48 protein-coding genes and 2 tRNA genes are annotated in these 57,671 nt (G+C 72.6%); 35 read left to right on the top strand and 15 right to left on the bottom strand.

Annotated elements, in window-relative coordinates:
- Positions 1–71 precede the first annotated feature (71 nt).
- Positions 72–1,904, bottom strand: a complete 1,833-nt coding sequence (locus tag ABFX46_RS37390) for a glycosyl hydrolase family 18 protein (RefSeq protein ID WP_346048729.1) — start codon at positions 1,902–1,904, stop codon at positions 72–74.
- 206 nt (positions 1,905–2,110) lie between these two features.
- Positions 2,111–2,596: a MarR family winged helix-turn-helix transcriptional regulator gene (locus tag ABFX46_RS37385; protein WP_346048728.1), complete on the bottom strand. Its 486-nt coding sequence runs from the start codon at positions 2,594–2,596 to the stop codon at positions 2,111–2,113.
- Between the two features lie 61 nt (positions 2,597–2,657).
- Between ABFX46_RS37385 and ABFX46_RS37380 the strand changes: the two genes are divergently transcribed.
- On the top strand, positions 2,658–3,074 hold the full coding sequence (locus ABFX46_RS37380) for a cupin domain-containing protein (RefSeq protein ID WP_346048727.1): 417 nt from the start codon (positions 2,658–2,660) through the stop codon (positions 3,072–3,074).
- A gap of 75 nt (positions 3,075–3,149) precedes the next feature.
- Here ABFX46_RS37380 and ABFX46_RS37375 read toward each other — a convergent pair whose 3' ends face one another.
- Positions 3,150–3,794, bottom strand: a complete 645-nt coding sequence (locus ABFX46_RS37375) for a LuxR C-terminal-related transcriptional regulator (RefSeq protein ID WP_131939927.1) — start codon at positions 3,792–3,794, stop codon at positions 3,150–3,152.
- The gene (locus ABFX46_RS37370) at positions 3,746–5,053 is read right to left on the bottom strand and encodes a sensor histidine kinase (protein WP_346048726.1); all 1,308 of its coding nucleotides are present in this window, start codon (positions 5,051–5,053) and stop codon (positions 3,746–3,748) included. The genes ABFX46_RS37375 and ABFX46_RS37370 overlap by 49 nt, the downstream gene beginning before the upstream one ends.
- Before the next feature lie 263 nt (positions 5,054–5,316).
- On the opposite strand from ABFX46_RS37370, the gene ABFX46_RS37365 reads away from it, so the two are divergent.
- A complete protein-coding gene (locus ABFX46_RS37365) occupies positions 5,317–7,869 on the top strand; it encodes a Tex family protein (protein WP_346048725.1) in 2,553 nt (850 codons plus the stop codon).
- Positions 7,870–7,932: 63 nt separating this feature from the next.
- Here the strand turns inward: ABFX46_RS37365 and ABFX46_RS37360 are convergent, their stop codons facing one another.
- Positions 7,933–9,072 (bottom strand): hypothetical protein, encoded by a 1,140-nt coding sequence (locus tag ABFX46_RS37360; protein WP_346048724.1) that lies wholly within the window; start codon positions 9,070–9,072, stop codon positions 7,933–7,935.
- Positions 9,073–9,300: 228 nt separating this feature from the next.
- Here ABFX46_RS37360 and tig point away from each other — a divergent pair, with 228 nt between their 5' ends.
- From tig to clpX, 4 genes are all read left to right on the top strand, one after another.
- The gene (tig, locus tag ABFX46_RS37355) at positions 9,301–10,791 is read left to right on the top strand and encodes a trigger factor (protein ID WP_346048723.1); all 1,491 of its coding nucleotides are present in this window, start codon (positions 9,301–9,303) and stop codon (positions 10,789–10,791) included.
- A 346-nt stretch (positions 10,792–11,137) separates the two neighbouring features.
- Positions 11,138–11,770 carry a ClpP family protease gene (locus ABFX46_RS37350; protein WP_067641026.1) on the top strand — a complete coding sequence of 211 codons (633 nt, stop codon included), beginning with the start codon at positions 11,138–11,140 and terminating at the stop codon, positions 11,768–11,770.
- Positions 11,771–11,797: 27 nt separating this feature from the next.
- Complete coding sequence (locus ABFX46_RS37345; RefSeq protein ID WP_428831355.1) at positions 11,798–12,481, top strand: ATP-dependent Clp protease proteolytic subunit; 684 nt, start codon at positions 11,798–11,800, stop codon at positions 12,479–12,481.
- Positions 12,482–12,655: 174 nt separating this feature from the next.
- Positions 12,656–13,930, top strand: coding sequence for an ATP-dependent Clp protease ATP-binding subunit ClpX (clpX, locus tag ABFX46_RS37340; protein WP_089329243.1), 1,275 nt, complete (start codon positions 12,656–12,658; stop codon positions 13,928–13,930).
- Between the two features lie 196 nt (positions 13,931–14,126).
- On the opposite strand, the gene ABFX46_RS37335 is transcribed toward clpX, so the two are convergent.
- A complete protein-coding gene (locus ABFX46_RS37335; RefSeq protein ID WP_346048722.1) occupies positions 14,127–14,783 on the bottom strand; it encodes a response regulator transcription factor in 657 nt (218 codons plus the stop codon).
- Positions 14,784–15,578 carry a sensor histidine kinase gene (locus tag ABFX46_RS37330; RefSeq protein WP_346048721.1) on the bottom strand — a complete coding sequence of 265 codons (795 nt, stop codon included), beginning with the start codon at positions 15,576–15,578 and terminating at the stop codon, positions 14,784–14,786.
- Positions 15,579–15,791: 213 nt separating this feature from the next.
- Here ABFX46_RS37330 and ABFX46_RS37325 point away from each other — a divergent pair, with 213 nt between their 5' ends.
- Together ABFX46_RS37325 and ABFX46_RS37320 are read left to right on the top strand one after the other, a co-directional pair.
- The gene (locus ABFX46_RS37325; protein WP_346048720.1) at positions 15,792–18,410 is read left to right on the top strand and encodes a valine--tRNA ligase; all 2,619 of its coding nucleotides are present in this window, start codon (positions 15,792–15,794) and stop codon (positions 18,408–18,410) included.
- A gap of 122 nt (positions 18,411–18,532) precedes the next feature.
- The gene (locus ABFX46_RS37320; protein WP_346048719.1) at positions 18,533–19,507 is read left to right on the top strand and encodes a hypothetical protein; all 975 of its coding nucleotides are present in this window, start codon (positions 18,533–18,535) and stop codon (positions 19,505–19,507) included.
- Here ABFX46_RS37320 and ABFX46_RS37315 read toward each other — a convergent pair.
- The gene (locus tag ABFX46_RS37315) at positions 19,479–20,681 is read right to left on the bottom strand and encodes a folylpolyglutamate synthase/dihydrofolate synthase family protein (RefSeq protein ID WP_346048718.1); all 1,203 of its coding nucleotides are present in this window, start codon (positions 20,679–20,681) and stop codon (positions 19,479–19,481) included. The genes ABFX46_RS37320 and ABFX46_RS37315 overlap by 29 nt on opposite strands.
- A gap of 107 nt (positions 20,682–20,788) precedes the next feature.
- Between ABFX46_RS37315 and ABFX46_RS37310 the strand changes: the two genes are divergently transcribed.
- From ABFX46_RS37310 to ABFX46_RS37225, 18 genes are all read left to right on the top strand, one after another.
- Positions 20,789–22,162 (top strand): bifunctional folylpolyglutamate synthase/dihydrofolate synthase, encoded by a 1,374-nt coding sequence (locus ABFX46_RS37310; protein ID WP_346048780.1) that lies wholly within the window; start codon positions 20,789–20,791, stop codon positions 22,160–22,162.
- Positions 22,159–22,503 (top strand): DUF4233 domain-containing protein, encoded by a 345-nt coding sequence (locus ABFX46_RS37305; protein WP_163053483.1) that lies wholly within the window; start codon positions 22,159–22,161, stop codon positions 22,501–22,503. Before ABFX46_RS37310 ends, ABFX46_RS37305 begins: the two co-directional genes overlap by 4 nt.
- A gap of 126 nt (positions 22,504–22,629) precedes the next feature.
- The gene (locus ABFX46_RS37300) at positions 22,630–24,075 is read left to right on the top strand and encodes a hypothetical protein (RefSeq protein WP_346048717.1); all 1,446 of its coding nucleotides are present in this window, start codon (positions 22,630–22,632) and stop codon (positions 24,073–24,075) included.
- Positions 24,076–24,121: 46 nt separating this feature from the next.
- The gene (gene ndk / locus ABFX46_RS37295; protein ID WP_163052833.1) at positions 24,122–24,532 is read left to right on the top strand and encodes a nucleoside-diphosphate kinase; all 411 of its coding nucleotides are present in this window, start codon (positions 24,122–24,124) and stop codon (positions 24,530–24,532) included.
- Between the two features lie 196 nt (positions 24,533–24,728).
- Positions 24,729–25,763, top strand: a complete 1,035-nt coding sequence (locus ABFX46_RS37290) for a rod shape-determining protein (RefSeq protein ID WP_067794123.1) — start codon at positions 24,729–24,731, stop codon at positions 25,761–25,763.
- A 103-nt stretch (positions 25,764–25,866) separates the two neighbouring features.
- Positions 25,867–26,874: a rod shape-determining protein MreC gene (gene mreC / locus ABFX46_RS37285; RefSeq protein WP_346048716.1), complete on the top strand. Its 1,008-nt coding sequence runs from the start codon at positions 25,867–25,869 to the stop codon at positions 26,872–26,874.
- A gap of 1 nt (position 26,875) precedes the next feature.
- On the top strand, positions 26,876–27,475 hold the full coding sequence (gene mreD / locus ABFX46_RS37280) for a rod shape-determining protein MreD (protein WP_163052835.1): 600 nt from the start codon (positions 26,876–26,878) through the stop codon (positions 27,473–27,475).
- Positions 27,472–29,544: a penicillin-binding protein 2 gene (gene mrdA, locus ABFX46_RS37275; protein ID WP_346048715.1), complete on the top strand. Its 2,073-nt coding sequence runs from the start codon at positions 27,472–27,474 to the stop codon at positions 29,542–29,544. The genes mreD and mrdA overlap by 4 nt, the downstream gene beginning before the upstream one ends.
- Entirely contained in the window at positions 29,541–30,725 is a 1,185-nt protein-coding gene (rodA, locus tag ABFX46_RS37270; RefSeq protein WP_428831354.1) for a rod shape-determining protein RodA, read from the top strand. The genes mrdA and rodA overlap by 4 nt, the downstream gene beginning before the upstream one ends.
- A gap of 60 nt (positions 30,726–30,785) precedes the next feature.
- Positions 30,786–32,708 (top strand): TIGR03960 family B12-binding radical SAM protein, encoded by a 1,923-nt coding sequence (locus ABFX46_RS37265; RefSeq protein ID WP_346048714.1) that lies wholly within the window; start codon positions 30,786–30,788, stop codon positions 32,706–32,708.
- Between the two features lie 174 nt (positions 32,709–32,882).
- Positions 32,883–33,740 carry a TIGR03936 family radical SAM-associated protein gene (locus tag ABFX46_RS37260; RefSeq protein WP_346048713.1) on the top strand — a complete coding sequence of 286 codons (858 nt, stop codon included), beginning with the start codon at positions 32,883–32,885 and terminating at the stop codon, positions 33,738–33,740.
- Positions 33,741–33,945: 205 nt separating this feature from the next.
- Positions 33,946–37,017: an Rne/Rng family ribonuclease gene (locus tag ABFX46_RS37255; RefSeq protein ID WP_346048712.1), complete on the top strand. Its 3,072-nt coding sequence runs from the start codon at positions 33,946–33,948 to the stop codon at positions 37,015–37,017.
- 290 nt (positions 37,018–37,307) lie between these two features.
- Positions 37,308–37,622: a 50S ribosomal protein L21 gene (gene rplU / locus ABFX46_RS37250; RefSeq protein WP_131943760.1), complete on the top strand. Its 315-nt coding sequence runs from the start codon at positions 37,308–37,310 to the stop codon at positions 37,620–37,622.
- A 14-nt stretch (positions 37,623–37,636) separates the two neighbouring features.
- The gene (gene rpmA, locus ABFX46_RS37245; RefSeq protein ID WP_067640985.1) at positions 37,637–37,894 is read left to right on the top strand and encodes a 50S ribosomal protein L27; all 258 of its coding nucleotides are present in this window, start codon (positions 37,637–37,639) and stop codon (positions 37,892–37,894) included.
- A gap of 84 nt (positions 37,895–37,978) precedes the next feature.
- Positions 37,979–39,373, top strand: a complete 1,395-nt coding sequence (gene obgE / locus ABFX46_RS37240; RefSeq protein ID WP_346048711.1) for a GTPase ObgE — start codon at positions 37,979–37,981, stop codon at positions 39,371–39,373.
- 15 nt (positions 39,374–39,388) lie between these two features.
- A complete protein-coding gene (gene proB / locus ABFX46_RS37235; protein ID WP_346048710.1) occupies positions 39,389–40,504 on the top strand; it encodes a glutamate 5-kinase in 1,116 nt (371 codons plus the stop codon).
- 73 nt (positions 40,505–40,577) lie between these two features.
- Positions 40,578–41,840 (top strand): glutamate-5-semialdehyde dehydrogenase, encoded by a 1,263-nt coding sequence (locus tag ABFX46_RS37230; protein ID WP_346048709.1) that lies wholly within the window; start codon positions 40,578–40,580, stop codon positions 41,838–41,840.
- A 73-nt stretch (positions 41,841–41,913) separates the two neighbouring features.
- On the top strand, positions 41,914–43,671 hold the full coding sequence (locus tag ABFX46_RS37225; RefSeq protein ID WP_346048708.1) for a TIGR03767 family metallophosphoesterase: 1,758 nt from the start codon (positions 41,914–41,916) through the stop codon (positions 43,669–43,671).
- Positions 43,672–43,740: 69 nt separating this feature from the next.
- Here ABFX46_RS37225 and ABFX46_RS37220 read toward each other — a convergent pair whose 3' ends face one another.
- The gene (locus tag ABFX46_RS37220; RefSeq protein ID WP_346048707.1) at positions 43,741–44,772 is read right to left on the bottom strand and encodes a M48 family metallopeptidase; all 1,032 of its coding nucleotides are present in this window, start codon (positions 44,770–44,772) and stop codon (positions 43,741–43,743) included.
- 89 nt (positions 44,773–44,861) lie between these two features.
- Between ABFX46_RS37220 and ABFX46_RS37215 the strand changes: the two genes are divergently transcribed.
- The 8 genes from ABFX46_RS37215 (at position 44,862) to ABFX46_RS37180 (ending at position 49,413) form a co-directional block, all read left to right on the top strand.
- The gene (locus tag ABFX46_RS37215) at positions 44,862–46,148 is read left to right on the top strand and encodes a phenylacetate--CoA ligase family protein (protein ID WP_346048706.1); all 1,287 of its coding nucleotides are present in this window, start codon (positions 44,862–44,864) and stop codon (positions 46,146–46,148) included.
- Positions 46,149–46,201: 53 nt separating this feature from the next.
- Complete coding sequence (gene nadD, locus ABFX46_RS37210) at positions 46,202–46,789, top strand: nicotinate-nucleotide adenylyltransferase (protein WP_346048705.1); 588 nt, start codon at positions 46,202–46,204, stop codon at positions 46,787–46,789.
- A gap of 181 nt (positions 46,790–46,970) precedes the next feature.
- Positions 46,971–47,384, top strand: coding sequence for a ribosome silencing factor (gene rsfS / locus ABFX46_RS37205; protein ID WP_346048704.1), 414 nt, complete (start codon positions 46,971–46,973; stop codon positions 47,382–47,384).
- The gene (locus tag ABFX46_RS37200; RefSeq protein ID WP_346048703.1) at positions 47,377–48,039 is read left to right on the top strand and encodes a histidine phosphatase family protein; all 663 of its coding nucleotides are present in this window, start codon (positions 47,377–47,379) and stop codon (positions 48,037–48,039) included. The genes rsfS and ABFX46_RS37200 overlap by 8 nt, the downstream gene beginning before the upstream one ends.
- A gap of 78 nt (positions 48,040–48,117) precedes the next feature.
- Positions 48,118–48,190 (top strand) — tRNA-Ala (locus tag ABFX46_RS37195).
- A gap of 348 nt (positions 48,191–48,538) precedes the next feature.
- Positions 48,539–48,730 (top strand): hypothetical protein, encoded by a 192-nt coding sequence (locus ABFX46_RS37190; protein ID WP_346048701.1) that lies wholly within the window; start codon positions 48,539–48,541, stop codon positions 48,728–48,730.
- A 93-nt stretch (positions 48,731–48,823) separates the two neighbouring features.
- The gene (locus ABFX46_RS37185; RefSeq protein WP_346048699.1) at positions 48,824–49,255 is read left to right on the top strand and encodes a hypothetical protein; all 432 of its coding nucleotides are present in this window, start codon (positions 48,824–48,826) and stop codon (positions 49,253–49,255) included.
- An 85-nt stretch (positions 49,256–49,340) separates the two neighbouring features.
- Positions 49,341–49,413 (top strand) — tRNA-Ala (locus ABFX46_RS37180).
- Positions 49,414–49,459: 46 nt separating this feature from the next.
- Here the strand turns inward: ABFX46_RS37180 and ABFX46_RS37175 are convergent.
- From ABFX46_RS37175 to ABFX46_RS37160, 4 genes are all read right to left on the bottom strand, one after another.
- The gene (locus ABFX46_RS37175) at positions 49,460–50,590 is read right to left on the bottom strand and encodes a baeRF2 domain-containing protein (protein WP_346048697.1); all 1,131 of its coding nucleotides are present in this window, start codon (positions 50,588–50,590) and stop codon (positions 49,460–49,462) included.
- 77 nt (positions 50,591–50,667) lie between these two features.
- A complete protein-coding gene (locus ABFX46_RS37170) occupies positions 50,668–51,180 on the bottom strand; it encodes a DUF1360 domain-containing protein (RefSeq protein ID WP_346048696.1) in 513 nt (170 codons plus the stop codon).
- Complete coding sequence (locus tag ABFX46_RS37165) at positions 51,177–51,536, bottom strand: VOC family protein (RefSeq protein WP_346048694.1); 360 nt, start codon at positions 51,534–51,536, stop codon at positions 51,177–51,179. Before ABFX46_RS37165 ends, ABFX46_RS37170 begins: the two co-directional genes overlap by 4 nt.
- A complete protein-coding gene (locus ABFX46_RS37160; RefSeq protein WP_346048693.1) occupies positions 51,537–51,794 on the bottom strand; it encodes a DUF7218 family protein in 258 nt (85 codons plus the stop codon).
- A 66-nt stretch (positions 51,795–51,860) separates the two neighbouring features.
- Between ABFX46_RS37160 and ABFX46_RS37155 the strand changes: the two genes are divergently transcribed.
- Positions 51,861–55,085 carry an ATP-binding protein gene (locus ABFX46_RS37155; RefSeq protein ID WP_346048692.1) on the top strand — a complete coding sequence of 1,075 codons (3,225 nt, stop codon included), beginning with the start codon at positions 51,861–51,863 and terminating at the stop codon, positions 55,083–55,085.
- Positions 55,086–55,196: 111 nt separating this feature from the next.
- Here ABFX46_RS37155 and ABFX46_RS37150 read toward each other — a convergent pair whose 3' ends face one another.
- Positions 55,197–56,018: an ABC transporter permease gene (locus ABFX46_RS37150; protein WP_346048691.1), complete on the bottom strand. Its 822-nt coding sequence runs from the start codon at positions 56,016–56,018 to the stop codon at positions 55,197–55,199.
- Positions 56,015–56,992, bottom strand: coding sequence for an ATP-binding cassette domain-containing protein (locus ABFX46_RS37145; protein WP_346048689.1), 978 nt, complete (start codon positions 56,990–56,992; stop codon positions 56,015–56,017). Before ABFX46_RS37145 ends, ABFX46_RS37150 begins: the two co-directional genes overlap by 4 nt.
- Positions 56,993–57,671: the final 679 nt, after the last annotated feature.

Here is a 57,671-nt window from a genome sequence, read left to right as displayed (position 1 = left end):
GTCTCGGCCGTCTGAGGGGCTGGGAGTACCCCTTCTGCGAACAGCTCGGCCGAGACGGCTCTGCGGTCGGCTCAGCCGAGTCCGCCGCGCATGGCGCTGATCAGCTCGCCGTTCGCGGTGTCACCGGTGAGCTCCCAGAAGAAGGCGCCGCCGAGGCCCTGGTCCTTGGCGAAGGCCATCTTCCCGCGGATGGTGGACGGGGTGTCGTAGCTCCACCACTCGCTGCCGCACTTGGCGTAGGCGGTGCCGGCGACGGTGCCGGTGGCGGGGCACTTGCCCTTGAGGACCTTGTAGTCCTCGATGCCGGCCTCGTAGGTGCCGGGCGCGGGCCCGGTCGCGGTGCCGCCCGGCTCGGACTGGGTGACGCCCGTCCAGCCGCGGCCGTAGAAGCCGATGCCGAGCAGCAGCTTGTTCGCCGGGATCCCCATCCCCTTGAGCTTGGCGATGGTGTCGGTCGAGTTGAACCCGGCGTGCGGGATGCCCGGGTAGGACGTGAGCGGCGAGTGCGGCGCCGTCGGCCCCTGCTTGTCCCAGGCGCCGAAGTAGTCGTACGTCATCGGGTTGTACCAGTCGACGTACTGGGCGGCGCCCGCGTAGTCGGTCACGTCCATCTTGCCGCCGTCGCTGGCGTCGGCGGTGATCGCGGCCGTCACGAGGTTGCCCGACCCGAACTTGGCGCGCAGCGCCGACATCAGCTTCCGGAACGCGTCCGGCCCGCTGCTGTCGCAGGACAGGCCGCAGGCGTTCGGGTACTCCCAGTCGATGTCGATGCCGTCGAACACGTCCGCCCAGCGCGGGTCCTCGACCAGGTTGTAGCAGGACTCGGCGAATGCGGCCGGGTTCTGCGCGGCCTGGCCGAAGCCGCCGGACCAGGTCCAGCCGCCGAACGACCACAGCACCTTCAGGTCCGGGTGCAGCTTCTTCAGCTTGCGCAGCTGGTTGAAGTTGCCGCGCAGCGGCTGGTCCCAGGTGTCGGCGACGCCGTCGACGCTCTGGTCGGCGGTGTAGGCCTTGTCGTAGTCGGCGTAGGCGTCGCCGACCGCGCACTTGCCGCCGGTGACGTTGCCGAACGCGTAGTTGATGTGCGTCAGCTTGTCGGCGGACCCGCTCGTCTCGATGTTCTTGACGTGGTAGTTGCGCTGGTAGACGCCCCAGTCGACGAAGTAGCCGACGACCTTGTCACCGCCGCCGGGGTTGCCGCCGCCGCTCTCGTCGGTGGTGACCGACACGGAGGCCGACGCGGGGGAGGTGTTCCCGGCGGCGTCCTTGGCCTTGACGGTGAAGCTGTAGGCGGTCTGGGGCGACAGCCCGCCGATGCTGGCGCTGGTTCCGGTCGTCGACGCGGCCTTGGTGCCGCCGTTGTAGACGTCGTAGCCGGTGACGCCGACGTTGTCGGTCGACGCGTTCCAGGCCAGCGTCACGCTCGTGGCGGTCTTGCCGGTGGACCGGAGCCCGGACGGGGCCGTGGGAGCCTGCGTGTCGTCGCCGGGGGTGCCCGAGCCGTCGCAGGACGCGCCGTTGATCGTGCAGTTCGTGAACCAGCCGGAGCCGCTTCCGCCGAACCCGAAGCTGGTGCTGGCGCCGGCCGCGATCGTCCCGTTCCAGCCCGCGTTCGTGAAGGTGTAGTGGTTCCCTGAGACGGTCTTCGTCGCGTTCCACACGTTCCCGACGGACGTTCCGGACGGCATGTCCGCCTCGAGCTTCCAGCCGTTGACGGCCGTCCCGGTCCCGTTGGTGATGGTGCAGGTGCCGTCGAAGCCGGTGCCCCAGTCGGAGCCCTTCTTACAGGTCGCGGTGACGGTCCCCGCCGACGACGCCGGGGGCGCCGTGAGCAGGGCGGTGGCCACCGCCAGTGTCGCTGCGCCGGCGAGCGCGATGGCCCGCCGTCCGCCCGGTCTTGACATGATTCTCCGTTCGTTCGGCCCCCGAGCAAACAGGAATCCCCGCTCAATTCTTAGGAAAGTTTCCTAAGAATTGGGAGGATGGTAACCGGGCGGCACGGCGCGTTCAAGGGCCTGCGGCGAGACCGCGGCCGGCGCCTCGGGTGGTCTAAGCGACTGCCTGCACCCGTACGGTCACCGGCCGGGCGAGAAAGTTGCGGGCCGGCGGTTCAGGCCGTCCCGAACCAGCCGGGCATGTCGAGGCGCCAGAGGTCGGCGGGCGTCATGCGGCGCAGGTCGTCCTCCAGGGCCCGGACGCGGTCGGCGCCCAGCGCGCCGACCCAGTCGTCCCGGATCCGGTCGAAGATCTCCGCGGACCGGACGAGCGAGTCCGCCCCGCGCGCGGTCAGCCGGACGATCTTGCGCCGGGCGTCCCGGGGGTCGGCGCCGCGCTCGACGTAGCCGGCCCGCTCCAGCGACTCGACCATCTTGCCCGCGGCCTGCTTGGACACCCCGAGCCGGCGGCCCAGCTCCACGGCCGTCGTGCCGTCCGGGCCGATGGCCTGGAAGACGAACCCGTGCATGGGGCGCAGTTCGGGATGGCCCTCGCGCGCCAGTTCGGCGTGCAGCTCGTCGACGATCACGCGGAAGGCCAGGAACAGGCGCAGCGGGAGTTCGAAGCCGGGCGCGTCCGGGCGTCCGCCGTCACTTGACATGAAAGACAACCTCATTGACTATATGGACAACCACATTGTCCAACTTAGGGGATCGGGGCTCATGACGCTCATCCGCACCGCCGAACGCCGCCGCACCGAGACGCCGAACGGCGCGATGACCACGCTCGCGACGCCCACCCAGGGCGGCACCGAGGGCATCGCCGTCTGGCACGTCGACATGCTGCCCGGCTCGACCGGCCCGCTGCACGCGTTCGACACCGAGCAGGTGTGGACGTTCCTCGACGGCGCCGCGACCATCGACCTGGACGGACGCACGCTGGAGGCGGGCGGCGGCGACACCGTCGTCCTCCCGGCCGACGTGCGGCGCCAGATCACGTCCGGCGGCACCGGGTTCACCGCGGTCGTCGCCGCCCACGCCGGCTGCCTCGTCTACGACCCCGACCAGGTCGTGGACGACACCAAGTGCGCGATCGCACCCCAGGGCGACGAGCGGCTCGTCCCGCCGTGGGCGAAGTGACCCGGGTGACATGACCCGCGCGGTGACATGACCCGGCAGTGACATGACCGCGCGGTGACATGACGGGGCGGTGGGTCAGGCGCCGAGGTAGGCGAGCACGGCCAGCACCCGCCGGTTGTCGTCCTCGGACGGCGGCAGCCCGAGCTTGCCGAAGATGCTGTTGGTGTGCTTGCTGATCGCCTTCTCGGTGACGAACAGCTTCCCGGCGATGGCCGCGTTCGAGCGGCCCTCCGCCATCAGCCCGAGCACCTCGCGCTCGCGGGGCGTCAGCCGCTGCAGCGGCTCCTCGCGGGCGTGCCGGGTGAGCAGCTGGGACACCACGTCCGGGTCGAGCGCGGTGCCGCCGTCCGCGACCCGGCGCACCGCCTCGACGAAGACCTTCACGTCGGACACGCGGTCCTTCAGCAGGTAGCCGATGCCGCCCCGGCTGTCGGACAGCAGCTCCCGCGCGTACAGCTGCTCCACATGCTGCGACAGCACCAGCACCGGCAGGCCGGGGATCTCCTTGCGGGCCTCCAGCGCGGCCTTCAGCCCCTCGTCGGTGAACGTCGGCGGCAGCCGGACGTCCACCACCGCGACGTCCGGCCGGTGCGCGGTCAGGGCCCGCAGCAGCGACGGCCCGTTGTCCACCGCCTCGACGACCTCGAAGCCGAACGCGCCGAGCAGGCGTATCAGCCCGTCCCGGAGGAGGGCGAGATCTTCGGCGATGACAACGCGCACGGCAGCTCCATGGTCACGACGGTCGGCCCGCCGGGCGGGCTCGTCACCGCCATCGTCCCGTCGAAGGCCGCCAGCCTGCGCTCGATGCCGCGCATCCCGCCGCCCGCGCCGGGGTCGGCGCCGCCCGTCCCGTCGTCCCCGACGATCATAAGCAGGCGGCCGGCCGAGTGCTCGATCTGGATCCAGGCCCGCCGCGCGGCCGAGTGCTTGACGACGTTGGCGAGCATCTCCGCGACCGCGAAGTACGCCGCCGACTCGACCGGGGCGTCCGCGCGGCCCGGCAGCTCGATGCGGACGTCCACCGGCAGCGGCAGGGTCAGCGCGAGCGCCCGCACGGCCCCGTCCAGGCCGCGCTCGGCCAGCACCGGCGGGTGGATGCCGCGCACCAGGTCGCGCAGCTCCGTCAGCGCCGTCCCGCTGGCCTCGCGCGCCTCCGCGAGGAGCTGCTGCGCGGCCTCCGGGTCGTGCTTCATCATCTCCTCGGCGAGCCCGATGTTCATGCTCAGCGCGACCAGCCGGGCCTGCGCGCCGTCGTGCAGGTCCCGCTCGATGCGGCGCAGCTCGGCCGCCGACGCGTCCACCGTGTCCGACCGGGTCTCGGTGAGCTGCTGCACCCGCGCGGCCAGCGCGGACCGCGTCGGCGCGAGCAGCGACCGGCCGAACAGCGCGTGCGCCCTCAGCAGCGCTCCGCCGCCCGGCAGCGAGAGCACCAGCAGCACGGCGCCGCCGACGGCCGTCCCCGCGAACCCGACCGCGCCGAAGTCGCCGATCATCCAGAACGGGCCCCAGCCGTAGTCCGCCAGCAGCGCGACCCACCACGCCACGAGGACGCCCTCCAGCCCGTACACGGTCAGGCCGCCGGCCAGCACCCCGAAGACGAGCGCGACCGGGACGTTCAGCAGCGACCACAGCAGGTCCCGCCATGTGGCCGGGTCACCGAGCACCCACGTCAAGCGCCCGATCGGACCGGACGCCCCGGCCGGTTCCGGCCGGTACGGCTCCGGGATCGGCACGCCGTGCCAGTCCGCGGCCAGGGTCCGCTGCAGGTTCGCCACCGCGCGGATCGCCAGCAGCACCGGCGGCGCCAGCACGATGCCCACGCCCAGCGGGATGAAGGCGATCGACAGCACCGCGAGGATGAACAGCGGAAGGTTCACCGCGAAGGCCAGGACGATCTGCGCCACGGAGCGCAGGACGTTGAGCAGCGTTCCGCGCGCGAGCCCGCCCAGCCGGCCGATGGGGCGATTCCTGCCGTTCACCCGTCCTCCAAGGTGTCCCGATGTCACGGGGAGGCCGCCGCGGCGGCCTCCCCGCCTCCATTGTGTCGCCGGGCACCTCCTCGGCCCAGTGGAGCTAAGCCCCCGAAGGGGGCGGATCATGGGGGAGTTAGCCCTACCCTCTGGCGGAGTGAGCGGGACGGCCGGCCTCCGACCGGTCCGTCATTCGAGCGGTGACAAGACAACCGGCCCCGTTCCCTGGACAATGCACAGGCGACACCCAGGGGAGAAAGCGAATCCAAGCTGTGACAGCGACCATCAGCCAGACGTCCGCCGGCCAGAACGGGCCGTCCACGCCGTCCATCACCCAGCGCATCGCCGAGGAGATCGGCGTCCGCGAGGGGCAGGTGCAGGTCGCGGTCGACCTGCTCGACGGCGGGGCGACCGTCCCGTTCATCGCCCGCTACCGCAAGGAGGCGACCGGAACGCTCGACGACGCGCAGCTCCGCGCGCTGGAGGAGCGGCTGCGCTACCTGCGCGAGCTGGACGAGCGCCGCGCCGCGATCCTGGAGTCGGTCGAGTCGCAGGGCAAGCTCACCGACGAGCTGCGCGCCCAGATCATGACGGCCGACTCCAAGGCCCGGCTGGAGGACATCTACCTCCCGTACAAGCCGAAGCGGCGCACCAAGGCGCAGATCGCCCGCGAGGCCGGCCTCGAACCGCTCGCCGGGCTGCTGCTGGACGACCCGTCCCGCGACCCGCAGGCCGAGGCCGCCGCCTACGTCGACGCCGAGAAGGGCGTCGCGGACGCGGCCGCCGCGCTGGAGGGCGCCCGCGCCATCCTCGTCGAGCGGTTCGCCGAGGACGCCGACCTCATCGGCTCGCTGCGCGAGCGCATGTGGAACCGGGGCCGGATGGTCTCCCGCGTCCGTGAGGGCAAGGAGGAGAGCGGCGCCAAGTTCTCCGACTACTTCGAGTTCGCCGAGCCGTTCGCGAAGCTGCCCTCGCACCGCGTCCTCGCGCTGTTCCGCGGCGAGAAGGAGGAGGTCCTCGACCTCGACCTCGAGCCCGAGGAGGCCGACGACTCCGCCGCGCGCAGCTCCTACGAGGCGGAGATCGCGCGCCGGTTCCAGATCGCCGACCAGGGGCGTCCGGCCGACAAGTGGCTGTCGGACGCCGTCCGCTGGGCCTGGCGCACCCGGATCCTCGTCCACCTCGGCATCGACCTGCGCACCCGGCTGCGGCAGGAGGCCGAGGACGAGGCGGTCCGCGTGTTCGCCGCGAACCTGCGCGACCTGCTGCTCGCCGCGCCCGCCGGCACCCGCGCGACGATGGGCCTCGACCCGGGCCTGCGCACCGGCGTGAAGGTCGCCGTCGTGGACGCCACCGGCAAGGTCGTCGCGACCGACACGATCTACCCGCACGAGCCGCGCCGCCAGTGGGACCAGTCGATCGAGACGCTCGCCGAGCTCGCCCGCGAGCACAAGGTCGACCTCGTCTCCATCGGGAACGGCACGGCGTCCCGGGAGACCGACAAGCTCGCCGCCGACCTGATCGCCCGGCACCCGGACCTCAAGCTCACCAAGATCATGGTGTCGGAGGCGGGCGCGTCGGTGTACTCGGCGTCGGAGTACGCCGGCCGCGAGCTGCCCGGCATGGACGTCTCGCTGCGCGGCGCCGTCTCCATCGCCCGCCGCCTCCAGGACCCGCTCGCCGAGCTGGTCAAGATCGACCCCAAGTCGATCGGCGTCGGCCAGTACCAGCACGACATCTCCGAGGTGAAGCTGTCGCGCTCCCTGGACGCCGTCGTCGAGGACTGCGTGAACGCCGTCGGGGTGGACGTCAACACCGCGTCCGCGCCGCTGCTCACCCGCGTGTCCGGTATCGGCGAGGGGCTCGCGGAGAACATCGTCGCGCACCGCGACGCCAACGGGCCGTTCCGCAGCCGCACCGGGCTGAAGGACGTCCCGCGGCTCGGCCCCAAGGCGTTCGAGCAGTGCGCCGGCTTCCTGCGCATCCCCGGCGGCGACGACCCGCTGGACGCCTCCAGCGTGCATCCGGAGTCCTACCCGGTCGTCCGCCGGATCCTGGACGCCGCCGGCGACGACATCAAGGGCCTCATCGGCAACACGGCGGTGCTGCGCTCGCTGAAGCCCGCCGAGTTCGTCGACGAGACCTTCGGCCTGCCGACGGTCACCGACATCCTCGCCGAGCTGGAGAAGCCGGGCCGCGACCCGCGCCCGGCGTTCAAGACGGCGACGTTCAAGGAGGGCGTCGACAAGATCGCCGACCTCGAACCGGGGATGCTGCTGGAGGGCGTCGTCACCAACGTCGCCGCGTTCGGCGCGTTCGTGGACGTCGGCGTCCACCAGGACGGGCTGGTGCACATCTCCGCCATGTCCGACAAGTTCGTTGAAGACCCGCGGGACGTCGCCAAGCCCGGCGACATCGTCCGCGTGAAAGTGCTGGACGTCGACCTGCAGCGCAAGCGCATCTCGCTCACGCTCCGCCTGGACGACGAGCCCGGCGGCGGCAAGGCCGGCGGCGGCAGGCAGGGCGGCGGCAGGCGCGGCGAGCAGCGCGACGGCCAGAACCGCGGCGGCCAGAACCGGGCCGGGCAGGGACAGGGGCAGGGACGCGGCCAGAACCAGCGCGGCGGCGGCCGTGGCGGCCAGCCCGGTGGTGGGCAGGCCCGCGGTGGCCAGGCCCGCGGTGGTCAGCCCCGGGGTGGTCAGCCCCGGGGTGGTCAGCCGCGCGGCGGGCAGGGAGGCGGCGGCGCGATGGCCGACGCCCTCCGCCGGGCCGGCCTGGACAAGGGCCTCCCCGGCAACGACCGCAACGACCGCAAGGGGCGCTGAGACGCGGCGAGCCCCGGCCTCACCGAGGGGCCGGGGCTCGCGGCGGCGATGCTCGGAAGGGGCTCACTCGCCGAAGCCGCGCCAGCGTCCGTCCGCCCCCGTCTCGGTGGGGTTCTGCGGACGGACGGGACGGCGCGGCGGCGCCGGCTCCGCCTGCGGGCGGCCGTCCTCGTCCGGACGGTTGTAGGGGCCCTGGCCCAGCGGGTCCTGCGCGTAAGGGGAGGGGACCGGCGCCCCGTAGACGTGCCCGAGCTGCGGCCCGCCGAGCACGGGGCCGCCGATCGACCGGCCGCCGAACGGGTCGTGCGCGGCGTCCTCGCGGGACGGCTCCCGCGGCTCCTCCTCGACCGGCCGGTGCCGGGGGAACTGCAGGACGGCGACCGCGCCCAGCGCCAGCGCGCCGAGCCGCATCGCCGAGTGCGCCGCGTCCTGCGGCCACGGCTCCCCGTACAGGAACGTGCCCATGGTCAGCAGGTAGGACTTCGCGGCCACCGTCATGACGGTCGCGACGATCGACACCCGGCAGCGCTGGAACGCCGCCACCATGATCCCGAACCCGATGCCGGCCGCGACCACGGTCAGGTACGGCCACGGCGTCGCGAGGATCAGCGGGCCGGTGGCGTGCGGGTCGTCGCTCCACCCCTTGATCGCCAGCTCGGCGGTGCCGACCGGGAAGCCGGCGCTGAGCCCGTAGGCGATGCCGGTGACGGGCCGGGCGTGCCGGCCGTCCGGCCGGTAGTCGCCGAGGACCAGGATCAGCACCGGCACCGCGACCGCCGGCGCCACCACGACCGCGATCTTCCACAGCGGCGCGTCCGCCGAGCCGATCGGCTCGTCCCCGCTGAGCGAGGCGGTCAGCAGCAGGATCGCCCCGCCGATCAGCACCAGGCTCAGCCACTCGCGCGCGGTGAGCCGCTCGCCGAAGAACACCAGCGCGATCAGCAGCAGCGGCACCACGCCGGACATGAAGATCGGCACGGCCTGGGACAGCGGCAGGTTCCGCAGCGCGAGGATCTGCAGGCTGAGCCCGCCGAGCACGATCCCGAGCGCGATCAGGAAGACCCAGTTGCTGATGATCGCCCAGATCATGTGCAGGATGCGGTTGCCCCGCACAGGGGGCATCCGGTCCGCCGCCAGCTTGAAGACGGCGAACCCGAGGTAGTAGAGACCGGTCGCACTGAAGGCCGCAGCTATCCCGTTCATCCCGGACGAGTATGGGCCTTCCGGTCACTTCTGTCACTGCCCGTGCGGCACCGTTGACGCGGATTTCGCGGTACTTGCGGGCGTCCGATGTCCGCAGCCGGGGCCGCGACCCCATAGACTTGGCGCGCGAAGGCGCGGAGTCGAGTTTCGGCGTGCCCGCGCCGCCGCCGGTGAGCACGCGTCGAACGCCGCGGCCGAGACAGCGCCCGATCAAGGAGACCAACCCCAGTGAAGACCGATGTCGAGGAGCTGACCCCAACCCGGGTCAAGCTCACCGTCGAGGTTCCGTTCGACGAGCTCAAGCCGAACCTCGACAAGGCGTACAAGGAGATCTCGCAGCAGGTGCGGATCAAGGGCTTCCGGCCCGGCAAGGTCCCCGCCCCGCTGATCGACAAGTACGTCGGCCGGGGTGCGGTCCTGCAGGAGGCCGTCAACGACGCCCTGCCCGAGCTGTACGGCCGCGCCGTCGAGGAGTCCGAGATCTTCGTGCTCGGGCAGCCCGACGTCGAGGTGACCGAGCTCGACGACGGCACCCAGTTCGCGTTCACCGCCGAGGTCGACATCCGGCCGAAGTTCGAGGTGCCCGACTACGACGGCCTCGAGGTCGTCGTCGACGACGCCGAGGTCACCGACGAGCAGGTCGACGAGACGATCGGCAACCTGCGCGAGCGGTTCGCGTCGCTGACCAACGCCGAGCGGGCCGCCGAGGAGGGCGACTTCGCCTCCATCGACCTCGTCGCGAAGATCGACGGCGAGCAGGTCGAGGACGCCTCCACCACCGGCTACTCCTACGAGGTCGGCAGCAAGTCCTCCATCGAGGGCCTGGACGAGGCGATCACCGGCCTCGCCGCCGGCGAGGAGAAGACGTTCACCAGCACCCTGGCCGGCGGCGAGCACGCCGGCGAGGAGGCGGAGATCACCGTCACCGTGCAGAGCGTCAAGGTCAAGAACCTGCCCGACCTGGACGACGAGTTCGCCCAGCTCGCCAGCGAGTTCGACACCATCGACGAGCTGCGCGAGGACGTCCGCACCCGGCTCGGCCGGCAGGTGAAGCTGCAGCAGCTGTCCGAGGCGCGCGACAAGGCCCTCGAGGCGCTGCTGGAGAAGGTCGACATCCCGCTCCCCGAGAAGGTCGTGGAAGAGGAGATCGGCCGCCGCAACCAGCAGCTGGAGCAGCAGCTGCAGATGGCCGGCATGACCAAGGAGGACTACCTCAAGGAAGAGGAGAAGTCCGCCGAGGAGTTCGACACCGAGGTCGCCGACGCGGCCCGGCTCGCGGTCAAGGGCGGGTTCGTCCTCGACCAGCTCGCCGTCCAGGAGGAGCTGGGCGTCGAGAACGAGGAGCTCAGCGAGTACGTCGTCACGCAGGCCATGCAGATGGGCGTGCAGCCGCAGCAGCTCGCCGAGTACCTGACGCAGAACAACCAGCTTCCGGCGATCGTCTCGGAGGTGCTGCGCAGCAAGGCGCTGAACCTCGTCGTCGAGCACGTCACCGTCAAGGACGAGTCCGGCAACGAGATCGACGTCGAGGCCGTCCAGCGCGAGCTGAACGGTGAGACCGTCCAGGCCGAAGGCGCCGAAGGCGGCGAGACCGCCGAGGACGCGGCCGGCGCCGCCGAGTCGGAGGAGACCCCCGCGGAGACGGCTGAGGCCGCCGCTGAGGAGGCCCCGGCCGCCGACGCGAAGGACGAGCAGGACACCAAGGACAAGGACGCCTAGGCGTCTCCAGCGCGTCCGACGCGACGCCCCGCGCCCGCACCCCGGGCGCGGGGCGTCGCGCTATGCGCACCGCCGCACCGCGCCGCCGCACTGTGCCCGCGCCGCACCGTGCGGGTGGGGCTTCCCACGCGCACACCGCGTATGAGGGGGGCGAGTCGGGGGATGAGGGGGACGACCCCGGTGCGTGTCCCGTTGGCGAAGATCGTCCGGTACGCGGGCGGGGTCCCGCGCCGCGCGGGTACGCCCCTGGCGAAAAGGCGGCCCCCCGGGCTTAAGCGGGCCCGGTGGCGCGTTAATGTCCAATCATCCGAACCGATTAAAAGGACCGGAGGAACACCCGGTGAGCATGCCTCCGACTTTCGACGAGTCGTCGCGGATCCAGGCGCGGGTCGCCGAGGCGCCCCTGCTGCCTCTGGGCGACCAGCTGTTCCAGCGGCTGCTGCGCGAGCGCATCGTCTTCCTCGGCCAGCAGGTCGACGACGACATCGCCAACCGCATCTGCGCCGAACTGCTGCTGCTGTCCGCCGAGGACGGCCGCCGCGACATCACGCTCTACATCAACTCGCCAGGTGGCTCCGTCACCGCCGGCATGGCGATCTACGACATCATGCAGTACGTCCCGAACGACATCGTCACGGTGGGCATGGGCCTCGCCGCGTCGATGGGCCAGTTCCTGCTGTGCGCGGGCACCCGGGGCAAGCGCTACGCCCTGCCGCACGCCCGGATCATGATGCACCAGCCGTCCGGCGGCATCGGCGGCACGGCCTCCGACATCAAGATCCAGGCCGAGCAGATGCTGTACGTGAAGAAGACGCTCGCCGAGAAGATCGCCGAGCACACGGGTCAGGCGCTCGACCAGATCGAGCGCGACTCCGACCGCGACCGCTGGTTCACCGCCGACGAGGCCAAGGACTACGGGTTCGTCGACCACGTGGTGCTCAGTGCCACCCAGGTGCCTTCCGAGGGCACCGTCTCCTGACGACCTGAACACTTATCGGAGGCACACATGAGCGACCTGATCCGCCCCGGTTTCACCGATATGGTCCGGCCGGGCGCCGGCCCGATGCCGGTCGACAACCGCTACATCATTCCGTCGTTCGTCGAGCGCACCACGTACGGGGTCAAGGAGATGAACCCGTACAACAAGCTGTTCGAGGAGCGCATCATCTTCCTCGGCGTGCAGATCGACGACGCGTCCGCCAACGACGTCATGGCCCAGCTGATCACGCTGGAGTCCATCGACCCGGACCGCGACATCAGCATCTACATCAACTCGCCGGGCGGCTCGTTCACCGCCATGACGGCGATCTACGACACGATGCAGTTCGTCAAGCCCGACATCCAGACCGTCTGCATCGGCCAGGCCGCCTCGGCCGCCGCCGTGCTGCTCGCGGCCGGGACGCCGGGCAAGCGGGCCGCCCTGCCCAACTCGCGGATACTGATCCACCAGCCCGCGACCGAGGGCACCTACGGGCAGTCCAGCGACATCGAGATCCAGGCGCGCGAGATCATGCGGATCCGCGAGCTGCTGGAGAGCATCCTGGCCGAGCACAGCGGCCGGAGCATCGACGAGGTGCGCCGCGACATCGAGCGCGACAAGATCCTCACCGCCGACGAGGCGAAGGACTACGGGCTCATCGACGACGTCTTCGCCAGCAGGAAGCGGAAAGCCGAGGTAGTGTCGTCCTGAGACGGCACAAGGACGCGGGAGGTCCCCGAGCCCGGGCGCCACACTTCCGGGCGAGGGGCTTTCCAAGTCCGTCGGAGGCGGTAACGTCGAGCACAACGTCGAGAGCCTTCGGGACGCAACCGAGCTGCGCCGCATCCTCCAGGGCGGGCGGCCCCACGAAAAGGAGACAGTTGGGTGGCACGCATCGGCGACGGTGGTGATCTGCTCAAGTGCTCGTTCTGCGGGAAGAGCCAGAAGCAGGTCAAGAAGCTCATCGCGGGTCCGGGCGTGTACATCTGCGACGAGTGCATCGATCTCTGCAACGAGATCATCGAGGAGGAGCTCTCCGAGACCTCCGACCTCAAGTGGGACAACCTGCCCAAGCCGCGGGAGATCTACGAGTTCCTCGACTCCTACGTCATCGGGCAGGAGACGGCGAAGAAGGCACTGTCCGTCGCCGTCTACAACCACTACAAGCGGATCCAGTCGGGCGACACCGGCCGGGACGACCCGGTCGAGATCGGCAAGTCGAACATACTGCTGCTCGGCCCCACCGGATCCGGTAAGACGCTGCTCGCGCAGACGCTCGCCAAACTCCTCAACGTCCCGTTCGCCATCGCGGACGCCACGGCGCTGACGGAGGCCGGATACGTCGGGGAGGACGTCGAGAACATCCTCCTCAAACTGATCCAGGCGGCCGACTACGACGTCAAGAAGGCCGAGACCGGGATCATCTACATCGACGAGGTCGACAAGGTCGCCCGCAAGAGCGAGAACCCCTCGATCACCCGCGACGTCTCGGGCGAGGGCGTCCAGCAGGCGCTGCTGAAGATCCTGGAGGGCACCACCGCGAGCGTCCCGCCGCAGGGCGGCCGCAAGCACCCGCACCAGGAGTTCATCCAGATCGACACCACGAACGTGCTGTTCATCTGCGGCGGCGCGTTCGCCGGGCTGGAGAAGATCGTCGAGTCCCGGGTCGGCAAGCAGGGCATGGGCTTCGGCGCGCAGATCCGCTCCAAGTCCGACTTCGAGGAGTCGTCGGCCGTGCTCGGCGACGTGATGCCCGAGGACCTGCTGAAGTTCGGGATGATCCCCGAGTTCATCGGCCGGCTCCCGGTGATCACCTCCGTGCACAACCTCGACCGCGAGGCGCTGATCAACATCCTCACCGAGCCGAAGAACGCGCTGGTGCGCCAGTACCACCGCCTCTTCGAACTCGACGGGGTCGACCTGGAGTTCACCGACGACGCCCTGGAGGCGATCGCCGACCAGGCCATCCTGCGCGGCACCGGCGCCCGCGGCCTGCGCGCCATCATGGAGGAGGTCCTCCTCTCCGTGATGTACGAGGTCCCGAGCCGCCAGGACGTCGCCCGCGTCGTGATCACCCGCGAGGCCGTCCTGGAGCACGTCAACCCGACCCTCGTCCCCCGCGACCGCCCCAAGCGGGAGCCGCGCGAGAAGAGCGCCTGACCCGAGAGAAAGCCCCGGCCGCGTCGGCCGGGGCTTTCTCATCGGCTTTCAGCGGCCTCGGCCACGCACGCGAGCGCGCTGCCTGACCGGTGAGGCGAAGCCGGAGTCTCACCGGGAAGATCGCGAAGCGATGCGCGCTCGCACAGGCCAGGTCACGGAGCGAGCCGCCAGGCGAACGCAGTGGCCTGGGCCGGGATCAACGCGGCGTGGACTCGCCGAGGCCGGCCTCGCGGGCCACGACGATGGCCTGGGCGCGGTCGGCGACGTGCAGCTTCATGAAGATGTTCGAGACGTGGTTGCGGACGGTCTTCTGGCTGAGGAAGAGCGTCCCGGCGATCTCGGCGTTGCTGCGGCCCTGCGCGATCAGTTCGAGGACCTCGCGCTCCCGCTCGGTCAGCTCGGGGAACGCGGCCTGCCGCGGGTCGGGCATGTCGGTGAAGTAGGTGAGCACGCGGCGCGCGATCTCCGGGCCGTAGATGGCCTCGCCGGCCGCGACCGCGCGGACGGCGCGGGCGATCTCCTCGGCGCCGGACTCCTTCAGCAGGTAGCCGCGGGCGCCGGCGCGCATCGCCGCGAAGACCGAGTCGTCGTCGCGGAACATCGTGAGGACGAGGACGCCGATGCGGGGGCTCGTCCGGGTGATGGTGCGGGTGGCCTCGATGCCGTTGCCGCCCGGCATGTGCAGGTCCATGACGACGACGTCCGGCTGCAGCTCCGCCGACAGCTTCACCGCCTCCGGCCCGTTCTCGGCCTCGCCGACGACCTCGACGCCCAGCGCGTGCAGGAGTCCTTTCAGGCCCTGCCGGAACACCGGGTGGTCGTCGGTGATGAGGACCCGGATGGTCTCCGACATCTACGCCCGCCTTCTTCCGACCGAGGAACGATCGTACCCGGCGGGCTGCGCGGTGCCGAGCGGCAGCCGGACCGAGACGAGGGTGCCGCCGCCGTTCCGGGACGTGATCACACAGCTGCCGCCGATCTCGGCGGCCCACTCCTTCATCGCGGCGAGGCCGCGGCGCGTCCCGGGGCGTCCGCCGCCCCGCGCCGCGTCCGGCAGGCCCGGACCGCTGTCGGTGACCACCAGGTGCAGCTCGGTGTCGCGCTTCAGCCGGACGGAGGCGCAGCTCCCCGGGGCGTGCAGCCGCACGTTCGTCAGCGCCTCCTGCGCGATGCGGTACGCCGCCACCTCCACCGCGGCGGGCAGCCCCGAGGGCTCGCCGTCGAACCGGATGTCGACCCGCTCGCAGCAGCCGTCCGCGAACGACTCGATGGCGCCGACGAGGCCGAGGTCGTCCAGGGCGGGCGGCCGCAGCCCGTGCGCCAGGTCGCGGATCTCGCCGACGGCGGTCGCCAGCCGGTCGCGGACGTCGGCGAGCAGCGGGTCGGTCCGCTCCGGCTCGCAGGCGAGCGTGATGCGGGCGGCGTCCAGCGACATGGCGAGGCTGGCGAGCGTCGGCCCGAGCCCGTCGTGCAGGTCGTGCCGCAGCCGCCGCCGCTCCTCCTCCCGGCTGGCGAGGATCCGCTCCCGGGACCTCTGCAGGTCGGCGGTGAGCCGGCGGAGGTGAGGGATGGTCGCGGCACGTGCCGCCACGGCCCCCGCGGTGAACGCGCCGGCCAGCACGGCGGCGCGTGCCAGTACCGCTCGCATCCCGTCCCTCTCTCTCCGCCCCGGTGTCGCGGACCCTTCCGGACCACCACCTTTTCGGGCGAGGCGACCCGGTGTCAGGTGACCTGTGTCCCGACCGCGGCGGGAAAACGCTCTCAGCCGGGATTCTCAGTTGCTCGCCGGTGCGGACTCTCGCGCACGGACCGGCGTCCCAGGGGCCGGCCCACCCCCGGCGTCCCCGTAGAATCGTCAGCCGTGACACAGCCCAGCACTGAGCGCGGCCAGGGGGCCGCCGACGTCGACCTGCCCACCCAGTACCGTCCGGCCGATGTCGAGGGCCGGCTCTACGAGCGCTGGGTATCGGCGGGGCTGTTCACCGCCGACCCGCTGCGCGCGCCGGAGCGCCCCGCGTACTCGATCGTGATCCCGCCGCCGAACGTCACCGGTTCGCTGCACATGGGGCACGCCCTCGACCACTCCATCCAGGACACCCTCGTCCGGCGGCGCCGCATGCAGGGCCACGAGACCGTGTGGGTCCCGGGCATGGACCACGCCGGCATCGCCACCCAGAACGTCGTGGAGCGCGAGCTGGCCAAGGAGGGCCGCTCCCGGCACGACCTCGGCCGCGAGGCGTTCGTCGAGCGGGTGTGGAAGTGGAAGGCCGAGTCCGGCGGCCGGATCCTCGGCCAGATGCGCCGCCTCGGCGACAGTGTCGACTGGACGCGCGAGGCGTTCACGATGGACGACGACCGCGCCCGCGCCGTCCGGACGATCTTCAAGCGGCTGTTCGACGACGGCCTCATCTACCGCGCCGAGCGCATCATCAACTGGTGCCCGCGCTGCCTGACGGCCCTGTCCGACATCGAGGTCGAGCACGATGAGGTCGACGGCGAACTGGTCTCGATCCGGTACGGCTCCGGCGAGGACGAGCTGGTCGTCGCGACCACCCGCGCGGAGACGATGCTCGGCGACACCGCCGTGGCCGTCCACCCCGACGACGAGCGGTACGCGCACATGGTCGGACGGGAGATCGAGCTCCCGCTGACCGGCCGCCGCATCCCGGTCGTCGCCGACGCGCACGTCGACCCCGAGTTCGGGACGGGCGCGGTCAAGGTGACGCCCGCGCACGACCCCAACGACTTCGAGATCGGCCGCCGCCACGACCTGCCGTCGATGTCCGTCATGGACGAGCGCGGCGTCGTCACCGCGACCGGCCCGTTCGAGGGCCTCGACCGGTTCGAGGCGCGCCCGGCGGTCGTGGCCGCGCTGCGCGAGCAGGGCCGCGTGGTCGAGGAGATCCGCCCCTACAAGCACTCGGTCGGGCACTGCCAGCGCTGCTCCACGGTCGTCGAGCCGCGCGTGTCGCTGCAGTGGTTCGTGAAGGTCGAGTCGCTCGCGCGCGCCGCGGGCGACGCCGTCCGCGACGGCCGCGTCGCGATCCACCCGCCGGAGATGGCGTCCCGCTACTTCGAGTGGGTCGACAACATGCACGACTGGTGCATCAGCCGGCAGCTGTGGTGGGGGCACCGCATCCCGGTCTGGTACGGGCCGGACGGCGAGACCGCCTGCCCCGGGCCGGACGAGGAGCCGCCCGCCGGCTGGACGCAGGACACCGACGTCCTCGACACCTGGTTCTCCTCGGCGCTGTGGCCGTTCTCCACGCTCGGCTGGCCGGACAAGACGCCCGAGCTGGAGCGGTTCTACCCGACGTCCGTGCTGGTGACCGGGTACGACATCCTGTTCTTCTGGGTCGCCCGCATGATGATGTTCGGGCTGTACGCGATGGACGGCGTCCAGCCGTTCGACACCATCGCCCTGCACGGGATGGTCCGCGACCAGTACGGCAAGAAGATGTCCAAGTCGTTCGGGAACGTCATCGACCCGCTCGACTGGGTCGACGCCTACGGCGCCGACGCGACCCGCTTCACGCTGCTGCGCGGCGCGAACCCGGGCGGTGACGTCCCGGTGGCCGAGCAGTGGGCGCAGGGCTCGCGCAACTTCTGCAACAAGCTGTGGAACGCGACGCGGTTCGCGCTCATCAACGGCGCGCACGTCCGCGGCGACATGCCCGCCGAGGTGACCACCGTCGACGCGTGGATCCTGTCGCGCCTCCAGTCGGTCATCGCCGAGGTCGACGAGGAGCTGGAGAACTACGACTTCGCGAAGGCGTGCGAGGCGCTCTACCACTTCGCGTGGGACGAGGTCTGCGACTGGTACGTGGAGCTGGCGAAGGTCCAGCTCGCGGACGAGCGGGCCGAGGCGACGCGGCGCGTCCTGGGGGAGGTCCTCGACAAGCTGCTGCGGCTGCTGCACCCGGTGATCCCGTTCGTCACCGAGGAGCTGTGGACGTCCCTGACCGGCGGCGAGACGGTCCTGACCGCGCCGTGGCCGGCCGCCGAGCCCGCCCGCGCCGACCGGGACGCCGAGGCCGTCGTCGAGTCGCTGCAGCGGCTCGTCACCGAGGTCCGCCGGTTCCGCGCCGACCAGGGCCTCAAGCCGGGCCAGAAGGTCGCGGCGGAGCTGGAGTGGGGCGGCTCGCCGCTCGCGGCGCACGAGGAGGGCGTCCGCGCGCTGCTGCGCCTCACCGCGCCCGGCGACGGCTTCTCCGCCACCGCGTCGCTGCCGGTGGAGGGCGTCGCGGTGCGGCTCGACACCGCCGGTGCGATCGACGTCGCCGCCGAGCGCAAGCGGCTGGAGAAGGACCTCGCCGCCGCGCGCAAGGAGGTCGACCAGGCCAACCGCAAGCTCGGCAACGAGGCGTTCATGGCGAAGGCCCCCGAGGCGGTCGTCGCGAAGAACCGCGACCGGCTCGCGCAGGCGGAGGCCGACATCGCCCGGCTGGAGTCGCAGCTGGCGGCGCTGCCCGCGGGCTGACGCGAACCGTCCCGCCCCCGGCAGGTCACGAGCGCGTGAACGGTCGGCGCGGCGGGCCCCGCGCCGTTACGATCCGGTTGAGCCCACGGCCTTTTGGCGGTACTTGAACCATCGGGAGTGCAATGGCCGAATCACCCCAGCCCGGCGCGCCGGAGTCCTCGTCCGGCGAGGGCCCGGACGCGGCGCGGGCCATCGAGGACGGGGCCGCGCCGGTGGCGGCCGCCTCGGCGCCCTGGGGCAGGGCGCGCCCGTGGTGGTCGCTCGACCCCGGTGACGGGACGGGCCCGCTCCCGTCGCTGGGCGGCACGGGCGGGCACCCGATGGTGGGCGGTACGGGCGGGCATCCCGTCGTCGGGTCGGGAGCCCACCCGGTGGTCGGCTCGGGAGCCCACCCCGTGATCGGTACGGGCGGGCATCCGGTGGTCGGCACCGGCGGGCATCCCGTCGTCGGCACGGGGCCGTTGCCGGTGGCTCCCGGCGGCGCACCCGCCGGGGCGCGGAAGCGGCGCGTCCCGAGGCTGCTGCTCGTCACCGGTGTCGCGGCGGCCGCGGCGATCGCCCTCATGGCGGGGGCGCTGGCGTTCCGGACGGGCGGCGGCGACGCCAAGGACGCCCGCACGACGGCCCTCCCCGCGTCCAAGAAGGTGATCGAGGCGGGCCCGGTCGCCGGCGGCCTGCACAGGGACCGCCTGACGTCCCCGCAGGCGAGCGCCGCGTACCCGTTCATCGCGGGCGCCGTCGAGGCGGGCGGCGTGCCGGTCGCCAAGCGCGGCGCCGCCGTCTACAGCGAGGAGCCGGTGCGCAAGCTCAACGTGCTGTTCATGGGCGGGACGGGTCCGGTCGGCGACCCTGCCGACTTCCTGCAGAAGGTGCAGCCCACCACGTTCATCGCGGGCCAGGACGCCGAGGCCGGCAAGGGCGCGAAGGCGGTCTGCGGCACCTTCGCCGTCCTGGCCGAGACGCACACGTACTGCGCGTGGGCGACCAGGGACTCCTACGGCATCGTGGCGTCCAACCGCCCGACGCTGAACCCGCAGTTCCCGCTGATGGCGGACGTCATGCGCCGGATCAGGAAGGACGTGGAGCGGCCGAAGTGACGAACAGCCGCTCGGTGTCGGCGCCGACCGCGTCGAGGACCCGCCCGGTGAAGTAGACGGTGCCGAGCACGACCACCCGGTGCCCGAGCGTCGCGAGGGACTCGGGCGTGATGGCGTCCGCGTCGACGACGTCCCAGCCGGGCGGCAGCGGGCGGGTGAAGCGAAGGTGCGGCAGCGGCAGCCGGACGAACGTCACGGGCAGCGCGCCGAGTTCGGCGACGGCCCCGTCCACGTCCTTGTGGTCGGGGAGGCAGACCACGGCGTGGTCGACCGTCCCCCAGGCGTCCCGCGCGGCGGCCAGGGCGGCGGCGACGCCGGTGCGGTCGATGGCGGAGTCGACGAGCAGCCGGGTCGCGGACCCGGGCACGTCGTGCCGGGACGACCGGCCGGGCAGGACGACCGACGACATCACCTCCCGCAGCGTCCCGGCCGGGGGTTCGGCCGTGCCCGGCACGCGGCGGGCGGCGGCGACGCCGAGTTCGGCGCCCGCCCGCCCCAGCCCGGCGGGGAGCAGGCGGTCGGGCAGGCCGCTGCCGCCGGGCCCGACGACCTCGACGCCGCCGAGCACCTCGGTGACCGGCGGCGACTGCGGCGCCGACAGCACGACCGTCCCCGGCCCCGCGACACCGAGCTTCTCCCGCGCGATCTCCGCCTCGGTGTCGCCGAGCACGCCGGCGTGTTCGAGGAAGACCGGGGTGATCGCGGCGACGTCCGGCGGGAACAGGGCCACCTCGTCCGACCGTCCGCCCATCCCGGCCTCCAGGACGAGCACGTCCGCGCCGACCCGCCGTGCGTGCAGGAGGCCCGCGACGAGGAAGAGGCCGGACGGTGACAGATAGCCGTCCGAGGGCGGTGGAAGCGTGCCGATCGCCTCATCGAGGGCGTCCGCCAGGGAGGCGAGCTCCGTTTCCGAAACGGCGCGTCCGCCGATCCTGATCCGGTCGCGGTTCGTGCGCAGGCCGGGGCTCGTGACGGTGCAGACGCGACGTCCGGCGGCGGCGAGAAAGGCCGACGCGTAGGTCGCCGTCGTGCCCTTCCCCTTGGAACCCACAACGGTCAGAACGGGCGCGTCCGGGGTGAGGACCCCCAGGGCGTCCGCGAGCGCGCGGGCCCGCCCGACATCGCGCGTCTCGCCCGGCGCCCGGTGCTCCCACTCCCGGAAGAACACGTCCATACCTCCAGTGTGGGGCCGGACGGAGCGTTGCGCGCCGCCGAGTAGGCTCTGTGACCGTGAGTCAGCGAACCGAGCCGGCCGACTACCGGGCGACCGTCGGCGCGATCATGGCCCGCGGCGTCGAGTGGGAGATCGACCCCACCCTCGACCGGATCCGCGACCTGGTCGACGTCCTGGGCGAGCCGCACCGCGCGTACCCGGTGATCCACATCGCCGGGACGAACGGCAAGTCCAGCACCGCCCGCCTCGTCGAGGCGCTGCTGCGCGAGCGCGGGCTGCGCACCGGCCTGTACACCAGCCCCGAGCTGACCACGCTGCGCGAGCGCATCGCGATCGACGGGGAGCCGATCAGCGAGGAGCGGTTCGTCGAGACGTTCAACGACGTCCTGCCCTATGTCGAGCTGGTCGACGGCAAGCACGCGGGGCGGCTGTCGTTCTTCGAGGTCCTCACGGCGATGGCGTTCGCGGCCTTCGCCGACGCCCCGGTCGACGTCGCGGTGGTCGAGACGGGCATGGGCGGCACCTGGGACGCGACCAACGTCGCGGACGGCGTCGTCGCCGTGATCACCCCCATCGGGCTCGACCACACCCGCTACCTCGGCGACACGCTGGAGGAGATCGCCGGCGAGAAGGCCGGGATCATCAAGACCGGCGCGATCGCCGTCCTGGCGCAGCAGCCGGTCGAGGCCGCCGAGGTGCTGCTGCGCCGGGTCGTGGAGATCGGCGCCACGGCGGCGCGCGAGGGCATCGAGTACGGCGTCCTCGGCCGGGACGTCGCGGTCGGCGGCCAGCAGCTCCGCCTGCAGGGCCTGCACGGCGTCTACGACGAGATCTACCTGCCGCTGTTCGGCGAGCACCAGGCGGGCAACGCCGCGACGGCCCTCGCCGCCGTGGAGGCGTTCGCCTCCGGCGCGCCGACCGGGGGAGAGACCAATCTGGAGGCCGCGACGCGCATCGCGGCGGGCGAGTCCTACCTCGGCGGCAACGAGGGCCAGCTCGACCCGGCGCTGGTGCGCGCCGGGTTCGCCGGGTCCGCCTCGCCGGGGCGGCTGGAGGTCGCCCGGACGGGCCCGACCGTCCTGCTGGACGCCTCGCACAACCCGGCCGGGATGGCGGCGACCGTCGCCACGGTCACCGAGTCGTTCGGCTTCACCCGGCTCGCCGGGGTGCTCGCGATCGCCGCCGACAAGGACGTCGCGGGCGTCCTCGACCAGCTCGAACCCGTGCTGGCGGAGCTGGTGGTGACCCGCAACTCCTCGCCGCGCTCGATGCCGCCCGAGGAGCTGGCCGAGCTCGCCGAGGGCGTCTTCGGCGCCGACCGCGTCCATATCGCCGAGCGGCTGGACGACGCCATCGACCGGGCGATCGGCATCGCCGAGGAGACCGGCGAGTACCGGGGCGCCGGGGTGCTGATCACCGGGTCGGTGGTCACGGCCGGCGACGCCCGCACCCTGCTGCGCGTGGAAGAGGGCCGCTCATGAGCACACCCGCCGCCGACAACCCGGCCCGCCGGCTGTTCGCCACGGTCCTGGCCTGCGAGGCCATCGTGATCGGGCTGGCGATCCCGGTCGCCGTGGCGGTGCTGGACGTGGACGGCGCCACCGCCGGCGGGGTCTGCGGGTCGCTCGCGCTCGTCTGCCTGGTCCTGGCCGGGCTGCTGCGCCGCCCCTGGGCGATTCCGGCCGGCACCGTGCTTCAGGTGCTCATCATCGCGACCGGGTTCATGGTGCCGGCCATGTTCTTCCTCGGTGCCGTTTTCGGGGCGCTTTGGGGGACGGCCATTTGGCTCGGACGCAAGGCGGCGGCCGCCCAGCCGCGCTAAGTTCGGCGGGACGGCAGCCAATCATCCCGCCGAATGCCGCGAATTCCAATAATCGCCCCAATTTGGACATCCTTCGTTTTCAGTAAATAGCGTCCGGCGGATGACGACCCTCCGAAGGAGAAGGCCGTGTCCACCAGCGCAGCGTCCACAGCCCGTGCGGCCGAGCGCCCCGGCACCGGGGAGGCGGCCGGGCGGCGCCTCGCGGCGCTCGGCGCGCTGCTGCTGACCGGCACCGCGGTGCCCGCCGCCGTGCTGACCCTGCCGGACGCCGCCGTCAACGTCGTCCCCGCCGCCGCGGACGCCCTCGGCCTCGGCGGCTCCGGCGTCGCCGGGCTGCTGCGCGCCACCGGCCTGTCGCTGCCCGCCCTCCTGCTCGCCGTGCCGCCGGGCGCCGCGGCGGCCCGCCGGTTCCCCGCCTGGACGGTCCTCGCCGCGGGCCTGGCCCTGCTCCTCGTCGGGCTGGGCGCCGCCCGCCTCGCCGACTCGGTGCCCCTCGCCGGGACGGTCCGGGCGCTCCAGGGCGCGGGCGCGGGCATCGTCCTGCCCGCCTCCCTCGTCCTCGTCTGGGAGCGCCGCGACCGCGCCCTGACCGCCGCCTGGGCGGGCGTGCTCGCGGGCATGCTCGTCCTGGCGGTGCCGCTGGCGCTGCGGGCCGTCCCCCCGCAGGCCGCCGGCGCGGGCGCCCCCGACTGGCGCGCCGCGCTCGCGCCCTGCCCGTGGCTCGCGGCCGCCGCCGCCGGCGCCGCCGTCGCCCGCCCGCTGCTGCGCGCCCGCGCCCCCTGGGCGCTCCCGGCGGCCCGGCGCAGCGAGCGGGGCCAGCTCCTGCTCCCGCTCGTCCCGGTCGCGGGCTTCGCGTTCCTCGCCGTCGTCGCCGCCGGCGCGTGGTCGCCCGGCGCGCGGCTCCTCGTCGCGGGCCTCGCGGTGCCCGCCCTGGTCGGCCTCGCCGTCACCGGCGGGCGGGACGCCCCCGCGGGCAGCCCGCACGGCTGCGCCCTCGTCATGATCGCCGTCGGCCTGCTCACCTACCCGGTCGCCGGACCGCTCGCCGGGCTCGCCGCCGCCACCGCCCACGCGCGCGGCGCGGGCCCGCCGCTGCTCCCGTTCGCCGCGGCCGCGGCCGCCGCCGTGGCGGGCGCGCTCGCCGCCGCCCGCGCGCCCGCCCGCGGGACGGTCCGGACCGGGCTCCTGCTCATGGTCCCGGCGCTGCCGCTCGGCCTCACCGCCGACCCCGGCGACCCGTGGACGCTGCTCGCACCGCTCGTCCCCCTCGGCGCGGGCGCCGGGCTGGCCCTCGCCGCCTCGCTGCGGGACGCCGAGCCCGGCGCCGCGCTGTTCGGCCTGTCGCTGTGCTTCCCCGCCGTGCTGACCGGGCAGCTCGCCGTCCTGTCGCTGCAGGCGGCGCGGCTGCGCCGGGCGCGTCCGGCGACCGGGGCGCAGCAGGTCCACGCCCTGCTGGAGGGCTTCCAGAGCTGGCTCGTCGTCGCGGGAATGGTCGCCGTGCTGCTCGCCGCCGCCGCGGCGGCGCTGGGCGTCCGGCGCCGGAATGCCACTTACGGCGCGCGAGCCGGGTAGTATTCGCGCGCTTACCGAAACCGAAATTCCGCAAGGAGAACCACCCGTGTCCGAGCGCACTCTTGTCCTGGTCAAGCCCGACGGCGTCCGCCGCGGCGTCATCGGCGAGGTCGTCTCCCGGATCGAGCGCAAGGGCCTGACGCTCGTCGCGCTGGAACTCCGCACGCTCGCCCGCGAGACCGCCGAGGCCCACTACGAGGAGCACTCCAGCAAGCCGTTCTTCGGCGAGCTGGTCGAGTTCATCACCGGCGGCCCGCTCGTCGCCATGGTCGTCGAGGGCCCCCGCGCCATCGAGGCGTTCCGGTCCCTGGCCGGCGCCACCGACCCGGTCAGCGCCGCCCCCGGCACCATCCGCGGCGACTTCGCGCTGGAGATCGGCGAGAACATCGTGCACGGCTCCGACTCCACCTACTCCGCCGAGCGCGAGATCAAGCTGTTCTTCCCCGAACTGGGCTGATCCGCCTCCCGGGGGGCGACTCTCGAGCGCGGGCCGGATCTTCCGGCCCGCGTCTTCTTTAGCGAAAACCGAGCTGGTCAGGACGCGTTTTTTCCGCGACGCGCGGCGGCGGGGTGACTGCCCGCGGACGGGGGCGCACGTTACGATGGACGCGCCGCTATACACGCCCGTCAATCATGAAGGGCTCCCTTTCTTCATGGGTAACAAGCTGTCGTTTCTTGGCCGGGACATGGCCGTCGATCTTGGTACCGCCAACACACTGGTGTACGTGCGCGGGCGTGGCATCGTCCTGAACGAACCATCCGTGGTGGCGATCAATACCAACACCGGGAAGATCGTCGCGGTCGGCATCGAGGCGAAACGGATGATCGGCCGGACGCCCGGCAACATCGTCGCCGTCCGCCCGCTCAAGGACGGGGTCATCGCCGACTTCGACGTCACCGAGCGGATGCTCCGCTACTTCATCCAGAAGGTCCACAAGCGCCGCCACTTCGCCAAGCCGCGGATCGTGGTCGCCGTGCCGAGCGGGATCACCGGAGTGGAGCAGCGCGCGGTGAAGGAGGCCGGATACCAGGCCGGCGCCCGCCGCGTCTACATCATCGAGGAGCCGATGGCCGCCGCCATCGGCGCCGGGCTGCCCGTCTACGAGCCGACCGGCAACATGGTCGTCGACATAGGGGGCGGCACCACCGAGGTCGCCATCATCTCGCTCGGCGGCATCGTCACCAGCCAGTCGGTCCGCGTCGGCGGCGACGAGCTGGACCAGGCGGTCATCTCCTTCTCCAAGAAGGAATACTCCCTGATGCTCGGGGAACGGACCGCCGAGGAGATCAAGATGGCCATCGGTTCGGCCTATCCCGGCGGCGACGAGGAGCCGCACGCCGAGATCCGGGGCCGCGACCTCGTGAGCGGGCTGCCGAAGACCGTCGTGATCTCCGCCGAGGAGGTGCGGCGGGCGATCGAGGAACCGGTCAACGCCGTGGTGGACGCGGTGAAGACCACGCTGGACAAGTGCCCGCCCGAGCTGTCGGGCGACATCATGGACCGCGGCATCGCGCTCACCGGCGGCGGCGCGCTGCTGAAGAACCTCGACGAACGGCTCCGCGAGGAGACCGGGATGCCCATCCACCTGGTGGACAACCCGCTCGACTCGGTGGTGCTCGGCACCGGCAAGTGCGTCGAGGACTTCGAGTCGCTGCGCCAGGTCCTCGTGCCGGAGCCGCGGCACTAGTCCGGACGCGGTCCGCCCGGGGGCGCGGCGGGTCGTCCCTCCTCGGGGAGCAGCTGGTCGGCGCCGGGGCTTCCGGCGTACTCAGGAAACCGGAGGTCGGTGCGTGAAGGACACCCGGCGCACCCGCATGGTGCTCGGCGGGCTGCTCGTCGTGGCGCTCACGATGATCACCGTGGACTACCGCGGCGGCGCGAGTTCGCCGCTGCGCGGGCTGCGCGACGTCGGCGCGACCGTGTTCGGCCCCGTCGAGCGCGCGTCGGCGTCGGTGGTGCGGCCGGTGGGCAACGCCTTCGACGCGATCACCGACGCGCCCGGCGAGCGGCGCCGCGCCGACCGGCTCGCCCGGCAGAACCAGCGGCTGCGCGAGGAGCTGCGCTCCGCGCGGCTCGACAAGGACAAGGCCGCGCAGCTGGACCGGCTGCTCGGCACCGCCGGGATGGGCGGCTACAAGATCCGCGCCGCGCAGGTGATCTCCGCGGGGCAGGGCTTCGAGGACACCGTCACGATCGACGTCGGCAGCCGCAGCGGCATCAAGGCCGACATGACGGTGATCAGCGCGGCCGGTCTGGTCGGCCGCGTCACCCGGGTCGGGCCCGCGACCTCGACCGTCCTGCTCGCCACCGACCAGACCTCCTCCATCGGCTCCCGGCTGGAGGCGTCCAAGGAGATCGGGATCGTGGAGGGCCGCGGGCGCCGCGGCCTCGGCGGGGGCGGCGACACGCCGCTGCGCTTCCAGCTGCTGGACGCCGCCGCGCCGATCAAGGTCGGGCAGCGGATCGTGACGCTCGGCTCGCAGGGGCAGCGCCCGTACGTGCCCGGCGTCCCGATCGGCGAGGTCGCGCGGGTCGAGAAGGCGACCGGCGGGCTGACCCGCACCGCCTACATCCGGCCGTTCGTGCGGTTCACCAGCCTGGACGTCGTCGGCGTCGTGGTCGCCCCGCCGAAGACCGACCCGCGGGACGCGGTGCTGCCGCCGAAGCCGAAACCGGCGCCGACGCCGAGCCCGAGCAAGAGCCCGAAGGCGAGCAAGAGCCCGAAGGCCCGCGCGAGCGCGGACGCGCGGCCGAGCGGCTCCACGAGCCCGTCCACAGAACCGAGCGCGGGGGACTGACGTGTTGAATCCGCCCGAGGCATCGCCGGCCGGCCGCACCGCGGTGGCCGCGGTGGTGATCGTCGTGACGCTGATCCTGCAGGTGTCGGTGGCCAACCGGCTGCCGCTGCCCGGCGGCGTGCAGCCCGACCTGGTGCTGCTGGCGGTAGTCGCGCTGGCGCTGGTCGCCGGGTCGATGACCGGCATGGTCACCGGGTTCCTCGCCGGCCTCGCCGCCGACATCATCCCGCCCGCCGACCACACCCTCGGCCGGTACGCGCTCGTCTACTGCCTCATCGGCTTCCTGTGCGGCGCCGCCGCCGCCGAGATGGACCGCCAGTCCGTCGTGCCGTTCTTCGCCGTCGCCGCCGGCGCCCTCGCCGGGACCGTGCTGTACGCGGCGACCGGGATGATCCTCGGCGACCCGCGCGCCGACTGGGGGACCGTGTCGCGGATGGTGCCGCTGCAGGTCCTCTACGACATCATCGCCAGCCCGTTCGTCGTGTGGGCGGTGCTGCGCGCCACCCGCCGGTACGAGAGCGGCGAACGGGCGCGGGGCGACGGGCTCGCGGTGCCCGCCGCCCGCTACCGCGCGATGTCGGGGCGGAGCGGAAGCCTGTGAACCCCCGGACCCACTTCCGGCTCGTCGTCCTCTACGTCCTCGTCGCGGCGCTGCTGCTCGTCCTCGTCGGGCGCATGTGGACGCTCCAGGTCCTGGAGGGCACCCACTACCAGGAGATCGCCGCCCAGAACCGCACCCGCGACATCGTCGTCCCGGCCGTCCGCGGCATGATCCTGGACGACCGCGGCGTGCCCCTCGTCCGCAACCGCAGCGCGCTCGTCGTGTCGGTCGACCGGACCACGCTGTCCCGGCAGGAGGACGGCGGCGAGGCCGTGCTGAAGCGGCTCGCGGGCGTCCTCGGGACGACCTACGACGACATCTCCAAGCGGATCCGGCTGTGCAGCCCGACCGTGAAGCGCCCGTGCTGGCCCGGCTCCCCGTACCAGCCGATCCCCGTCGAGGACCACGTCGACCCCAAGCGCGCCCTCCAGATCATGGAGCGGCAGGAGGACTTCCCCGGCGTCACCGCGCAGATCCAGGCCGTCCGCGACTACCCGGAACCGGACGGCGCCGGCGCCGCGCAGGTCCTCGGCTACCTGCAGCCCGTCACCCAGGAGGAACTGGACAAGCGCAAGGGCCTGCAGGTCACCGGGTACAGCGGCGTCGACCTCGTCGGGCGCGCCGGCCTGGAGGCGCAGTACGACCGCGCGCTGCGCGGCGAGCCCGGGTTCCGCCGGGTCCTCGTCGACAGCCAGGGGCGCGTCACCGGCACCGCCGAGGAGAAGCCGCCGACGTCCGGCGACCACCTGATCACGAGCATCGACGCGGGCGTGCAGGGCGCGGCGGAGAAGGCGCTCAAGCACGCGATCGACAACGCCCGCAAGGGCGGCAAGCCGGCCGACGCGGGCGCCGCGGTCGTGATGGACGTCCGCACCGGCCGCATGGTCGCGATGGCCAGCTACCCGACCTACGACCCGTCCATCTGGACCGGCGGCATCTCCCAGGAGAAGTACGACCAGCTGCTCGGCAAGAAGAACGGCGAGCCGCTGACCTCCCGCGTCACCCAGGGCCAGTTCGCACCGGGCTCCACCTTCAAGATCTCCTCGGTGGCCGCCGCGGTGAAGGACGGGGCCAGCCTGAAGGGCATCTATCCGTGCCCCGGCTCCTACAACGTCGGGAACCGGGCGTTCACCAACGCCGGAGGCGCGGCGTACGGGCCGATGACGCTGCACACGGCCCTCGTGAAGTCCTGCGACACGGTCTTCTACAGGTTCGCCTACCTGGAGTGGAAGGCCGACGGCGGGATGCACCCGAAGAAGAACCCGTCCGACCCGATGATCAAGATGGCCCGCGAGTACGGGTTCGGGACCAAGACGGGCATCGACCTCCCCAGCGAGAGCTCCGGCCGCATCCCCGACCGGGAGTGGAAGCAGAACTACTGGGAGGCCACCAAGGCCGCCAACTGCAAGGGCGCCAAGCAGGGCTACCCGGACGTCGCCAAGACCGACCCCGCGCGCGCCGCGTACCTGAAGGCGGTCGCGACGGAGAACTGCACCGAGGGCTATGTGTGGCGCCCCGGTGACGCCGCCAACTTCTCGGTCGGGCAGGGCAACGTCCTGGTGACGCCGCTGCAACTCGTCCGCGCGTACGCGGCGGTCGCCAACGGCGGCAAGCTGTTCACGCCGCGGCTCGGGGTCGCGATCGTCCGGCCGGACGGCACCGTCGTCCGCCGGATCGAGCCCCCGAAGCCGGAGAAGCTGCCGGTCGACCCGAAGGTGCTGAAGTACATCCGGGACGCCCTCGCCCAGGTGACCAAGGAGGGCACCGCGGGAGGCGCGTTCTCCGGGTTCGACTTCAAACGCGTCGACGTCGGCGGCAAGACCGGTACCGCGGAGGTCTACGGCAAGCAGGACACCTCCTGGTTCGCCTCGTTCGGCCCGGTGAAGGACCCGCGCTTCGCGGTCGTCGCGATGGTCTCGCAGGGCGGCTTCGGCGCCTCGACGGCCGCGCCGGCCGTCCGCGAGATCTGGGAGTCCATGTACGGGACGAAGGACAAGAAGCCCATCCTGCAGAACGGCGAGCTGCCGTCCGAGTTGCCGAAGCTGCCGGGCCAGGGAGCCGCGCCGTGATCACCGGAACCGGCGTGGGGCCGGTCGAGGGGTACGGCGCCCGGCGGACCTGGCAGAGCCGGCTCGCCGGGCTGCGGCGGCTCGACTGGCCGCTGTTCGTCGCCGTGCTGGCGCTGTCGGTGATCGGCGCGCTGCTGGTGCGCTCGGCCACCTTCCACCTGCTCACCGAGCAGGGCCAGGACCCGGAGAGCATGCTCAAGCGGCACGTGCTGAACCTGCTGATCGGGTTCGTGCTCGGCGGCGTGGTCACCGTCCTCGACTACCGGCTGCTGCGCGCCTACGTCCCCATCCTGTACGGGCTGGCGTGCGTCGGCCTGCTCGCGGTGCTGACGCCGCTCGGCGAGACGATCAACGGGTCGCACTCGTGGATCGTGATCGGCGGCGGGTTCCAGGTGCAGCCGTCGGAGTTCGCGAAGGTCGGGCTCGTGGTGCTGCTCGCGATGATCCTCGGCGAGCCCCGGGACGGCGAGATCGGGCCGGGCCGCCGCGACGTGCTGCTCGCGCTCGTCCTCGCCGGGGTGCCCGGCGTGCTGATCATGCTGCAGCCCGACCTCGGCACCACGCTGGTGTTCATCGCGGTCGTGCTCGGCATGCTCGCGATCTCCGGCGCGCAGAAGCGCTGGCTCGTCGGCCTGGTCGGCGGCGGGGTGATCGCGTGCGCCGCCGTCTGGTTCTTCGGGCTGCTGAAGGAGTACCAGGTCGACCGGTTCATCGCGTTCCTGCACCCGGAGGCCGACCCGCGCGGCGCCGGCTACAACGCCCAGCAGGCGCGCATCGCGGTCGGGTCCGGCGGGGTGTTCGGCAAGGGGCTGTTCCAGGGCGAGCAGACCGGCGGCCACTTCGTCCCCGAGCAGCAGACCGACTTCATCTTCACGGTCGCGGGGGAGGAGCTCGGCTTCGTCGGCGCCGTGGTCATCGTGGCGCTGCTCGGCGTGGTGCTGTGGCGCGGGCTGCGGATCGCCACCCAGGCCGCCGACCTGTTCGGCTCGCTCGTCGCGACCGGCGTCGTGTGCTGGCTCGGGTTCCAGGCGTTCGAGAACATCGGCATGACGATCGGGATCATGCCGATCACCGGGCTGCCGCTGCCGTTCATCTCCTACGGCGGCTCCGCCACCTTCGCCAACATGATCGCCTTCGGCCTGCTGCAGGCCGTCCATGTGCGGCGTCGCGCGTTCGATTAGCGCGCCGGGGCGGCGGTAGGCTGGACGTTCGTCCCATGTCCCCTGCACGGAGGATTCGTCATGCCGGTCGAGTCGCTCTTCCCGCGCCTGGAGCCGCTGCTCCCGAGCGTGCAGAAGCCGATTCAGTACGTTGGCGGCGAGCTGAACTCGCAGATCAAGGACTGGGACGAGACCGACGTCCGGTGGGCGCTCATGTACCCGGACGCCTACGAGGTCGGCCAGCCGAACCAGGGCGTCCAGATCCTCTACGAGATCCTCAACGAGCGCGACGGCGTCCTCGCCGAGCGGACCTACACGGTCTGGCCCGACATGGAGGCCGTCATGCGCGAGCACGGCATCCCGCAGTTCACCGTGGACGCGCACCGCCCGGTCGCCGCGTTCGACGTGCTCGGCGTGTCGTTCTCCACCGAACTCGGCTACACCAACATGCTGACGGCGCTCGACCTCGCCGGCATCCCGCTGGACGCCGCCGAGCGCACCGGCGACCACCCCGTCGTGATCGCCGGCGGGCACGCCGCGTTCAACCCCGAGCCGATCGCCGACTTCATCGACGCGGCCGTCCTCGGCGACGGCGAGGAGATCGTGCTCGCGATCACCGAGGTGATCCGCGAGTGGAAGGCCGAGGGCGAGCCCGGCGGGCGGGACGGGCTGCTCCTGCGGCTCGCGGCGTCCGGCGGCGTGTACGTGCCCCGCTTCTACGACGTCACCTACCTGCCGGACGGCCGGATCCAGCGGGTCGCGCCGAACCGTCCGGGCGTCCCGTGGCGGGTCGAGAAGCACACCGTCATGGACCTCGACCAGTGGCCCTACCCGAAGAAGCCCCTGGTCCCGCTCGCCGAGACCGTGCACGAGCGGTTCAGCGTGGAGATCTTCCGCGGCTGCACCCGCGGCTGCCGGTTCTGCCAGGCCGGGATGATCACCCGCCCGGTCCGGGAGCGCTCGATCACCACGATCGGCGCGATGGTCGACCAGGGCCTGAAGGAGTCGGGCTTCCAGGAGGTCGGCCTCCTCAGCCTCTCCAGCGCCGATCACAGCGAGATCGGCGACGTCGCCAAGGGCCTCGCCGACCGCTACGAGGGCACCAACACCTCGCTCTCCCTGCCGTCCACCCGCGTGGACGCCTTCAACATCACGCTCGCCAACGAGTTCTCCCGCGGCGGCCGCCGCTCCGGCCTCACGTTCGCGCCCGAGGGCGGCTCCGAGCGGATGCGCAAGGTGATCAACAAGATGGTCACCGAGGACGACCTGATCCGCACCGTCTCCACCGCCTACGAGAACGGCTGGCGCCAGGTCAAGCTCTACTTCATGTGCGGCCTGCCCACCGAGGAGGACGAGGACGTCCTCGCGATCGCCGGCATGGCCAAGCGCGTCATCCAGGCGGGCCGCGAGGCCACCGGCCGCAAGGACATCCGCTGCACGGTCTCCATCGGCGGGTTCGTGCCCAAGCCGCACACCCCGTTCCAGTGGGCCGCGCAGTGCGACCACGAGACCGTCGACCGCCGCCTGCACGCCCTCAAGGACCTGCTGCGCGGCGACAAGGAGTACGGCCGCGCCATCGGCCTGCGCTACCACGACGGCCAGCCGTCCATCATCGAGGGCATGCTGTCGCGCGGCGACCGCCGCGTCGGCAAGGTCATCCGCGCCGTCTGGGAGGACGGCGGCCGCTTCGACGGCTGGAGCGAGCACTTCTCCTACGAGCGCTGGACGTCCTGCGCCGAGCGGGCCCTGGCCGGCGAGCCCGTCGACCTGGCCTGGTACACCGTCCGCGAACGCGACGAGGTCGAAGTCCTCCCCTGGGACCACCTGGACGCCGGTCTCGACCGCGAATGGCTCTGGCAGGACTGGCAGGACGCCATCGACGAGACCGAGGTCGAAGACTGCCGCTGGACCCCCTGCTACGACTGCGGCGTCTGCCCCACCATGGGCACCGAGATCCAGATAGGCCCCACCGGCAAGAAGCTCCTCCCCCTGTCGGTCGTCTGACGACCCGCGCGGGGGCCGGGTGACCGGAAGCGGTTGCCGGAAGGCCCTGGACTGCGGGCGTTCCGGGCTTAGGGCACCCGTGCTTGGCCGAATGGGGCTCGGGGACCCGTACTCTATAGGGAGACCTAGTTTTTCGACTCGACGCGAGTAGGAAGGACCAGAACCCTGGCACCCATGCCGGAGGGTCCGGCGCCGGCCCCCGTGACCCAGCGACTGCGCGTCCGCTACGCCAAGCGGGGCAGGCTGCGGTTCACGAGCCACCGCGACATTTCCCGGGCCGTGGAACGCGCCGTCAGGCGCGCCGGGATCCCTGTCGCGTTCAGCGGCGGATTCACCCCCCACCCGAAGATCTCGTACGCGGGTGCGGCGGCGACAGGGGTGGCCAGTGAGGCCGAATACCTCGAGATCGGGCTGACCGAGACCCGCGACCCTGCGCGGGTGCGGGCCGATCTGGACGCGGCCCTGCCCCCCGGGCTCGACATCGTCGATGTCGTGCCGGTCCGGGCGGGACGCGGCGACGCGGCGGCGAAGCCGAGCGCGTTCGCCGATCGGCTCGAGGCGTCCGAATGGCGGATCAGGCTGGACGGCGTGTCGGACGACGACGCCGCCGCTGCCGTGGCCGCCTTCATGGGCGCCGAGCACATCGAGGTGGAACGCCTCACGAAGAAGGGACGGCGCCGTTTCGACGTGCGCGCCGCCGTGTCCGCATGTGAGCTGGACCGGCGCGCCGCCGAGGCGGCGGATGCCCCTTGTGCGATACTTCGAATGGTTGTTCGGCATTCCACACCGGCCGTACGACCCGACGACATCCTCACCGGACTGCGCCAGGTCGCCGACCTCGCGCCGCCGTCACCGCCGCTGGTGACCAGGCTGGCGCAGGGGCCCCTCGACGCGGACACCGGTGGCCTCGCGGATCCCCTGGATCCCGACCGGGAGATCGGCCTGCCGTCCGGCGACGACGCCGGGACGGCGCGCGGCCCTGTACGGCCGCAGCCCGGGGACGCCGCGAGCGCGGATGCCGTCAGCGCCTGACCGGGGGACCGAAGCCGTGGGAGCACGGAACCGGTCCCGCAGGGTACGGCCGGCGCACCCCCGACGACTTCGTCGGCATGACCGGACCACCGTCCGGGCGCGCCGACGCCGATGACACGAGGTGCTCCCGTGCGGCGCACCGCACCGATCCGCCCCCGGGCGGAGCGGGCGGACGCGCCCGGGAGCCTGACGGGAGATTGCCCGGATGCTTGAGAACGAAGCCGATTCGGCCACGGCCGAAGGCACTGATAACGAGACGACCGATGGCGCGAGCGCTGACGAGACCCGCAACGGGGTGACCGCGCGGCCGCGGCGGGCCAGCCGGCCCGCCGGCCCGCCGCCCGAGGTGGAGGAGCCCCCGGCCCAGCCCCCGGCCGCCGACGCCGACGCCGACGCCGACGCCGCCGACGAGGACGAGGACGAGGAAGCGGCCGAGGCCGGCGCTGACGCCGAGGACGCGGCCGCGGAGGAGCCCGCCGAGCCGGAGCCGGCCGTCGAGGAGCCGGTCGCCGAGGAGCCGGTCGCCGAGGAGGCTCCCGAGCCGCCGAAGCGGACCAGGACCCGGACGCGCACGCGGAGCGCGAAGGTCGCCGAGACGCCCGCCCCCGTGCCGATGACCGGCGCCGAGACCTGCCCCGAGACCGAGACCGAGCCCGCGGAGGAGGCGCCGGCGCCCCGCCGGACCCGCCGCCGGGCCGCCGCCGCCGAGGCGCCGGCCGTGCCCGCCGTGCCGCCGGTGCCGGAGATCCCCGCCGTTCCGGGCGCCGGCGCCGAGGTGTCCCCCGAGCAGGTGTCGGAGACCGAGCCGGCGAGCGGCGTCGGCGTCCCGGGCGTCACGTTCCAGCCGCCCATGGTCGTCTTCCAGCCGCCGCAGCCGAAGGCCGAGCCGCCCGCCCGCGAGAAGCCCGCCCCCGAGCCCGAGCCCGAGACCGCCGAGGACGACCACGACCACGGCCCCTCGGACGACGACGAGTCCGACGACCGCCCGTCCCGGCGCCGCCGGCGCCGCGGCGGACGCGGCCGCGGCCGCGGCAAGGACGGCGCCGAGGACGAGGCCCAGGCCGAGGAGCCCGAGGCCGAGGAGCCCAAGGACGAGCAGCCCAAGAGCGGCAGGGCGGCCAAGGGCGGCCGGAAGGACAAGCCCGCCAAGCAGGAGAAGGAGCCCAAGGCGGAGGAGGCCGAGCAGGAGGCCGCCGACGACGAGGACGACGGAGACAACGGCCAGAACGGGTCGAGCCGCCGCCGTCGCCGCCGCAGGCGCCGCTCCGGGGCCGATGCCGAGGGCGGGAACGGCGCCGACGACCCGCCGAACACCGTCGTGCACGTCCGGACGGCCCGCGAGGAGCGCGCCGCCGCCGAGGACGAGGTCCGCTCCGTGCGGGGCTCGACGCGGCTGGAGGCCAAGAAGCAGCGCCGCCGCGAGGGCCGCGAGCAGGGCCGCCGCCGCCCGCCGGTGATCACCGAGGCGGAGTTCCTGGCGCGCCGCGAGTCCGTCGAGCGCGTCATGGTGGTGCGGCAGGAGGGCGAGCGCACCCAGATCGCCGTCCTGGAGGACGACGTCCTCGTCGAGCACTACGTCAACCGCGCCACGCACCAGTCGTACGTCGGCAACGTCTACCTGGGCAAGGTCCAGAACGTCCTGCCGTCGATGGAGGCGGCGTTCGTCGACATCGGCAAGGGCCGCAACGCCGTCCTGTACGCGGGCGAGGTCAACTGGGACGCCTCCGGGCTGGAGGGCCAGCCGCGCCGCATCGAGTCGGCGCTGAAGTCCGGCCAGTCGGTGCTCGTCCAGGTCACCAAGGACCCGCTCGGCCACAAGGGCGCCCGCCTCACCAGCCAGGTCTCGCTGCCCGGCCGCTACCTCGTGTACGTGCCGGACGGCTCGATGACCGGCATCAGCCGCAAGCTGCCCGACAAGGAGCGCAGCCGGCTCAAGTCGATCCTGAAGAAGGTCATGCCGGAGAACGCCGGCGTGATCGTCCGGACGGCGGCCGAGGGCGCGACCGAGGAGGAGCTGTCCCGCGACGTGTCGCGGCTCTCGGCCCAGTGGGAGACCATCCAGAAGAAGGTGAAGACGGCGTCGGCGCCGTCGCTGCTCTACGGCGAGCCCGAGCTCACCCTCCGGGTCGTCCGCGACATCTTCAACGAGGACTTCTCCAAGCTGGTCGTCTCCGGTTCCGAGGCCTGGGACACGATCTCCGAGTACGTCGAGTACGTGGCCCCGCACCTCGCCGACCGCGTCGAGCGCTGGACGGGCGACCAGGACGCCCTGTCGGCGTTCCGCATCGACGAGCAGATCGCCAAGGCCCTCGACCGCAAGGTGTGGCTGCCGTCCGGCGGCTCCCTCGTGATCGACAAGACCGAGGCGATGACGGTCATCGACGTCAACACCGGCAAGTTCACCGGGCAGGGCGGCAACCTCGAGGAGACCGTCACCCGCAACAACCTGGAGGCGGCCGAGGAGATCGTCCGCCAGCTCCGGCTCCGCGACGTCGGCGGCATCATCGTCATCGACTTCATCGACATGGTGCTGGAGAGCAACCGGGACCTGGTGCTGCGCCGCCTCGTCGAGTGCCTGTCGCGGGACCGTACCAAGCACCAGGTCGCCGAGGTCACGTCGCTGGGCCTGGTCCAGATGACCCGCAAGCGCGTCGGCCAGGGCCTGCTGGAGGCGTTCTCGGAGACCTGCGAGTCCTGCAACGGCCGCGGCATCCACGTCCACCTGACGCCGGTCGAGCCGAAGCCGGACAAGGCGGCCGGCAAGGAGAACGGCCGCCGCCGCAAGCGCAAGGGCGAGGTCGAGAAGGCCGTCGAGGAGAAGCTGGCCCAGCACGAGGCCAAGCCGAAGGACACCGGGCCCGAGCCCGCCGCCGAGGCGCCGGCGCCCGCGGTGGAGGAGAAGCCCGAGCCGGTGCGGTCGCGGCCGAAGAAGTCGGGCCCCGCCAAGCGCCCGGCGGGCCCGCCCCCGGAGATCGACGAGTCCCCGGCGCAGGCCGCCGAGGAGGCCGCCGACGCCGCCGTGGAGGCCGTCGACACCTCCCCGGGCGCGCTGGACGACGCCGAGCCCGTCGCGGTCACCGCCAACGGCACCGGCCCCGACCTGGACGGCGCCGCGGCGCCGGCCGACGCCGCCCCCGCCGAGTCGAACGGCAGCGCACCCGCCGAGACCGAGGCCGAGGGCACCGGTGACGGCGAGGGCGGCACGGCCACCCGCCGCCGCACCCGCCGCCGCGCCACCGCTGCGCAGACCGCCGACGGCGGCGACTCCGCGGACTGACGAGGGACGGATGCCCCGGCCGGACGCGTTCGCGTTGCGCTCGGGGCATCCGGTACCCTTGTACTTCGGCGCGTCATCGGCGCGTCGCCCGAACCCGCACCGCGAGCCCCGTCCGGGGGTCGTTCGGTGCTCACCTCGCCGATCCGGCGAGGCCCAGCAGAGAGCGCCAGGGGCAGCCCTGGTGTGCCGCCCTCGGCCCGGTGCCGGGGGTAGGCCCCCATCCGGGGGCTGGTAAGCCACGCGTGGGACCGGTTCAGCCCGGAAGCGCGCGCAGACGAAGGGTTTCCGCGGTGTACGCGATTGTCCGCGCAGGCGGCAGGCAGGAGAAGGTCGCCGTCGACGACGTTCTGACCGTCGACAAGCTGGCCGGTGAGGTCGGCTCGACCGTCACGTTCCCGGCGGTGCTCGTCGTGGACGGCGACGACGTCGTCAGCAAGGCCGCCGACCTGGCGCGCTACGAGGTGACCGCCGAGATCCTCGGCGCGGTCAAGGGCCCGAAGATCAACATCATGCACTACCGGAACAAGACCGGGTACAAGCGGCGGATGGGTCACCGCCAGCCGTACACCGAGGTCAAGATCACCGGTATCAAGGCCGGGAAGTAAGGGAGAGCGGTCTCATGGCACACAAGAAGGGCGCATCGTCCAGCCGCAACGGTCGCGACTCCAACGCCCAGCGCCTCGGCGTGAAGCGGTTCGGCGGCCAGGTCGTCAACGCCGGCGAGATCATCGTCCGGCAGCGCGGCACCCACTTCCACCCCGGGCCGGGCGTCGGCCGCGGCGGTGACGACACGCTGTTCGCGCTGGTCGCGGGCGCGGTGCAGTTCCGCCGCTACCGCGGTCGCAACGCGGTGAGCGTCGTTCCTCCGGCGGAATAGTCCGCCTGGGCACTGAGCGTTTTAAAAAGGGGCGGACCGTTCTTCGGTCCGCCCCTTTCGCCGTTTTCACTGAGGAGAGTCACCGTGGCCGCTGGAGCGGGATCGGGCGCGCAGTTCGTCGACCGGGTGGTGCTGCACGTCGCGGCGGGCAGCGGCGGCAACGGCTGCGCCTCGATCCACCGGGAGAAGTTCAAGCCGCTCGGCGGCCCGGACGGCGCGAACGGCGGGCGCGGCGGCGACGTCGTCCTCGTCGTCGACGGGAACGCGGCGAGCCTGCTGGAGTACCACCGGCGCCCGCACCGCAAGGCGGGGAACGGCAGGCCGGGGCAGGGCAGCCTGCGGACGGGCGCGGACGGCGGCGACGTGATCCTGCCCGTCCCGGACGGCACGGTCGTGAAGGAGGGCGACACCGTCCTGGCCGACCTGGTCGGCGAGGGCACCCGGTACGTCGTCGCGAGGGGCGGGCACGGCGGCCTCGGGAACGCGGCGCTGGCGTCCGCGAAGCGCAAGGCGCCGGGGTTCGCGCTGCTCGGCGAGCCGGGCGAGGAGCGGGACGTCGTCCTGGAGCTCAAGAGCGTCGCCGACGTGGCGCTCGTCGGCTTCCCGAGCGCGGGCAAGTCGTCGCTGATCGCGGCGCTGTCCGCCGCGAAGCCGAAGATCGCCGACTACCCGTTCACGACGCTGATCCCGAACCTCGGCGTGGTGAGCGCGGGCGACACGACGTTCACGGTCGCGGACGTCCCGGGCCTCATCGAGGGCGCCAGCGAGGGACGCGGGCTCGGCCTCGACTTCCTGCGCCACATCGAGCGCTCGTCCACGCTCGCGCACGTCCTCGACTGCGCGACGATGGAGCCGGGCCGCGACCCGGTCGGCGACTTCGAGGTCATCGAGCGCGAGCTGCGGGCGTACGACCGGGTGCTCGGCGACCGGCCGCTGTCGGACCGCCCGCGCATCGTCGTCCTGAACAAGGTGGACGTGCCCGACGGCCGCGACCTCGCCGAGATGGTCCGGCCCGAGTTCGAGGCGCGCGGGCTGAAGGTGTTCGAGGTGTCGGCGGCGACGCACGAGGGGCTGCGGGAGCTGTCGTTCGCGATGGCGGCGATGGTCGGCGAGTACCGCGCGTCGCTGCCGCCGGCGGAGCCGACCCGCATCGTGATCCGGCCGGAGCCGGTCGGCGGCGACACCGACTTCGAGATCAGGACCATGGGCGACAACACGTTCCTGATCACGGGGACGAAGCCCGTCCGGTGGCTGCGGCAGACCGACTTCGCCAACGAGGAGGCCGTCGGCTACCTCGCCGACCGGCTCGCCCGGCTCGGCGTGGAGGACGCGCTCGCCGAGGCGGGCGCGAGTGCCGGTGCCACGGTCCTGATCGGCACCGCCGACGACTCGGTCGTCTTCGACTGGGAGCCGGAGGTGCCGGCCGGCGAGGCCGCCATGGGCCCGCGCGGCACCGATCGCCGGTTGGAAGGCCGCTGAAATGAGAGCAGGGTCATGAGTGAGCGGGTCGAGGTCGCCAAGGCGCGGCGGATCGTGGTCAAGGCGGGGTCGTCGTCGCTGACCACGCCGCGGGGGACGATCGACGCGAACCGCATCGACGCGCTGGTGGACGTGCTCGCGGCGCGCCGCGCCGACGGCACCGAGATCGTGTTCGTGTCGTCGGGTGCGATCGCCGCCGGGCTCGCGCCGCTGGGGCTGAGCCGGAGGCCGCCCGACCTCGCGACGCAGCAGGCGGCGGCGAGCGTCGGGCAGGGGCTGCTGTTCGCGCGCTACACCTCGTCCTTCGCCCGGTACGGCATGACGGTCGGGCAGGTGCTGCTGACCGCCGACGACATGATGCGCCGCTCGCACCACCGCAACGCGCAGCGCACCCTGGGGCAGCTCCTCGCGATGGGGATCCTGCCGATCGTGAACGAGAACGACACCGTCGCCACCGACGAGATCCGGTTCGGCGACAACGACCGGCTCGCGGCGCTCGTCGCCCACCTGATCCGCGCGGACGCCCTCGTCCTGCTGTCGGACGTCGACGCGCTCTACACCGGTGACCCGCGCCAGCCCGGCGCCCGCCGCGTCGACGACGTCCACGGGCCGGACGACCTGAAGGACGTGAAGCTCGGCCGGTCCGGACGCGTGGGCACGGGCGGCATGGTGACGAAGGTGGAGGCGGCCCGGATCGCGGGCATCCCGGTCGTCCTGACGAACGCCGCGTCCGCCGCGCACGCGCTCGCGGGCGACAAGGTCGGCACGCTGTTCCACCCGGCCGAGGGCCGCCGCATGTCGACGCGGAACCTGTGGCTCGCGCACGCCACCACCGGCCAGGGCCGCGTCATGCTGGACGCGGGGGCCGTCGAGGCGGTCGTGCGGCGCCGCAAGTCCCTGCTCCCGGCGGGCGTCACCGGGGTGGACGGCGATTTCGCCGCGGGCGACCCGGTCGACCTGTGCGACACGTCCGGGCACGTGCTCGCGCGCGGCCTGGTGAACTACGACGCGTCCGAGATCCCGGAGCTGATGGGCCGCTCGACACGATGGCTGGCGAGGGAGCTGGGCCCCGAGTACGAACGCGAAATAATCCACCGAGACCACCTGGTGGTCCTGACCGAAGAACGTTGACCTGCGGCGTGTTGTTGTTATGACGGCGTCGATAACAACAACACGCCGCAGGTGAACGAAGAGGAGAGGCGTCATGAGCGACGACGAGCGCGAAGAGTTCCTGCGGGCGGCGCGGCGCGCGCGCGAGGCGGCGGCCGGGCTGGCTCCGCTGCCGCGGGCGGCGAAGGACGCGGCGCTGCACCGGATCGCGGACGCGCTGGTCGCCGCCGCGCCGGAGATCGTGAAGGCCAACGAGTCCGATGTGGCGCGGGCGAGGGGCAACGGCACGTCCGAGTACATGATCGACCGGCTGAGCCTGTCGGAGCAGCGGATCGCCGCGATCGCCGACGCCGTCCGCCAGGTCGCCGCGCTGCCGGACCCGGTCGGCGAGTCGATGCGCGGCAGCGTGCTGCCGAACGGGCTGGAGCTGCGGCAGGTCCGGGTTCCGCTCGGCGTCGTCGGGATCATCTACGAGGGCCGCCCGAACGTGACCGTGGACGCCGCCGCGCTGTGCCTGAAGAGCGGGAACGCGGCGATGCTGCGCGGCTCGTCGTCGGCCTACGACTCGAACACGGTGCTGGTCGAGGTGATGCAGGGCGCGCTGGCCGAGACGGAGGTGCCGGCGGACGCGGTGCAGCTCGTCCCGGGGACGTCCCGCGAGTCGGTGAAGCACCTGATGCGGGCGCGCGGCCTGGTGGACGTGCTGATCCCGCGCGGCGGCGCGTCGCTGATCAACTCGGTGGTGGAGGAGTCGACCGTCCCCGTGATCGAGACGGGTGTCGGGAACTGCGCGGTCTACGTGGACGCCGCCGCCGACGTGGACATGGCCGTCGACATCCTGCTGAACGCCAAGACGCAGCGTCCCTCGGTGTGCAATGCCGCGGAGACGTTCCTGGTGCACGCCGATGTCGCCGACACGTTCGTCCCGCGCGCGCTTGAGGCGCTCAAGGGCGCCGGGGTCACCGTCCACGGCGACGACCGGATCCGCTCCTACGACGGCGACGTCGTAGAGGCGACCGAGGACGACTGGTACGCCGAGTACCTGTCGCTCGACATCGCCGCCCGCGTGGTCGACTCCCTGGACGACGCCGTCGCGCACATCCGCACGTACGGGTCCGGCCACACCGAGGCCATCGTGACGGCGTCGCAGCCCGCCGCGAAGCGTTTCGTGTCGCTGGTCGACTCGGCCGCGGTGATGGTGAACGCCTCGACCCGCTTCACCGACGGCGAGGAGTTCGGGTTCGGCGCGGAGATCGGCATCTCGACGCAGAAGCTCCACGCGCGCGGCCCGATGGGGCTGCCGGAGCTGACCTCCACGAAGTACGTGGTGACGGGGGAGGGGCACACCCGCGGCTGACCGGCGGCATTCGTCCAAGTTGTGACATCTTTGCCATTGATGTCACGTTGCGGGTGTGGTCTGATTCACGATTGTGACTCGTGAGTACAGCCGCCGCCGTGTCCTGAAGGGCGCCGCCCTCGGCGCGGGGATCGCCTCCACCGGGCTGGCCGCGTTCCCCGCGCGTCCCGCCGCCGCTGCCGCCGCGCCCGCACTGGCCGGGCCGGTCGCCGGCACCACCCTCGACCGGACGTACGTGCTCGGCGCGGCGGGCGCGGGCGGGTACCGCCCGGTGATCACCGGGCCGGGGGAGCCGCACCTGCTGCGCCGCGACCTCGGCGGCGCCGCCGGTGCGCGCCGCGCCGCCACCCGCCGGGGCGTCCTGGCGTTCGGGCACCTCACCGACGTGCACATCATCGACGCGCAGTCCCCGGCCCGGGTCGAGTTCATCGACCGGATCCGGGACCTGGTGAGCGGGTTCCCCGAGGGCGGGTACCGGCCGCAGGAGATCCTGTCCACGCAGGTCGCCGAGGCGATGGTGCAGGCGGTGAACAGGGTCGGGCGCGGCCCGGCGACCGGCCTCGGGCTCGCGTTCACGATCAACACCGGCGATGCCGCCGACAACGTCCAGTACAACGAGATCCGCTGGATCATCGACCTGCTGGACGGCGGCCGGGTCCGCCCCGACTCGGGCGACCCGAACCGGTACGAGGGCGTCATGGACTGGGCGTCCTACGACCGCGCGTACTGGCACCCGGAGGGCCCGCCGCCCGGTGCGCAGGCCGATGTGGCGATCACCGAGTACGGGTTCCCGCGCGTCAAGGGCCTGATCGACGCCGCGCGCCGGCCGTTCCAGGCGACCGGTCTCGACATGCCGTGGCTCGCCGCGTTCGGCAACCACGACGGGCTCATCCAGGGCAACCTGCCGGTGAACCCGCTCGTCTCCGGCCTCGCCACCGGCGGCATCAAGATCGGCGCCCCGGCGGACGACGGCCAGGCCGCGCGCCTCGCCCGCATGATCCAGAAGGCGGACGCGGCCGAACTCGTCCGGCTGAGCCGCGAGCAGGGCGGCGCGGGCGGCCTGTTCCGCCCGGTGACGCCCGACGGGAACCGGCGGATGCTGTCGCGCCGGGAGGTCGTCGCCGAGCACTTCACGACGTCCGCGTCCCTGCGCGGCCACGGCTTCACCGCCGCCAACCTCCTGGAGGGGACGGCCTACTACGGGTTCGACCAGGGCGTGGTGCGCGGCCTCGTGCTCGACACCGTCAACCCGAACGGCTACTCCGAGGGCTCGCTGGACAAGAAGCAGTTCGCCTGGCTGGAGGCCCAGCTGAAGGCGGGGAGCAGCCGCTACTTCGCCGCGGACGGCTCGGTCGTGAGGCACGCGGTGAAGGACCGGCTGTTCGTCCTGTTCAGCCACCACCCGATCGCCTCACTGGAGAACCCGCTCGGCGGCGACCGCGTCCTCGGCGACGAGGTGCGGGCGCTGCTGCTGCGCTACCCGAACGTCATCCTGTGGGTGAACGGCCACACGCACCGCAACGAGGTCATCCCGCACGCGCGCCAGGGCGGGGGAGGGTTCTGGGAGGTCAACACCGCCGCGCACATCGACTTCCCGCAGCAGAGCCGCATCGTGGAGCTGGCCGACAACCGCGACGGCACCCTGTCGGTCTTCGCGACGATCATCGACTCGGCCGGGCCCGCGTCCTACGGCGGCCGGCTGACCGACCCGGTCCGGCTCGCGTCGCTGTCGCGGGAGCTGGCGGGAAACGACTGGCAGGACCGCGACTCGCACCGCCGCGGCGAGCTCGACGACCGCAACGTCGAACTCCTCGTCCCTGCGCCGTTCTAGCGCGGCCCTCCGGGCATGAGAAGGGCCGCCGCGTCCGTGTCGCGGCGGCCCAGGCTGTCTCGTCTCTCCCTAGCGGCCGGTCGGCCCGTTGTCGCGGCGGGTGAGCCGGTCGAACAGTCCACCGGCCGCGCCCGCGGCCGCGTCCGCCATGTCGCGGACCTTGCCCACGAACGGGTCGGCCGTCCGCTCCCACGACTCCCGGTAGGAGCGCGCCGCGTCCTTGACCTCGTCGCGGACGGAGGCGCTGCCGTCGTCGTCGCGGCGCGGGTAGTCGCCGGCGAGGATCCGCTCGTACTCGCCGCCGCGCGCCCACCGGTCGATCTCGGCGAACCGGATCACCGCGAACGGGTGCGACTGGCCGAGCAGGTTCAGGAACTTCAGGATGCCGTCGCGGACGTCGCCCGCCGCGTCGTACTCGCGGGCCTGCGCCAGGAACGCCTCGGCGCTCATCTCGCCGAGCCGGACCCCGCCCGCGAGCTTCATGTTGACCCGCTTCGCCGCGTCCACGTCCTGCCCGGCGAGCAGCCCCGCCCGGTCGGACGACAGCTCGGCCTTCCGGAACCACTCGCGCAGCCCGATGATGATGGCGGCGATGCCGACGTTGCCGAGCGGCAGCCATGCGAGCCGCGCGCCGAGCTGCAGCAGGATCTGCATCATCGTCTGGTAGACGGCGTGCCCGGACAGGATGTGCCCGACCTCGTGCCCGATGACGAACCGCAGCTCCTCGTCGTCCAGCAGGTCGATGAGGCCGGTGTTCAGCACGATGAACGGGTGGTCGGAGCCGAGCGCCATCGCGTTCGGCGTCGGGTCCTGCCGGACGTACAGCTCCGGCACCTCGGGCATGTCCAGTATGTAGCAGGCGTCGCGCACCATGTCGTGGATGTGGCGGAACTGGTCCTCGCCGACGCGCACCGTCCCGCCGAGGAACATCAGCCGCAGCGACCGCTCGTTGACCAGCCCGGACAGCTTGCGCAGGACGACGTCGAACCCGGAGAGCGAGCGCAGCGCCACGAGCGCCGATCGGTCCGCCGGGTGTTCGTAGGCCCGGGAACTGATCCCCGGGAACCGCGTACGTGCTCGATCCGGTGTGTTCTCCGTCATGTCTGGCATGGTAGTCCCGACGAACCAGCGTGCCGCTGGGTTCCACTCCGGGGGGCCCGAGCGGTTCCGCCCTCCCCGGGAGGCGAGTTATGTTCGACCCCAAAGCCGAGGCGATGTCCCTGGACGAGCGGGCCGCGCTGCAGCGGCACCGGCTGTGGGGCCTGGTCGACCGGCTCCTCGCCGCGGACGGCGTGCAGGGGAGGCGGCTGAAGGAGGCCGGGGTCGGCGGCGGCTCCGACGTGACGCTCGCCGACCTCCGCGACCTCCCGTTCACCACCAAGCAGGACCTCTGGGACGCCTACCCGTTCGGGATGCTCGCCGTCCCGCAGGACCAGGTCGCCGCCGTGCACGGCTCCAGCGGGACGCGCGGACGCCCCACCCTCGTCGCCTACACCAAGGCCGACCTCGACCTGTGGGCGGCCATGTGCGCGCGTTCCCTGTCGTGCGCCGGGGCGTCGCCGGGCAGCGTCGTCCACAACGCCTACGGCTACGGGCTGTTCACCGGGGGCATCGGCATCCACCAGGGCGCCGTCGCGCTCGGCGCGACCGTCGTCCCCATGTCCGGCGGCATGACCGACCGGCAGGTGCGGATGCTCGCCGACCTCGGCGCCGACATCCTCACCTGCACGCCCGCGTACGCGCTGCGGCTCGGCGAGGCCGTCGCCGAGGCCGGCGTCGAACTGCCCGCCCTCACGGCCGGGGTCTTCGGCGCCGAACCCTGGTCGGAGGAACTGCGCACCGCCATCGAGGCCGTGCTGCCCCTCAAGGCGGTCGACATCTACGGCCTCTCCGAGGTCATCGGCCCCGGCGTCGCCACCGAATGCCTCGAACAGGACGGCCTCCACGTCAACGAGGACCACTTCATCGTCGAGGCCGTCGACCCGTCCACCGGAGACCCCGTCGAGGACGGCACTCCCGGCGAACTCGTCTTCACCACCCCCACCAAGCAGGCACTGCCCCTGCTGCGCTACCGGACCGGCGACATCGCCTCCCTCACCCGCGGCGAATGCCCCTGCGGGCGGACCCTCGTCCGGATGAGCAAGGTCCTCGGCCGCGCCGACGACATGCTCGTCGTGCGCGGCGTCAACGTGTACCCGAGCGAGGTCGAGCGCGTCCTGCTCGGCTCCGGGCTCGTCCGGCCCCACTACCAGCTCGTCGTCGACCGGCGCAGCCCGTCCACCCGGCTCCTCGTCGCCTGCGAGGCCGTCGCCGGCGACCCGCAGGAGCGTCTCGTGCACGCGCTGCACGAGGCGCTCGGGCTCACCGCCGAGGTGTTCGTGCTGCCGGACGGCACCGTGCCGCGCGTCGAGGTCGGCAAGGCCGTCCGCGTCGTGACCTGGGACGACGGGCGCCCGCCGCTCCCCGGCCTCGGCTGAGCCGGGGGACCCGGACGTGCCGGGCACCGGCCCGGCCGATTATTCTCGTCGGCATGACGCAAAAGCGGCGGCTCGGGGTCATGGGCGGCACCTTCGACCCCATCCACCACGGGCACCTCGTGGCCGCGAGCGAAGTCGCGCACTTCTTCTCCCTGGACGAGGTCGTCTTCGTCCCCACCGGCATCTCCTCCCACAAGGAGGGCCGCGACGTCACCGCCGCCGAGGACCGCTACCTCATGGCCGTCATCGCCACCGCGTCCAACCCCCGCTTCTCCGTCAGCCGCATCGACATCGACCGGCCCGGCCCCACCTACACGGTCGACACCCTCCGCGACATGCGCGACATCCAGGGCGAGGGCACCGACCTGTTCTTCATCACCGGCGCCGACGCGCTGGAGAAGATGCTCACCTGGCACGACACCGACGAACTGTTCGAACTCGCCCACTTCATCGGCGTCACCCGTCCCGGCCACCGCCTGGCCGACCCCGGCCTCCCCAACGGGCGCGTCTCCCTGATGGAGGTCCCCGCGCTCTCCATCTCCTCCACCGAGTGCCGCGAACGCGTCCACGCCGGGGAACCCATCTGGTACCTCGTCCCCGACGGCATCGTGCAGTACATCAACAAACGCGGGCTGTACTAGAGGCTTACCCGGGACGCGCAGCTCCGGCGGTGCGGAGGTGTGTCGGCGGGGGCACATACCCTGGAGGGGGAAGGGCCGCACGAGGCGTGCGGTCGTACAGCGACACAGGGGTACCGACGTCCGCCGCCCGTGAGAGGGTGTCAACGGAGACGACCCCTACAGGGAGGATCGCGAGCGCATCGTGACCGCATCCGAGAGGGCGGCAGAGCTCGTCCGGATCGCCGCCGAGGCGGCGGGCGACAAGCTGGCCGACGACATTCTTGCCTACGACGTGAGCGAGCAGCTCGTCATCACCGACGCGTTCGTGCTCTGCTCCGCGCCCAGCGACCGGCAGGTCCGCGCCATCGTGGACGAAGTCGAGAAGCGCCTGCGCGAAGAGGCGGACGCCAAGCCCGTCCGGCGCGAGGGCGAACGCGAAGGGCGGTGGGTCCTGCTGGACTACGTCGACATCATCGTGCACATCCAGCACGAGGAAGACCGCATGTACTACGCCCTCGAACGCCTGTGGAAAGACTGCCCCCTCCTCGACCTCCCGGAGAGCGTCACCGCCCACCAGGCCCAGCGCGCCCGCGCCGTCGGGAGCCCGAGTGAGTGACGCCCGGCCCACCCGCGAACCCGGCCGGCGCCGGCTCGTCCTCTGGCGGCACGGCCAGACCGCGTGGAACGTCGAACGCCGCTTCCAGGGCAAGACCGACATCCCGCTCGACGACACCGGGGTCCAGCAGGCCCGGCGCGCCGCCCGGCTCCTCGCCGGGCTCCGCCCCACCGCCCTGCTCGCCTCCCCGCTCCGCCGCGCCGCCGACACCGCGCAGGCCCTCGCCGACATCACCGGGCTCGACATCCGCTACGACAAGGACCTCATCGAACGCGACGGCGGCGCCTGGGAGGGCCTCACCTCCCGCGAGATCCGCGAACGCTACCCCGCCGAGCACGCCGCCTGGCAGCCGCCCGGCGGCGAGACCAGCGCCCAGGTCGCCAAGCGCGTCGGCGCCGCCCTCGAACGCGCCCTCGACGAGCTCCCGCCCGACGGCCAGCTCGTCGTCGCCTCGCACGGCGCCGCCCTCCGCCTCGGCATGTCCCACCTCCTCGGCCTCCCCGAAGAGACCTGGGAACGCCTCGGCGGCCTGTCCAACTGCTGCTGGTCCGTCATCACCGAGATGCGCGACGGCGGCTGGCGCCTCGCCGAGCACAACGCCGGCACCCTCCCCGAACCCGTCCTCAGCGACGACCGCCCCGACGCCGGCACCTGACCCGCAAACGATTCGAGACCACGCCCCGCCGTCCTATACACTGGCGGGGCGCTGCGGGATGAACGTCCACGCGGCGGCGGGGCTATGGCGCAGTTGGTAGCGCGCCTCCATGGCATGGAGGAGGTCTGGGGTTCGAATCCCCATAGCTCCACGAACGAGTTGGGAGTGGTGTGCCCGCGGAAGGCGCGGGCCGCCACTCCTTCGTCGTGTTGACCCGGGGGGCGACCCCGGACCCCCGATGTGGGGGGCTCCGCCCCCCACGCCCCCTTGCCGGTTTGTGTCCTTGCCCCTGTGCGGGTCGTCGTCGCTTCGGCCGTTTTGGGGCTTCGCCCCTTGCCCCCCGGGCTTCTCATTCCCTGACGTGCTGTGTGGTGCCCCTTGGCGAGGGGGTGGGGCCGTCTGGCGAATTTGGTGGGCGGGGCGCGGCGGGCTGGTGGGGGCGGGTGGTTTCATGCGGGGTATGGGAAGACATCGCAGGGGGGCGACTCGCGAGGTCACCGTGGGGGACCTCATCGACGAACTGCGCCGGTTCGAGCCCGGGGCGCCGGTGCGGCTGGCGGTCCAGCCGCGGCTGCCGCAGGAGCACGCCGTCGGGGCCGTCGCCGAGGCCGACGGGATCGTGTGGATCGGGGACGGCGGGCACCGCGGGTACGCGCCCGACGAGGTCGGCGAACGGCTCGGGTGGATCTGACGCAAAGCCTTCGCCAACCTTTGCGCCCGCCGCGCTTCGCGGTGTCGATCATGCGGGAACAGCCAGGGACGTGGCGATGCATGATCGAGAGGGTTGACCCCAGTGAGAAGCCGGATCTTCGGGCCGCTGCTCGTCGCCGCGGCCGTCACGGCCGCTGCCGTGCCCGCGTCCGCCGCGCAGGCACCGCCGCCCGCGCCGCAGACCTTCGAGGAGGAGGCGCCGCCGCCCGTCCCGCAGACCTACACCGTGGACGACTGCCCGAAGGCCCTGAGCCTCCTGACGTCGCTGCTGAACGTCCTGCCGCTCGGGCAGGACCTGTCCAAGGCCGTGTGCTCGCTGAAGACGCAGCAGAGGCCCGAGACCGAGAACACCGGTCCCGTCGAGAGCACGTACACCTCACCGGAGGGGCGCACCGTCCAGGACAACAGGCTCCTGGGCCTTCCGGTGGAATGGCCGAAGAGCCTCACCGTCAAGGTCCCGACCGTCAACGAGGGCACGTACACCTACGGGTCGGCCGGCCGCTGAAGCCTCGCGGGCCGCGGGGGGCGCCCCTCCGCGGCCCCGCGCGTCATGAGCGCTCCCAACGTGCACTAAGCTTTTCCTCGACCGAGGGGCTATGGCGCAGTTGGTAGCGCGCCTCCATGGCATGGAGGAGGTCTGGGGTTCGAATCCCCATAGCTCCACCTTCGAGTGATGGGTCGGCGCATCGCGTCGGCCCATCGCTTTTGTTCAGGGCCGGGAGAAGTTGTCCGGGTCCGGGGTCGTGGTGAAGCGGAGGACGGCGCCCACGGGGATGTCCGGGCCCTCCTCGTCGGGGGGCAGGACGACCAGTTCGCTGTCCGTCGCCGCGGCGGCCCGCACCAGCGCCGCGTCCGCCCGCTCCTGCTCGGGGTCGGTGATGCCGAACTCCTCGCGCAGCTCGGCGGCGGTGGCGGCGACCTGGGACGGGTCCGGGCCGATCCACAGGCGGTCGGCGGAGTCGGGGGCCTCCGTCAGCAGCAGCGTCTCCACCTGTCCGTGACGCAGCGCCTTCGTCGTCGCGGGCAGGCCCGACACCGCGCGCTCGCCGTTCGCGAGCTCCCGGTCGAAGCGCTCCGCGACCGTCATGACGCGTTCGAAGGTCTTCAGCCGCAGGAGGCGGTGCAGCTCCGAGTCGAGGTCGGGGTCGTCGATGTCGGTGTTCTTGTCGGTCTCGACCGTCTGCTCCAGGACGCCCGTCGAGACCTCGTCCAGGACGGCGTTCCGGGCGTGCGTGTCACCGGCGATGACGATGGCCTCGGCGTTGCAGCGCTCCGCGGCCCGGTCGATCTCGCGCGCGACCTTCTTCGCGTTGGCCTTCCAGACGCCCTCCGACGAGCGCTGGAACCGGGACTGGTTCCAGTCGCCCGCCTTCACCTTGCGGATGGGGTAGTCCTCGTCCCCGCGCACGTCGATGTGCTCGCGGTGCCCGCGGGTGTCCACGCAGTCGATCGCGCCCCCGCGGCGGTCGACGACGGCGAGGAGGTGCGGGAACTTCTCGCCGCGCTCGGCCAGGTAGGGCAGGACGTCCGGGAGCGGGCCCAGCGTGGCGTGCGGGTTGCGGGGCGGGCCGCCGAGCCGCTCGCGGTGCACCACCTCGCCGTCCGCGGCGAAGACCACGATGCCCTCCGACCGGCGCATGACGATCTCCTCGTCGATGGCCCGCTCCACCGCGCGCAGGGTGTCCTCGGGGGTGTTCTGGTCCTCCAGGTCCGCGCGCAGCGCCCGCCACCGGAGCTCCACCGCCTTGACCGCGTCCTCGGTGGTCCGGGTCAGGTCTGCGTACACCGACGCGTAGGGGCCCGGACGTTCGTACAGCGTCTTGAGGAATGCCAGATCCATGGGATCGCCCTACCCCGCCCAGCTGGGACAAACGTAAAGAAGGCGGGCGTTGGGGACTCTGCGGTGGGCGGGGGACGTCAGTCCCCTTCCGCGGCCTGCTGGAGGCGGGCGTAGGCGAGCTGGAGCCAGTCCGAGCCGGCCACCGCCGTCATCGTGGCGCCGGCGAGGCGGGTCGCCTGCGGGGCGAAGACCAGGCCCGCCGCGTAGGCCGTCGCGACCCACTGGGCCGTGCAGAACGGGCAGGTGATCAGCTCGCCGACGGCGTGCCGGACGCCCCTGCCGCGCACCTCCTCCGCCAGCTCGGACGGGCCCGCCGTCCCGGAGTACCGGGTGAACGGGGCGCGCAGCGGGCTCGTCACCGGGTCCTTCGCGATCAGCCGGGAGACCTTGTGCGTGGTCAGCGTCATCAGCGCGAGGTCGGCGAAGCCGATCGCCGGCGGACGGTCGCGGATCCTGCGTCCGAGCAGGGCCAGCGCGCCCGTGGTGAGCGCGTACACGCCGAGGGTGCCGAGGTAGGAGCCGAGCGGGCGGTCCTCGCCGGCGGCGTACTCCTCCTTCTGCTTGCGCGCCGTGTCGACGACCGTGTTCATGTCCTCTCCTCTTCGGGCGGGCGTATCAGGCAGAACTCGTTGCCCTGCGGGTCGGCGAGCACCGTGGTCAGCCACCCGTCGTCCAGGAACGGGCCGCGGACGACGGTCGCGCCGAGCCCGGTGACGCGGGCGAGTTCCGCGTCCATGTCGGTGATGCGGAGGTCGGGGTGCATCCGGTTCTTCGCCGTCTTCGGCTCGGGGACGCGCTGCAGGAGGATGCGCGGCCCCTTCCCGGAGGGGTCCGTGAGCGCCACGTACGGCGGGTCGTACTCGCCGCGGTCGTAGCCGAGTGCGGCGGCCCAGAAGCCCGCGAGGGCCTCCGGGTCGCCGCAGTCCAGGACGAAGACGAGGTCCATCTAGTGGTCGCGCAGCGCCTTGACGAGCTCGGACTTGTTCATCGAGGAGCGTCCCTCGATGCCGATCTCGCGGGCGCGGTCGAGCAGTTCGTCCTTCGTCCAGTCGTCGTAGGAGGGGTTCTTGCCGCCCTTGCGGCCGACGTTCTTCTTCCCGCGGTTCGCCGAGGCGTTGGCGATCCGCGCGGACTTCTCCTTGCTCTCGCCCTTGTCGCGGAGCTTCCGGTACGTCTTCTCGTCCTTGATCTGCGCTCTAGGCATATCGGGACAAGTACCCGACACGCGCGGTCCACACATCGGGAACAATGGCACGGGGGAAGGGGACACGTGCGCATCGGCATCCTGGGCCCGCTCGACGTGCGGGACGAGGCCGCGCGGCCCGTCGAGGTCGGCGGCCGGCGGCTGCGCGCGCTGCTCGTCCGGCTGGCGGCCGAGGCGGGCCGCCCCGTGTCGGCCGAGCGCCTGCTGGACGACCTGTGGGACGGCGCGGCGCCCGGCGGCAACGCGCTGCAGGCGCTCGTGTCCCGGCTGCGCGGCGTCGCCGGGCGGGACGTCGTCGAGCACGGTCCCGGCGGATACCGGCTCGGGATCGACCCGTCCGAGGTCGACGCGGTCGCGTTCGAGCGGGCGGTCGCGGCCGCCCGCGCCGAGGGCGATCCGGCGCGGCGGGCCGACGGGCTGCGGGCGGCGCTCGCGCTGTGGCGCGGCCCCGCGCTCGCCGACGTCGCCGGCGCCGACTTCGCGTACGGCATCGCCACCCGGCTGGAGGAGCTGCGGCTCGCCGCCGTCGAAGACCGCGTCGAGGCCGAGATCGCGCTCGGGCTGCCCGTCCCCCCGGTCGCCGAACTGGAGCCGCTCGCCGCCGCCCACCCGCTGCGCGAACGGCTGCGCGGGCACCTCATGCGCGCCCTGTACGCGGCGGGACGGCAGGCCGAGGCGCTGGAGGTGTACGAGGAGACGCGCCGCGCGCTCGCCGACCGGCTCGGCGTCGACCCGTCCCCGGAACTTGCCGCCGTCCACCTGTCGATCCTGCGGCGCGAAGGCCCGACTCCGGCCCCGGAATCCTTGGCCGAGGCGCCCGCGGCGCCGCCGTCGCCGCGCACCAACCTGCCCGCGCAGCTCACCAGCTTCGTCGGGCGGGAGGAGGAGTCGCGGCGCGTCGGCAAGCTGCTCCGCGAGACCAGGCTCGTCACCCTCAGCGGTCCCGGCGGCGCCGGCAAGACGCGGCTGGCCGGGGAGAGCGCCGCCGCGTTCGTCGAGGAGATGCCGGACGGCGCCTGGTTCGTCCCGCTCGCGCCCGTCAGCGACCCCGCCGACGTGGTGCAGGCCGTGCTGTCGGCGCTCGGCGTCCCCGAGACCGTGCGCCCCGGGGAGACGCGCGTGGTCGTGCGGCCCCTCGAACGGCTCACCGACTTCCTCGCCGCCAAGCGGATGGTCGTCGTCCTTGACAACTGCGAGCACGTCGTCGACGCCGTCGCGCGGCTCGTCGGCCACGTCCTCGCGCAGGCGCCGGGTGTGCGCGTCCTCGCGACGAGCCGCGAGCCGCTCGGCATCACCGGCGAGTCGCTGTGCCCCGTCCCGTCCCTGCCGTTACCGGACGAGGACGTCGCCGACCCCGCCGAGGCGCTCGGCTACGCGTCGGTGCGGCTGTTCGCCGACCGGGCCGCGGCCGTCCGCCCCGGATTCGCCGTGGACGCCGGCACCGTCGCCGACGTCGTCGCGATCTGCCGCGCGCTCGACGGCATCCCGCTCGCGATCGAACTGGCCGCCGCCCGGCTGCGCGGCCTCACCCCCGGCCAGGTCGCGGCGCGGCTCGGCGACCGGTTCCGGCTGCTGACCGGCGGCAGCCGCACCGCGCTGCCCCGGCACCGGACGCTGCGCGCCGTCGTCGACTGGAGCTGGGACCTGCTCGACGACGCCGAGCGCGCCGTCCTGCGCCGGCTCTCGGTGTTCGCGGGCGGCGCCTCCCCGGAGGCCGCGGTCGAGGTGTGCGGCCTGGACGCGGTCGAGCCGCACGACGTCATCGACGTGGTCGCCGCCCTGATCGACAAGTCGCTGGTGATGGCGGACGGCGACGCCGACGTCCGCTACCGGCTGCTGGAGACCGTCCGCGTGTACGCGGCGGAACGGCTGGAGCAGGCCGGCGAGACCCGGCGCGTCCGCGACGCGCACGCCGGCCACCTCGTCCGGCTCGCCGAGGGCGCCGAGCCGGAGCTGCGGCGCCGCGACCAGTTGCAGTGGGCGGAGCGGCTCGCCGCCGAACGCGACAACATCACGGTCGCGTTCCGGCACGTCATCGACACCGGCGACGCCGAGACGGGGCTGCGGCTCATCGCGGCGCTGCTGTGGTTCTGGGTGCTGCGCGACATGGAGCGGGAGGCGGGCGGCTGGGCGGTCGCCGTCCGCGCCATGGTCGGCGGCACCGCGCCGCCCGGCCTGGAGGAGGCGTACGCGCTCTGCGCCGTCACGGCGGGCCTCGTCACCGAGATGACGAAGGAGCCGGGCCCCACGCAGGACTCGATGCAGGAGACGCTCGACGGGATCCTGGCCGTCGTCCCCGACGCGCCGACGCATCCCGTCCTCGCCCTCATCGAACCGACGTCCGCCATCTTCCACGGGGACATCGGCGAGGTCCGGCGGCGGCTGCGGGGCGTCCAGGACCACCCCGACCCGTGGGTCCGCGCGATCGCGCGCGTCCTCCGCGCGCACATGGGGATCCACAGCGGCGACATCGAGGAGGCCGCCACCGAGGCCGCCGACGGCTACGCGCGGCTCCGCGACCTCGGCGACCGCTTCGGGATGATCGTCGCGCTGGGCGCGATGATGCAGGTCGCGCTGGCGCGCGGCGAACCGGCGGAGGCCGTCCGGTTCGGCGAGGAGGCCTACGGCTACGCCACGGGCGGCGTCAGCCCGGAGCAGGGCGCGGCGATCCTCACGCAGCTCGCCCAGGCACGGGCCCGGCTGGGCGACGTCGCGCGCGCCCGCGAGGACCTCGAGCACGCCATGGCGCAGATGGAGCGGATCGGCGAGTTCGCCGACGCGGCGACCGCCTCCCTGCTCCTGTGCGAGCTGGCGCTGGACGAGGGCGACCGCGAGGCCGCCCGCGCACTCGCCGGCAACGCCTACGCGTGGGTCGAGCGGCGCGGGCACCGTCCCGACTTCGCGCAGGCCGTCCGGCGGACCTACAGCCGCCTCGGCTGCCTCGCCGAGGAGGACGGCGACCTCGACGCCGCGCGGGACTGGCACCTCAAGACGTTCACCGGTCTGCGGAACGACGCGCTCATGGGCAACCCGACCGTGGCGTCCCTCGTCGAGGGCCTCGCCGCCTACGCCGCCGCGCGGGGCCGGTTCGTCCGGGCCGCCGAACTGCTCGGCACCGCGCACAACCTGCACGGCTACCGCGACGTCGCGTCCCACGAGGTCGGCCGGACCCTGGCGGCGGCGACCCAGGAGCTGGGCGACGCCGCCTTCGACGCCGCCTACGAGCGCGGCAGGCAGGTCAGCCGCGAGGAAGTCTTCGAGCAGGGCGACGACCTGATCGCGTCCATCTGAGATCGCCCGCGGCCGCCGCGGCCTGGCCGTGGGACCGGGCATCGGGGCGTGGACGGCGCGCGCCGCCCGGGACCGTGCGTCCGGGGCGGCGCGTCTGCGGGGTGGCCGGATTCAGGACCGCCGCGAGTACATGCGCATGGCGAGGGGGAACGTCACCAGTGTGATGCCGGCGGCCCACGCGAGCGTGTACCAGAGGTGGTTGCCGAGCGGCCCGCCGACCGTCAGCGCCCGCACCGTCTCCGCCAGGTGCGTGACCGGGTTGACCTTCGTCCACGCCTCCAGCCAGCCCGGCATCGTGGACGTGTCCGGGACGAGGATGCTGCTCCCGAACGTCAGCGGCATCACCCACAGGAACGCCAGCCCCTGCACCGTGTCCGGCGACGGCGCGATCAGCCCCACCAGGACGGACACCCACGACACGGCCAGGTAGAACACGTACGCCACCGCGAACGCCGCCAGCACCGAGAGCGGATCGGTGTGGAACCTGAACCCGAGGATCGACCCGAACCCGACGAGCATCGTCATCACGACCAGGAACCGGGCCGTGTCCCCGAGGACCGTCCCGATCAGCGGCGCCGAACGCGCGATCGGAAGGCTGCGGAACCGGTCGAACACGCCCCGCTGGATGTCCTCGTTCAGCGCAGTCCCGAGCCCCATGGTGGCGAACATCGCCATCTGCGCGACGAGCCCGGGGAGCAACTGCTGCAGATACGAATGCGTGTCCCCGGCGACCGCACCGCCGAACACGTAGAGGAACAGCAGCAGGAACACGATCGGCATCAGCGTCGTGTCCAGCAGCTTCTCCGGCGAGTGCTTCAGCTGGGCGATGTTGCGCCAGGCCAGGGTGAGGCCGTGCCGCATGGTGCGCTGCGGGCTGACCCGCGCGGGCGGCTCGGCCGCGGCCGGACGGGCGTCAACGGTCATCGTGGTCATGCCACGCTCCCCTCGGGGACGAGTTCGGACTGTGCTTCTTCGGCGAGGTGGCCCGTCAGCGTGAGGAACACCTCGTCCAGGCTCGGCATCCGCAGCGCCAGCTCGGCCGCCACGATGGACGCCTCGTCCAGCCGCCTGACCAGCGCCGACAGCAGCTTCGGATCGTTCACCGGTGCCGTGACGAGCCCGGACGCCTGCTGCGTCTCGGGCCGCTCCCCGGTCAGCTCGGCGACGATCGCGGTGAGCTGCGCGGTGCGGTACGGCTCCGCCGCGCGCACCACGAGGGTCTGCCGGCCGATCTGCCCCTTCAGGTCGTCGGAGGTCCCCTCGGCGATGACGCGGCCGTGGTCGAAGACCGCGATCCGGTCGGCGAGCGCGTCCGCCTCCTCCAGGTACTGCGTGGTCAGCAGCACCGTCGCTCCGTCGGCGACGACGTCGCGGACCGTGTCCCACACCTCGTTGCGGGCCCGCGGGTCCAGCCCGGTCGTCGGCTCGTCCAGGTAGATGACCTCGGGATGGTTGATCAGGCTCGCCGCCAGGTCGAGCCGCCGGCGCATACCGCCCGAGTAGGTCTTGACGGCGCGCGACGCGGCGTCGGTGAGGCGGAACCGGTCCAGCAGCTGCGCGGCCCTGGCCTTCGCCTCCCGCCTGCCGAAGTCCAGCAGCCGGGCGATCATCACGAGGTTCTCGGTGCCGGTCAGCTCCTCGTCCACCGACGCGTACTGACCGGTGAGCCCGATCTTCGCCCGGACGCGCGCCGCGTCCTTGACCACGTCGTAGCCGGAGATGTGAGCCCGTCCGGCATCGGGTCTGAGCAGGGTCGCCAGCACGCGCACGGCGGTCGTCTTGCCGGCCCCGTTCGGCCCGAGGACGCCCAGCACCGTGCCGCGGCGCGCGACGATGTCCACTCCGTCGAGGGCCGTGGTCGCCCCGAACCGTTTCCGCAGCCCCTCGGCGCGGATCACTTCGTCCATCGATCTCGCCTTTCACCTGTCCGTCATCTGTGACGGTCACCACCATGGGGGAGGGCGCTGACATGCCGCGGACATCGGCGTACCGGCGCTGACACGCCACTGACACGGCGCTGAGCAAAGCTGGCCGAAGCAGGGCCCACCTGCGCTTTCACGGACTGGACGGGATGCGGCGCCCGAGCCGAACCCGGTGCGGGAGACGAGCCGGGCGGACGCGCGGTGTCGCCGATGCCGTTGCGGGCGGGGCGCTGTGGGCCGATGTCGATTTGACGGGCCGTCCAGTGCTGCTAATGTCTGTCGTGCCCCAAGGGGATGCGGGACGCCGAGAGGCGGACGGCCCCGGGGGAAGCCGACAGAGGAAAACGGTTCGCAGCCTGCTGCGGGTCGGGGTACTCTTGAATGGCAAGCCCGATCGGGATGCAGGACGCCGCGAGGTGGCTGGCCCGCAGGGCATCTCCTACGGAACGATTATCGCCAGGTCTTCGGCCTGGGGGTACGTCGTCGCCGCGGGGGGACTGGGACGCCTCCGACCGTCAAAAAAGATCTTCGTTGATTGGCTTGACAACGGAAGCGGAACAGGTAAGTTAGAAGGGTTGCCCCGGAGCCGGGGCCTGCGGGAGCGGGGTTCGGCGCGGTGGGTGTCCGTTTCTTGAGAACTCAACAGCGTGTTAAAAGCCAGTGC

It is taken from the genome of Actinomadura chokoriensis, assembly GCF_039529475.1.
GTDB lineage: Bacteria > Actinomycetota > Actinomycetes > Streptosporangiales > Streptosporangiaceae > Spirillospora > Spirillospora bangladeshensis.
Note: the sequence above shows the minus strand (reverse complement) of the source record. Positions and strands in the feature narration are given on the sequence as shown.

Excerpts from the sequence above, each read along its gene's own strand:
- nadD (WP_346048705.1), top strand. The coding sequence starts at position 46,202 with ATGACGCAAAAGCGGCGGCTCGGGGTCATGGGCGGCACCTTCGACCCC.
- ABFX46_RS37380 (WP_346048727.1), top strand. The coding sequence starts at position 2,658 with ATGACGCTCATCCGCACCGCCGAACGCCGCCGCACCGAGACGCCGAAC.
- ABFX46_RS37335 (WP_346048722.1), bottom strand. The coding sequence starts at position 14,783 with ATGTCGGAGACCATCCGGGTCCTCATCACCGACGACCACCCGGTGTTC.
- ABFX46_RS37350 (WP_067641026.1), top strand. The coding sequence starts at position 11,138 with ATGCCTCCGACTTTCGACGAGTCGTCGCGGATCCAGGCGCGGGTCGCC.
- ABFX46_RS37330 (WP_346048721.1), bottom strand. The coding sequence starts at position 15,578 with ATGCGAGCGGTACTGGCACGCGCCGCCGTGCTGGCCGGCGCGTTCACC.
- ABFX46_RS37305 (WP_163053483.1), top strand. The coding sequence starts at position 22,159 with ATGAGCACACCCGCCGCCGACAACCCGGCCCGCCGGCTGTTCGCCACG.
- proB (WP_346048710.1), top strand. The coding sequence starts at position 39,389 with ATGAGTGAGCGGGTCGAGGTCGCCAAGGCGCGGCGGATCGTGGTCAAG.
- ABFX46_RS37215 (WP_346048706.1), top strand. The coding sequence starts at position 44,862 with ATGTTCGACCCCAAAGCCGAGGCGATGTCCCTGGACGAGCGGGCCGCG.
- ABFX46_RS37165 (WP_346048694.1), bottom strand. The coding sequence starts at position 51,536 with ATGGACCTCGTCTTCGTCCTGGACTGCGGCGACCCGGAGGCCCTCGCG.
- ABFX46_RS37175 (WP_346048697.1), bottom strand. The coding sequence starts at position 50,590 with ATGGATCTGGCATTCCTCAAGACGCTGTACGAACGTCCGGGCCCCTAC.
- ABFX46_RS37310 (WP_346048780.1), top strand. The coding sequence starts at position 20,789 with ATGGCCCGCGGCGTCGAGTGGGAGATCGACCCCACCCTCGACCGGATC.
- ABFX46_RS37360 (WP_346048724.1), bottom strand. The coding sequence starts at position 9,072 with ATGAACGGGATAGCTGCGGCCTTCAGTGCGACCGGTCTCTACTACCTC.
- ABFX46_RS37255 (WP_346048712.1), top strand. The coding sequence starts at position 33,946 with ATGCTTGAGAACGAAGCCGATTCGGCCACGGCCGAAGGCACTGATAAC.
- ABFX46_RS37385 (WP_346048728.1), bottom strand. The coding sequence starts at position 2,596 with ATGTCAAGTGACGGCGGACGCCCGGACGCGCCCGGCTTCGAACTCCCG.
- ABFX46_RS37265 (WP_346048714.1), top strand. The coding sequence starts at position 30,786 with ATGCCGGTCGAGTCGCTCTTCCCGCGCCTGGAGCCGCTGCTCCCGAGC.
- ABFX46_RS37390 (WP_346048729.1), bottom strand. The coding sequence starts at position 1,904 with ATGTCAAGACCGGGCGGACGGCGGGCCATCGCGCTCGCCGGCGCAGCG.
- ABFX46_RS37230 (WP_346048709.1), top strand. The coding sequence starts at position 40,578 with ATGAGCGACGACGAGCGCGAAGAGTTCCTGCGGGCGGCGCGGCGCGCG.
- ABFX46_RS37150 (WP_346048691.1), bottom strand. The coding sequence starts at position 56,018 with ATGACCACGATGACCGTTGACGCCCGTCCGGCCGCGGCCGAGCCGCCC.
- rpmA (WP_067640985.1), top strand. The coding sequence starts at position 37,637 with ATGGCACACAAGAAGGGCGCATCGTCCAGCCGCAACGGTCGCGACTCC.
- ABFX46_RS37220 (WP_346048707.1), bottom strand. The coding sequence starts at position 44,772 with ATGACGGAGAACACACCGGATCGAGCACGTACGCGGTTCCCGGGGATC.
- ABFX46_RS37320 (WP_346048719.1), top strand. The coding sequence starts at position 18,533 with ATGGCCGAATCACCCCAGCCCGGCGCGCCGGAGTCCTCGTCCGGCGAG.
- ABFX46_RS37345 (WP_428831355.1), top strand. The coding sequence starts at position 11,798 with ATGAGCGACCTGATCCGCCCCGGTTTCACCGATATGGTCCGGCCGGGC.
- ABFX46_RS37160 (WP_346048693.1), bottom strand. The coding sequence starts at position 51,794 with ATGCCTAGAGCGCAGATCAAGGACGAGAAGACGTACCGGAAGCTCCGC.
- ABFX46_RS37145 (WP_346048689.1), bottom strand. The coding sequence starts at position 56,992 with ATGGACGAAGTGATCCGCGCCGAGGGGCTGCGGAAACGGTTCGGGGCG.
- ABFX46_RS37290 (WP_067794123.1), top strand. The coding sequence starts at position 24,729 with ATGGGTAACAAGCTGTCGTTTCTTGGCCGGGACATGGCCGTCGATCTT.
- ABFX46_RS37315 (WP_346048718.1), bottom strand. The coding sequence starts at position 20,681 with ATGGACGTGTTCTTCCGGGAGTGGGAGCACCGGGCGCCGGGCGAGACG.
- ABFX46_RS37260 (WP_346048713.1), top strand. The coding sequence starts at position 32,883 with ATGCCGGAGGGTCCGGCGCCGGCCCCCGTGACCCAGCGACTGCGCGTC.
- ABFX46_RS37170 (WP_346048696.1), bottom strand. The coding sequence starts at position 51,180 with ATGAACACGGTCGTCGACACGGCGCGCAAGCAGAAGGAGGAGTACGCC.